The 53716-nt window shown below is 58.0% G+C and carries 64 protein-coding genes, 4 tRNA genes and 1 rRNA gene; 61 read left to right on the top strand and 8 right to left on the bottom strand.

What is annotated here, in order from left to right; translation table 11 throughout:
* From rrf to rplQ, 49 genes are all read left to right on the top strand, one after another.
* Nucleotides 1-77 (top strand): 5S ribosomal RNA (gene rrf, locus CXK96_RS21195); the annotation flags it as partial.
* Nucleotides 78-191: 114 nt separating this feature from the next.
* Entirely contained in the window at nucleotides 192-1157 is a 966-nt protein-coding gene (gene birA / locus CXK96_RS19965) for a bifunctional biotin--[acetyl-CoA-carboxylase] ligase/biotin operon repressor BirA (protein ID WP_102838139.1), read from the top strand.
* Nucleotides 1147-1887: a type III pantothenate kinase gene (locus tag CXK96_RS19960; RefSeq protein WP_102838138.1), complete on the top strand. Its 741-nt coding sequence runs from the start codon at nucleotides 1147-1149 to the stop codon at nucleotides 1885-1887. The genes birA and CXK96_RS19960 overlap by 11 nt, the downstream gene beginning before the upstream one ends.
* A gap of 10 nt (nucleotides 1888-1897) precedes the next feature.
* Nucleotides 1898-2560, top strand: coding sequence for an SPOR domain-containing protein (locus tag CXK96_RS19955; RefSeq protein WP_102838137.1), 663 nt, complete (start codon nucleotides 1898-1900; stop codon nucleotides 2558-2560).
* Between the two features lie 140 nt (nucleotides 2561-2700).
* A tRNA-Tyr gene (locus tag CXK96_RS19950) sits at nucleotides 2701-2785 on the top strand.
* Between the two features lie 25 nt (nucleotides 2786-2810).
* Nucleotides 2811-2884, top strand: a tRNA-Gly gene (locus CXK96_RS19945).
* A gap of 24 nt (nucleotides 2885-2908) precedes the next feature.
* Nucleotides 2909-2984: transfer RNA gene (locus tag CXK96_RS19940), tRNA-Thr, on the top strand.
* 83 nt (nucleotides 2985-3067) lie between these two features.
* On the top strand, nucleotides 3068-4261 hold the full coding sequence (tuf, locus tag CXK96_RS19935; protein WP_025240334.1) for an elongation factor Tu: 1194 nt from the start codon (nucleotides 3068-3070) through the stop codon (nucleotides 4259-4261).
* Between the two features lie 52 nt (nucleotides 4262-4313).
* Nucleotides 4314-4389 (top strand) — tRNA-Trp (locus CXK96_RS19930).
* 42 nt (nucleotides 4390-4431) lie between these two features.
* Nucleotides 4432-4800, top strand: a complete 369-nt coding sequence (gene secE / locus CXK96_RS19925) for a preprotein translocase subunit SecE (protein ID WP_102838135.1) — start codon at nucleotides 4432-4434, stop codon at nucleotides 4798-4800.
* 9 nt (nucleotides 4801-4809) lie between these two features.
* The gene (gene nusG / locus CXK96_RS19920; protein ID WP_019342058.1) at nucleotides 4810-5343 is read left to right on the top strand and encodes a transcription termination/antitermination protein NusG; all 534 of its coding nucleotides are present in this window, start codon (nucleotides 4810-4812) and stop codon (nucleotides 5341-5343) included.
* A gap of 111 nt (nucleotides 5344-5454) precedes the next feature.
* Entirely contained in the window at nucleotides 5455-5886 is a 432-nt protein-coding gene (rplK, locus tag CXK96_RS19915) for a 50S ribosomal protein L11 (RefSeq protein ID WP_102838134.1), read from the top strand.
* On the top strand, nucleotides 5886-6581 hold the full coding sequence (gene rplA, locus CXK96_RS19910) for a 50S ribosomal protein L1 (protein WP_102838133.1): 696 nt from the start codon (nucleotides 5886-5888) through the stop codon (nucleotides 6579-6581). Before rplK ends, rplA begins: the two co-directional genes overlap by 1 nt.
* A 210-nt stretch (nucleotides 6582-6791) precedes the next feature.
* Nucleotides 6792-7292 (top strand): 50S ribosomal protein L10, encoded by a 501-nt coding sequence (gene rplJ / locus CXK96_RS19905; protein ID WP_102838132.1) that lies wholly within the window; start codon nucleotides 6792-6794, stop codon nucleotides 7290-7292.
* Between the two features lie 77 nt (nucleotides 7293-7369).
* The gene (gene rplL / locus CXK96_RS19900; protein ID WP_102838131.1) at nucleotides 7370-7738 is read left to right on the top strand and encodes a 50S ribosomal protein L7/L12; all 369 of its coding nucleotides are present in this window, start codon (nucleotides 7370-7372) and stop codon (nucleotides 7736-7738) included.
* A gap of 221 nt (nucleotides 7739-7959) precedes the next feature.
* Nucleotides 7960-12030 (top strand): DNA-directed RNA polymerase subunit beta, encoded by a 4071-nt coding sequence (gene rpoB / locus CXK96_RS19895; protein ID WP_102838130.1) that lies wholly within the window; start codon nucleotides 7960-7962, stop codon nucleotides 12028-12030.
* 65 nt (nucleotides 12031-12095) lie between these two features.
* Nucleotides 12096-16295 (top strand): DNA-directed RNA polymerase subunit beta', encoded by a 4200-nt coding sequence (gene rpoC / locus CXK96_RS19890; protein WP_102838129.1) that lies wholly within the window; start codon nucleotides 12096-12098, stop codon nucleotides 16293-16295.
* A gap of 140 nt (nucleotides 16296-16435) precedes the next feature.
* Nucleotides 16436-16807, top strand: a complete 372-nt coding sequence (rpsL, locus tag CXK96_RS19885) for a 30S ribosomal protein S12 (RefSeq protein ID WP_025240342.1) — start codon at nucleotides 16436-16438, stop codon at nucleotides 16805-16807.
* Nucleotides 16808-16905: 98 nt separating this feature from the next.
* Nucleotides 16906-17376 carry a 30S ribosomal protein S7 gene (gene rpsG / locus CXK96_RS19880; protein WP_045430600.1) on the top strand — a complete coding sequence of 157 codons (471 nt, stop codon included), beginning with the start codon at nucleotides 16906-16908 and terminating at the stop codon, nucleotides 17374-17376.
* Between the two features lie 30 nt (nucleotides 17377-17406).
* Nucleotides 17407-19509 carry an elongation factor G gene (gene fusA, locus CXK96_RS19875; RefSeq protein ID WP_102838128.1) on the top strand — a complete coding sequence of 701 codons (2103 nt, stop codon included), beginning with the start codon at nucleotides 17407-17409 and terminating at the stop codon, nucleotides 19507-19509.
* A gap of 30 nt (nucleotides 19510-19539) precedes the next feature.
* Nucleotides 19540-20733, top strand: a complete 1194-nt coding sequence (tuf, locus tag CXK96_RS19870) for an elongation factor Tu (protein ID WP_025240334.1) — start codon at nucleotides 19540-19542, stop codon at nucleotides 20731-20733.
* A 149-nt stretch (nucleotides 20734-20882) separates the two neighbouring features.
* A complete protein-coding gene (rpsJ, locus tag CXK96_RS19865; protein WP_003186070.1) occupies nucleotides 20883-21194 on the top strand; it encodes a 30S ribosomal protein S10 in 312 nt (103 codons plus the stop codon).
* Nucleotides 21195-21275: 81 nt separating this feature from the next.
* Entirely contained in the window at nucleotides 21276-21911 is a 636-nt protein-coding gene (gene rplC, locus CXK96_RS19860; protein ID WP_045430590.1) for a 50S ribosomal protein L3, read from the top strand.
* 12 nt (nucleotides 21912-21923) lie between these two features.
* On the top strand, nucleotides 21924-22526 hold the full coding sequence (gene rplD, locus CXK96_RS19855) for a 50S ribosomal protein L4 (RefSeq protein WP_019339977.1): 603 nt from the start codon (nucleotides 21924-21926) through the stop codon (nucleotides 22524-22526).
* The gene (gene rplW, locus CXK96_RS19850; protein ID WP_102838127.1) at nucleotides 22523-22822 is read left to right on the top strand and encodes a 50S ribosomal protein L23; all 300 of its coding nucleotides are present in this window, start codon (nucleotides 22523-22525) and stop codon (nucleotides 22820-22822) included. Before rplD ends, rplW begins: the two co-directional genes overlap by 4 nt.
* Nucleotides 22823-22836: 14 nt before the next feature.
* Entirely contained in the window at nucleotides 22837-23658 is an 822-nt protein-coding gene (gene rplB / locus CXK96_RS19845) for a 50S ribosomal protein L2 (RefSeq protein ID WP_019339975.1), read from the top strand.
* Nucleotides 23659-23674: 16 nt separating this feature from the next.
* Complete coding sequence (rpsS, locus tag CXK96_RS19840; RefSeq protein ID WP_021209376.1) at nucleotides 23675-23950, top strand: 30S ribosomal protein S19; 276 nt, start codon at nucleotides 23675-23677, stop codon at nucleotides 23948-23950.
* Nucleotides 23951-23963: 13 nt separating this feature from the next.
* The gene (gene rplV, locus CXK96_RS19835; RefSeq protein WP_003103908.1) at nucleotides 23964-24296 is read left to right on the top strand and encodes a 50S ribosomal protein L22; all 333 of its coding nucleotides are present in this window, start codon (nucleotides 23964-23966) and stop codon (nucleotides 24294-24296) included.
* Nucleotides 24297-24309: 13 nt separating this feature from the next.
* Nucleotides 24310-24996, top strand: a complete 687-nt coding sequence (gene rpsC / locus CXK96_RS19830; RefSeq protein WP_019339973.1) for a 30S ribosomal protein S3 — start codon at nucleotides 24310-24312, stop codon at nucleotides 24994-24996.
* A 12-nt stretch (nucleotides 24997-25008) separates the two neighbouring features.
* Complete coding sequence (gene rplP, locus CXK96_RS19825) at nucleotides 25009-25422, top strand: 50S ribosomal protein L16 (RefSeq protein ID WP_003176421.1); 414 nt, start codon at nucleotides 25009-25011, stop codon at nucleotides 25420-25422.
* Nucleotides 25422-25613 carry a 50S ribosomal protein L29 gene (gene rpmC, locus CXK96_RS19820; protein WP_003289209.1) on the top strand — a complete coding sequence of 64 codons (192 nt, stop codon included), beginning with the start codon at nucleotides 25422-25424 and terminating at the stop codon, nucleotides 25611-25613. The genes rplP and rpmC overlap by 1 nt, the downstream gene beginning before the upstream one ends.
* A gap of 2 nt (nucleotides 25614-25615) precedes the next feature.
* Entirely contained in the window at nucleotides 25616-25882 is a 267-nt protein-coding gene (rpsQ, locus tag CXK96_RS19815) for a 30S ribosomal protein S17 (protein ID WP_025240347.1), read from the top strand.
* A gap of 23 nt (nucleotides 25883-25905) precedes the next feature.
* Nucleotides 25906-26274, top strand: coding sequence for a 50S ribosomal protein L14 (rplN, locus tag CXK96_RS19810; protein ID WP_003289207.1), 369 nt, complete (start codon nucleotides 25906-25908; stop codon nucleotides 26272-26274).
* Between the two features lie 11 nt (nucleotides 26275-26285).
* A complete protein-coding gene (gene rplX / locus CXK96_RS19805; RefSeq protein ID WP_019339971.1) occupies nucleotides 26286-26600 on the top strand; it encodes a 50S ribosomal protein L24 in 315 nt (104 codons plus the stop codon).
* 19 nt (nucleotides 26601-26619) lie between these two features.
* Nucleotides 26620-27159: a 50S ribosomal protein L5 gene (rplE, locus tag CXK96_RS19800; RefSeq protein ID WP_019339970.1), complete on the top strand. Its 540-nt coding sequence runs from the start codon at nucleotides 26620-26622 to the stop codon at nucleotides 27157-27159.
* A 13-nt stretch (nucleotides 27160-27172) separates the two neighbouring features.
* Nucleotides 27173-27478, top strand: coding sequence for a 30S ribosomal protein S14 (gene rpsN, locus CXK96_RS19795; RefSeq protein ID WP_046164401.1), 306 nt, complete (start codon nucleotides 27173-27175; stop codon nucleotides 27476-27478).
* A gap of 185 nt (nucleotides 27479-27663) precedes the next feature.
* Nucleotides 27664-28056 carry a 30S ribosomal protein S8 gene (rpsH, locus tag CXK96_RS19790; protein ID WP_003281824.1) on the top strand — a complete coding sequence of 131 codons (393 nt, stop codon included), beginning with the start codon at nucleotides 27664-27666 and terminating at the stop codon, nucleotides 28054-28056.
* A 12-nt stretch (nucleotides 28057-28068) separates the two neighbouring features.
* A complete protein-coding gene (gene rplF, locus CXK96_RS19785; protein ID WP_019339968.1) occupies nucleotides 28069-28602 on the top strand; it encodes a 50S ribosomal protein L6 in 534 nt (177 codons plus the stop codon).
* A gap of 10 nt (nucleotides 28603-28612) precedes the next feature.
* Nucleotides 28613-28963, top strand: coding sequence for a 50S ribosomal protein L18 (gene rplR, locus CXK96_RS19780; RefSeq protein ID WP_019339967.1), 351 nt, complete (start codon nucleotides 28613-28615; stop codon nucleotides 28961-28963).
* Between the two features lie 3 nt (nucleotides 28964-28966).
* Nucleotides 28967-29467 (top strand): 30S ribosomal protein S5, encoded by a 501-nt coding sequence (rpsE, locus tag CXK96_RS19775; protein ID WP_019339966.1) that lies wholly within the window; start codon nucleotides 28967-28969, stop codon nucleotides 29465-29467.
* 2 nt (nucleotides 29468-29469) lie between these two features.
* Nucleotides 29470-29649 (top strand): 50S ribosomal protein L30, encoded by a 180-nt coding sequence (rpmD, locus tag CXK96_RS19770; RefSeq protein ID WP_003281818.1) that lies wholly within the window; start codon nucleotides 29470-29472, stop codon nucleotides 29647-29649.
* 3 nt (nucleotides 29650-29652) lie between these two features.
* Entirely contained in the window at nucleotides 29653-30087 is a 435-nt protein-coding gene (gene rplO / locus CXK96_RS19765) for a 50S ribosomal protein L15 (protein ID WP_102838126.1), read from the top strand.
* Nucleotides 30088-31416, top strand: coding sequence for a preprotein translocase subunit SecY (secY, locus tag CXK96_RS19760; RefSeq protein WP_102838125.1), 1329 nt, complete (start codon nucleotides 30088-30090; stop codon nucleotides 31414-31416).
* Between the two features lie 30 nt (nucleotides 31417-31446).
* Nucleotides 31447-31563 (top strand): 50S ribosomal protein L36, encoded by a 117-nt coding sequence (gene rpmJ / locus CXK96_RS19755; protein ID WP_014854209.1) that lies wholly within the window; start codon nucleotides 31447-31449, stop codon nucleotides 31561-31563.
* Nucleotides 31564-31694: 131 nt separating this feature from the next.
* Nucleotides 31695-32051: a 30S ribosomal protein S13 gene (gene rpsM / locus CXK96_RS19750; RefSeq protein WP_073301056.1), complete on the top strand. Its 357-nt coding sequence runs from the start codon at nucleotides 31695-31697 to the stop codon at nucleotides 32049-32051.
* 30 nt (nucleotides 32052-32081) lie between these two features.
* A complete protein-coding gene (rpsK, locus tag CXK96_RS19745; RefSeq protein WP_014854207.1) occupies nucleotides 32082-32471 on the top strand; it encodes a 30S ribosomal protein S11 in 390 nt (129 codons plus the stop codon).
* Between the two features lie 17 nt (nucleotides 32472-32488).
* On the top strand, nucleotides 32489-33109 hold the full coding sequence (gene rpsD, locus CXK96_RS19740) for a 30S ribosomal protein S4 (protein WP_102838124.1): 621 nt from the start codon (nucleotides 32489-32491) through the stop codon (nucleotides 33107-33109).
* A gap of 22 nt (nucleotides 33110-33131) precedes the next feature.
* The gene (locus CXK96_RS19735; protein ID WP_019339960.1) at nucleotides 33132-34133 is read left to right on the top strand and encodes a DNA-directed RNA polymerase subunit alpha; all 1002 of its coding nucleotides are present in this window, start codon (nucleotides 33132-33134) and stop codon (nucleotides 34131-34133) included.
* Between the two features lie 45 nt (nucleotides 34134-34178).
* Entirely contained in the window at nucleotides 34179-34565 is a 387-nt protein-coding gene (rplQ, locus tag CXK96_RS19730; RefSeq protein ID WP_019339959.1) for a 50S ribosomal protein L17, read from the top strand.
* Between the two features lie 368 nt (nucleotides 34566-34933).
* Here the strand turns inward: rplQ and uvrA are convergent, their stop codons facing one another.
* The gene (gene uvrA, locus CXK96_RS19725; RefSeq protein WP_102838123.1) at nucleotides 34934-37771 is read right to left on the bottom strand and encodes an excinuclease ABC subunit UvrA; all 2838 of its coding nucleotides are present in this window, start codon (nucleotides 37769-37771) and stop codon (nucleotides 34934-34936) included.
* 131 nt (nucleotides 37772-37902) lie between these two features.
* Between uvrA and CXK96_RS19720 the strand changes: the two genes are divergently transcribed.
* The 4 genes from CXK96_RS19720 (at nucleotide 37903) to CXK96_RS19705 (ending at nucleotide 41744) form a co-directional block, all read left to right on the top strand.
* Nucleotides 37903-39270 carry an MFS transporter gene (locus CXK96_RS19720; protein ID WP_102838122.1) on the top strand — a complete coding sequence of 456 codons (1368 nt, stop codon included), beginning with the start codon at nucleotides 37903-37905 and terminating at the stop codon, nucleotides 39268-39270.
* A gap of 162 nt (nucleotides 39271-39432) precedes the next feature.
* A complete protein-coding gene (locus CXK96_RS19715) occupies nucleotides 39433-39927 on the top strand; it encodes a single-stranded DNA-binding protein (protein ID WP_019339955.1) in 495 nt (164 codons plus the stop codon).
* 10 nt (nucleotides 39928-39937) lie between these two features.
* Nucleotides 39938-40822, top strand: a complete 885-nt coding sequence (locus CXK96_RS19710; RefSeq protein WP_102838121.1) for a sugar nucleotide-binding protein — start codon at nucleotides 39938-39940, stop codon at nucleotides 40820-40822.
* Complete coding sequence (locus tag CXK96_RS19705) at nucleotides 40815-41744, top strand: NAD-dependent epimerase/dehydratase family protein (protein WP_102838120.1); 930 nt, start codon at nucleotides 40815-40817, stop codon at nucleotides 41742-41744. Before CXK96_RS19710 ends, CXK96_RS19705 begins: the two co-directional genes overlap by 8 nt.
* Before the next feature lie 74 nt (nucleotides 41745-41818).
* Here the strand turns inward: CXK96_RS19705 and CXK96_RS19700 are convergent, their stop codons facing one another.
* Nucleotides 41819-42493 carry an OmpW/AlkL family protein gene (locus CXK96_RS19700; RefSeq protein WP_102838119.1) on the bottom strand — a complete coding sequence of 225 codons (675 nt, stop codon included), beginning with the start codon at nucleotides 42491-42493 and terminating at the stop codon, nucleotides 41819-41821.
* Between the two features lie 278 nt (nucleotides 42494-42771).
* On the opposite strand from CXK96_RS19700, the gene CXK96_RS19695 reads away from it, so the two are divergent.
* From CXK96_RS19695 to CXK96_RS19670, 6 genes are read left to right on the top strand one after another with little or no spacing between them, the layout of a single operon-like run.
* Nucleotides 42772-43542: a DUF3450 domain-containing protein gene (locus tag CXK96_RS19695; protein WP_102838118.1), complete on the top strand. Its 771-nt coding sequence runs from the start codon at nucleotides 42772-42774 to the stop codon at nucleotides 43540-43542.
* Complete coding sequence (locus CXK96_RS19690; RefSeq protein WP_102838117.1) at nucleotides 43539-44885, top strand: MotA/TolQ/ExbB proton channel family protein; 1347 nt, start codon at nucleotides 43539-43541, stop codon at nucleotides 44883-44885. Before CXK96_RS19695 ends, CXK96_RS19690 begins: the two co-directional genes overlap by 4 nt.
* Nucleotides 44878-45423, top strand: coding sequence for a MotA/TolQ/ExbB proton channel family protein (locus CXK96_RS19685; protein WP_102838116.1), 546 nt, complete (start codon nucleotides 44878-44880; stop codon nucleotides 45421-45423). The genes CXK96_RS19690 and CXK96_RS19685 overlap by 8 nt, the downstream gene beginning before the upstream one ends.
* A 10-nt stretch (nucleotides 45424-45433) precedes the next feature.
* Entirely contained in the window at nucleotides 45434-45847 is a 414-nt protein-coding gene (locus tag CXK96_RS19680) for an ExbD/TolR family protein (RefSeq protein WP_045430526.1), read from the top strand.
* Nucleotides 45847-46557 (top strand): energy transducer TonB, encoded by a 711-nt coding sequence (locus CXK96_RS19675; protein WP_102838115.1) that lies wholly within the window; start codon nucleotides 45847-45849, stop codon nucleotides 46555-46557. The genes CXK96_RS19680 and CXK96_RS19675 overlap by 1 nt, the downstream gene beginning before the upstream one ends.
* Nucleotide 46558: 1 nt before the next feature.
* Nucleotides 46559-47650, top strand: coding sequence for a hypothetical protein (locus CXK96_RS19670; protein ID WP_102838114.1), 1092 nt, complete (start codon nucleotides 46559-46561; stop codon nucleotides 47648-47650).
* A gap of 307 nt (nucleotides 47651-47957) precedes the next feature.
* On the opposite strand, the gene CXK96_RS19665 is transcribed toward CXK96_RS19670, so the two are convergent.
* The 4 genes from CXK96_RS19665 to CXK96_RS19650 all read right to left on the bottom strand — a co-directional run bounded on the left by CXK96_RS19665 (nucleotide 47958) and on the right by CXK96_RS19650 (nucleotide 51112).
* On the bottom strand, nucleotides 47958-48470 hold the full coding sequence (locus tag CXK96_RS19665) for a DUF3299 domain-containing protein (protein WP_102838113.1): 513 nt from the start codon (nucleotides 48468-48470) through the stop codon (nucleotides 47958-47960).
* Nucleotides 48471-48478: 8 nt separating this feature from the next.
* Nucleotides 48479-49744: an ABC transporter permease gene (locus CXK96_RS19660; RefSeq protein WP_102838112.1), complete on the bottom strand. Its 1266-nt coding sequence runs from the start codon at nucleotides 49742-49744 to the stop codon at nucleotides 48479-48481.
* 3 nt (nucleotides 49745-49747) lie between these two features.
* Nucleotides 49748-50455, bottom strand: a complete 708-nt coding sequence (locus tag CXK96_RS19655) for an ABC transporter ATP-binding protein (RefSeq protein WP_102838111.1) — start codon at nucleotides 50453-50455, stop codon at nucleotides 49748-49750.
* 66 nt (nucleotides 50456-50521) lie between these two features.
* Nucleotides 50522-51112, bottom strand: a complete 591-nt coding sequence (locus CXK96_RS19650; protein WP_102838110.1) for a DUF2796 domain-containing protein — start codon at nucleotides 51110-51112, stop codon at nucleotides 50522-50524.
* Nucleotides 51113-51221: 109 nt separating this feature from the next.
* Here CXK96_RS19650 and CXK96_RS19645 point away from each other — a divergent pair, with 109 nt between their 5' ends.
* Nucleotides 51222-51563, top strand: a complete 342-nt coding sequence (locus tag CXK96_RS19645) for a hypothetical protein (protein WP_102838109.1) — start codon at nucleotides 51222-51224, stop codon at nucleotides 51561-51563.
* 22 nt (nucleotides 51564-51585) lie between these two features.
* On the opposite strand, the gene ypfJ is transcribed toward CXK96_RS19645, so the two are convergent.
* Both ypfJ and CXK96_RS19635 read right to left on the bottom strand, forming a co-directional pair.
* Complete coding sequence (ypfJ, locus tag CXK96_RS19640) at nucleotides 51586-52446, bottom strand: KPN_02809 family neutral zinc metallopeptidase (RefSeq protein ID WP_102838108.1); 861 nt, start codon at nucleotides 52444-52446, stop codon at nucleotides 51586-51588.
* Nucleotides 52447-52535: 89 nt separating this feature from the next.
* Nucleotides 52536-52970 carry a DUF411 domain-containing protein gene (locus CXK96_RS19635; RefSeq protein WP_102838107.1) on the bottom strand — a complete coding sequence of 145 codons (435 nt, stop codon included), beginning with the start codon at nucleotides 52968-52970 and terminating at the stop codon, nucleotides 52536-52538.
* Nucleotides 52971-53143: 173 nt separating this feature from the next.
* Here CXK96_RS19635 and CXK96_RS19630 point away from each other — a divergent pair, with 173 nt between their 5' ends.
* Nucleotides 53144-53683, top strand: coding sequence for a DUF4345 domain-containing protein (locus tag CXK96_RS19630; protein WP_102838106.1), 540 nt, complete (start codon nucleotides 53144-53146; stop codon nucleotides 53681-53683).
* The last annotated feature ends 33 nt before the right edge of the window (nucleotides 53684-53716 follow it).

Below are 53716 nucleotides of genomic sequence, written 5' to 3'. Positions count from 1 at the left end.
CCGAACTCAGTAGTGAAACGACGCATCGCCGATGGTAGTGTGGGGCTTCCCCATGTGAGAGTAGGTCATCGTCAAGCTTCTACACCAAACCCCCGATCTTCGTAAGAGGATCGGGGGTTTGTCTTTGAGTGCAAGAAAATCGATGTACCTTGGCGCTGGCGATCTTAATGCTACCGCGTGCAGGAGGGGTTATGAATAACTTGCTACGGTTACTCAGTGACGGTCGCTTCCATTCCGGCGAAGAGCTAGGGCTTGCACTTGGTGTAAGTCGGAGTGCAGTCTGGAAATATCTGCAGCGATTCGAGAGTGACTGCGGCCTTGAGCTATTCAAAGTGCCCGGGAAGGGTTATCGCTTAGCAGAGCCGCTTTCGCTATTAAATTACGAAGACAGTTTCGCTGTAGTGGATCGCCTTGGCTGGCGGCTCTATCTGCTCGAGACTACCGACTCTACTAATGCTGAGGCGTTAAGGTTGCTACAGTCAGGCGTGCCAGCGCCTTTTGTGGTAATGGCTGAGGGGCAGACTTCAGGGCGCGGCCGTAGAGGGCGCGAATGGGCGAGTCCTCATGCTCAGAATATTTATTACAGCTTAGCGTTGAAGGTTTCAAACGGTATTCAGGGCCTATCTGGATTGAGCCTGGTCGTTGGTCTGGCTGTACTACGTGCTCTTCGCCGCTTAGGTGTTGAAGGTGTGGGGTTAAAGTGGCCGAACGATGTATATGCGGACGGTAGGAAGATCGCTGGCATTCTGATTGAGTTAAATGGTGATCCGGCAGACGCATGTCATGTGATTATTGGGATTGGGGTGAATGTAAACATGAGGCCAGGATCCCTGAGCATCGGCCAGCCTTGGACGACTGTGCGCGAACAGACGGGGCGCTTGGAGAGTCGCGCTGACCTGTCGCAGTTTCTCAGTGAGTCCATGTATCACTATATAGACAGGCACTCCCGTGAAGGCTTCTCCTCCTTGCGAGAGGAGTGGGAAGCAAACAATATCTGGTACGGTAAGAGCTGTGTCTTAAGTACCGGCGCCCAGCAGGTTAAAGGTGTAATGAATGGTATTGATGAGCAGGGGGCGCTGCGCCTTTGGATCGAAGGGCGCGGAGAGCAGTGCTTTAGTGGTGGGGAATTAAGCTTGAGGCTCGATCATGATTCTTGAACTGGATTGTGGCAACAGCCTAATTAAGTGGCGCGTGATATCGGCTGCAGATGGGTCGTTGCTAGCCTCCAGTGTCACGAGCCAAGCGGCTGACCTGGCGCAGGAGTTGCTGGTCCATGGTGTTGGAAAAATTACTCGCTGCCGCTTGGTCAGTGTCAGGAGCGAAGAGGAAACCTGTGCGCTGGTAGATGTTCTATCTAGTGCATTGGGAGTGGAGGTGTTGAGGGTGTGCCCGGCCAAGGACGTCGCTGGGGTTACAAATGGTTATCGGGACCAGGGCCGCTTGGGGCTGGACCGTTGGTTGGCAATCATCGCTGCGTATGGCATGTGCCAAGGGCCGTGCCTGATCATCGACTTAGGTACTGCCGTCACCGTAGATTTGGTGGCCTGTGGGGGTGTTCACCTTGGTGGTTATATAGCGCCAGGCATCGCGCTTTTACGTGGTCAGCTGGTTGCGCATACACGTCGCATCCAGTACGAGCCTGCTGAGACTTCCGTTGCGTTGGGTGCCATTACACCAGGTAGAAGCACTGCTGAAGGTGTCGAGCGGGGTTGTTTGATCATGTTGCGAAGCTATGTCGCCAGTCAGATTGGCCTAGCTGAAGATCAATTAGGAAAAGACTTCACCATCTATGTTACCGGGGGAGACGCAGCGCTGGTTGCAGACCTTCCTGGGGTGAGATGTGTGCCGGATCTGGTTTTCAGGGGGCTTGCGATAGCGTGCCCCTAAAGAGGTATCTATGCGCTGGCTTTTAATGCTGCTGGTAGTGCTGAATCTCCTGTTTTACCTCTATAACCTTAACCAGCGATCTCCGCTCGTTGAGGAGGAGGTAAAGACGGCTCGTGCTTCTTCTGGGGCGGATCTAAAGCTGCTTAGCGAAACTAAGTCACTAGCGCCCCGTGTGTCTTCAAATGACGAAGACGCTGGCTGTCTATTTCTCGGTGGTTTCGACCAGGAGTCGATGGCGCTGGCCATTGAGCAGCGTTTACTGAGCCGGGACATCGATTCTCGCGTCAAGTCTGTCGATGAGGCTGCGGGCATCGATTACTGGGTATATTTGCCGCCACTGGTATCCCTGCAGGCATCTCTCCGTCAGTTGAGAGAGCTACAGTCCCGCAATATAGACAGCTATATAATCACGGTAGGTGATCTTTCTAACGGGATTTCCTTGGGGATATTCTCCCGCAGAGACTCGGCTGAAAGCGTTGTAAGCCGTCTTCAGGGGATTGATTATGCTGCGTCGATCCGCGAGCTGCCGAGAACCCATCGTAGCTATTGGGTGCAGGTGGTAGGAGCGCGACAGCATCTTCTTGGCGAGCCGTTGCTTCGCGATCTCATGAGAGATTTTCCTGAACTTGAGCATCAACAAATGCGCTGCTCAAGCATTGCAAACTTAGAATAGTTCTCATAGAATGGCGCCCGCTCCGCAGCTGAGCCTTTATGGCTAGTGGTGGGGCGGCTGTGGTACGAGCTAAGCTCAGGATTTTATTGAGAAAAAGCTTGACAGTGCAGGAGGGGGCATTGAAAATGCGCCCTCGTTTTGGAGGGGTTCCCGAGCGGCCAAAGGGATCAGACTGTAAATCTGACGTCATCGACTTCGAAGGTTCGAATCCTTCCCCCTCCACCAGTTTTCAGCGTCGGCTCAGGCTAGCGCGGGTATAGTTTAGTGGTAGAACCTCAGCCTTCCAAGCTGATGATGCGGGTTCGATTCCCGCTACCCGCTCCAAGTTTGTATCGCGCAACATGATGCGCTCATGTAGCTCAGCTGGTAGAGCACACCCTTGGTAAGGGTGAGGTCAGCGGTTCAAATCCGCTCATGAGCTCCAATCTCAAAGGCAGATATGTATATATCTGCCTTTGTTTTAATGGTGGCGTGACTAGCTCAATTCAACGATGGGAGACGGTCTCGATGGCTAAAGAAAAATTCGAACGTAACAAACCGCACCTGAACGTCGGTACCATTGGTCACGTCGACCATGGCAAAACCACGCTCACCGCAGCGCTGACCAAGGTCTGTGCTGAAACTTGGGGCGGCTCTGCGCGTGACTTCTCGCAGATCGACAACGCGCCGGAAGAGAAGGCTCGTGGTATCACCATCAACACCTCCCACGTTGAATATGATTCCTCGATCCGTCACTACGCCCACGTTGACTGCCCAGGCCACGCTGACTATGTGAAGAACATGATCACCGGTGCTGCGCAGATGGATGGCGCGATCCTGGTTTGCTCGGCTGCTGACGGCCCCATGCCGCAGACGCGTGAGCACATCCTGCTGTCCCGTCAGGTTGGCGTTCCTTACATCGTTGTCTTCCTGAACAAGGCGGACATGGTGGATGACGCTGAGCTGCTTGAACTGGTTGAGATGGAAGTGCGTGACCTGCTGTCGACCTACGACTTCCCGGGTGACGACACTCCGATCATTATCGGTTCTGCGCTGATGGCGCTGAATGGTCAGGACGACAACGAAATGGGTGTATCGGCCGTGCGTAAGCTGGTCGAAACTCTGGACAGCTACATCCCAGAGCCTGAGCGTGCCATCGACAAGCCGTTCCTGATGCCAATCGAAGACGTGTTCTCGATCTCCGGTCGCGGTACCGTTGTGACTGGTCGTGTTGAGCGCGGTATCGTCAAGGTTCAGGAAGAAATCGAAATCGTTGGTATCCGTGCCACGACCAAGACTACCTGCACCGGTGTTGAGATGTTCCGTAAGCTGCTCGACGAAGGTCGTGCAGGTGAGAACGTCGGCGTGCTGCTGCGTGGTACCAAGCGTGATGACGTCGAGCGTGGTCAGGTTCTGGCCAAGCCGGGCACCATCAAGCCGCACACCAAGTTCGAAGGCGAAGTCTACGTACTGAGCAAGGAAGAAGGCGGCCGTCACACTCCGTTCTTCAAAGGCTACCGTCCGCAGTTCTACTTCCGTACTACTGACGTGACCGGTAACTGCGAACTGCCAGAAGGCGTTGAGATGGTAATGCCGGGCGACAATATCAAGATGGTTGTCACCCTGATCGCTCCGATCGCCATGGAAGATGGCCTGCGCTTCGCGATTCGCGAAGGCGGCCGTACCGTTGGTGCCGGCGTGGTTGCCAAGATCATCGAATAATCGATTGATCTGATCTATTCGGGCCGGCATAATAGTCGGCCTGACTCTTGTTAGGCCAGTAGCTCAATTGGCAGAGCGGCGGTCTCCAAAACCGCAGGTTGGGGGTTCGATTCCCTCCTGGCCTGCCAAATTCAATATCGAGTTTGGCAGTATTTACAGGGTTCTAGCAGATGAATGTCAAAGCAGAAGCCAAAGACTCGCGCTTCGATCTGGTGAAGTGGCTTGTTGTGGCTGCTTTGGTGGTCGTGGCTGTGGTGGGTAATCAGTATTATGCCGCCGAGCCTATTCTGTACAGAGTTCTTGCTCTGCTCGTGTTTGCTGTTGTCGCTGCGTTTTTGGCGCTGCAGACGTCTAAAGGTCGTTCTTTCTTCATTCTTTTGAAAGAAGCGCGAGTCGAGATCCGAAAAGTCGTCTGGCCGACCCGTCAAGAAACCACTCAGACCACACTTATTGTTGTTGCGGTCGTGCTGGTGATGGCGCTGCTGTTGTGGGGGCTCGATTCCCTGCTCGGTTGGCTGGTTTCCATGATTGTAGGTTAAGGGTGTCCCGTGGCTAAGCGTTGGTACGTCGTTCATGCTTACTCGGGTTACGAGAAGCACGTGATGCGCTCGCTGATCGAGCGCATCAAGCTTGCCGGCATGGAGGATCATTTCGGCGAGATTCTTGTTCCCACTGAAGAAGTGGTCGAGATGCGTAACGGTCAGAAGCGCAAGAGTGAGCGCAAGTTCTTTCCGGGTTACGTTCTTGTTCAGATGGATATGGCAGAAGGCGCTTGGCACCTGGTAAAGGATACGCCGAGAGTGATGGGCTTCATTGGTGGTACCGCTGACAAGCCCGCGCCGATCACTGACAAGGAAGCAGAGGCTATTTTGCGTCGCGTTGCAGACGGTAGCGATAAGCCGAAGCCGAAGACGCTGTTTGAGCCCGGCGAGGTCGTGCGTGTTGCTGATGGTCCGTTTGCTGATTTCAATGGTGTTGTCGAAGAAGTCAACTACGAGAAGAGTCGCATCCAAGTTGCGGTGCTCATCTTTGGTCGTTCAACGCCGGTAGAGTTGGAGTTCAGTCAGGTCGAAAAGGTCTAGCTGAAATAGAATCCCGTACCCCGCAGCTGATGGCTGCGGGGTTTTGTTGTCACTGGGATATTCAAGTGAGCAGGGGAGCCGAAAGGCGTTAGCACCCAGAATGGAGTATTTATGGCTAAGAAGATTCAAGCTTATATCAAGCTTCAGGTAAAGGCCGGTCAGGCCAACCCGTCGCCGCCAGTTGGCCCGGCATTGGGTCAGCATGGTGTCAACATCATGGAATTCTGTAAGGCGTTCAACGCTCGTACTCAAGGCCAGGAGCCAGGTCTGCCAACACCGGTAATAATTACCGTGTACAGCGATCGCAGCTTCACCTTCGAGACCAAGAGTACGCCAGCTGCAGTTCTGCTGAAGAAGGCTGCTGGCATCAGCAGTGGTTCTGCTCGCCCGAATACTCAGAAAGTCGGCACTGTTACCCGTGCTCAACTTGAAGAGATTGCGAAGACCAAGAATGCCGATTTGACCGCTGCTGATCTGGATGCGGCTGTGCGCACCATTGCCGGCTCTGCCCGCAGCATGGGCCTGAACGTGGAGGGTGTGTAATGGCTAAGCTGACCAAGCGCCAGAAGACTTTTGCTGAAAAAATCGAAGCGGGCAAGCAGTACTCGTTCGAGGATGCCGCCACTTTGTTGGCTCAGCTGTCCGCAGTAAAGTTCACCGAGTCCTTTGATATCGCTATCAATCTCGGTGTTGATCCGCGTAAATCCGACCAGGTTGTGCGCGGCGCTACCGTTCTGCCTAACGGCACCGGCAAGACCGTTCGCGTCGCCGTCTTCACGCAAGGGCCGGCCGCAGAGGCTGCTCTGGCTGCAGGTGCTGATCGCGTTGGTATGGATGAACTGGCTGCCGAAATGAAAGGCGGCGACCTGAACTATGACGTCGTTATCGCTTCGCCGGATGCCATGCGCGTAGTTGGCCAGCTGGGTCAGATCCTCGGTCCTCGCGGCCTGATGCCAAACCCGAAGGTCGGTACCGTGACGCCAGATGTTGCGACTGCCGTAAAGAACGCGAAGGCCGGTCAGGTGCGCTTCCGTACTGACAAGAACGGTATCATTCATACATCGGTCGGCAAAGTTGGTTTCGAAGCTGGTCAGTTGAAGCAGAACGTCGAAGCGCTGCTCTCGGACCTCAAGCGTCTGAAGCCGTCCACTTCCAAGGGTATCTATGTCAAGCGCGTCACCCTGAGCACCACCATGGGTCCAGGCTTGATCATCGATCAGGCGTCGCTCGAGGCGTAAAGCATATTGCGCCCTGCTTGGCAGGGCGCGACTTATTGGGGTCCCTGCCTGGCGGGGGCTATCCAAGACCGTAGGCGACGGAAGTCTTAAACAGTAGAAGCTCTGCTTTTTCAAGCCTACGCAGAGGTGCTCCCGATTCGTACCGAATCAGACACCAAAACCCGTCCAGTTTCGATTGGGCGAACCGGTAACATCCAGGAGTAAGAACCCGTGGCAATCAAACTCGAAGACAAGAAAGCCATCGTCGCTGAAGTCAACGAGGCTGCCAAAGCTGCCCTGTCCGCTGTCGTGGCCGATGCCCGTGGCGTGACTGTGTCGGCCATGACCGGACTCCGTAAAGAGGCCCGCGAGGCTGGTGTATATGTGCGTGTAGTACGTAATACCCTGCTGCGCCGCGCTGTTGAAGGCACTCAGTACGATGTGCTCAATGACGTGTTCAAAGGCCCGACCCTTATTGCTTTCTCCAATGAACATCCGGGCGCTGCTGCTCGCATCTTCAAGGAGTTTGCCAAGGGTCAGGATAAGTTCGAGATCAAGGCAGCCGCATTTGAAGGTCAGCTCATAGCAGCCAACCAGATCGACGCTTTGGCAACTCTGCCGACCTATGATGAGGCGATTTCCCAGCTGATGAGCGTGATGCAAGGCGCTACCAGCAAGCTGGCTCGTACATTGGCGGCCGTTCGCGACCAGAAAGAAGCAGCCGCGGCCTAACGCGCGCGCAGCATTTTTCGATTTTCTTTTGAATTAGATGGCCGCAGGCCGTCAACTATATACAGGAATTTAGAGTCATGGCTCTGACCAACGAAGACATCATCAACGCCGTTTCTGACATGTCCGTGATGCAGGTTGTTGAACTGATCAAGGCAATGGAAGAGAAGTTCGGTGTTACCGCTGCAGCTGCTACCGTCGCTGCTGCCGGCCCGGCTGCTGCCGCTGCTGAAGAGCAGACTGAATTCAACGTCATGCTGCTGGAAGCTGGCGAAAAGAAAGTAAACGTGATCAAGGCAGTTCGCGAGCTGACCGGTCTGGGCCTGAAAGAAGCCAAGGCAGTCGTTGATGGCGCCCCAGGCGTGGTCAAGGAAGGCGTTTCCAAGGACGAAGCCGAAGCTGCTAAGAAAGCCCTGGAAGAAGCAGGCGCTAAAGTCGAGCTCAAGTAAGCGCGACCTTGCGTCTACAGCCGAAGCAACTCGCGTAAGGCTGATGGCTGGTGGCTTTTGCCACCGGCCTTTTTCCGTTATAGCTGCCTGTCGAGTATTCGGCAGTTTGAACGGAAGACAACCGCTCCGGTGGGCGGTGCGAATCACAGGATTCGCAAGATTTTCTGGCTGCTCCCGTCGGGAGAAGCCAAACAAGCAGGTGACCAAGCTGGGGAACGCTGATGGCTTACTCATACACTGAGAAAAAACGAATCCGCAAGGACTTTAGCAAGTTACCGCACGTGATGGACGTGCCGTATCTTTTGGCCATCCAGCTGGATTCGTACCGCGAATTCCTGCAGGCGGGAGCGACCAAGGATCAATTCCGCGATATTGGCTTGCATGCAGCCTTCAAATCCGTTTTTCCGATAATCAGCTATTCCGGCAATGCGGCGCTGGAGTATGTCGGCTATCGCCTGGGCGACCCGGCCTTTGACGTAAAGGAATGCGTGTTGCGCGGCGTGACTTTTGCCGTACCGCTGCGGGTAAAGGTTCGCCTGATCATCTTTGATAAAGAATCGTCCAGCAAGGCGATCAAGGACATCAAGGAACAAGAAGTCTACATGGGGGAAATCCCCCTGATGACCGAGAACGGTACCTTCATCATCAACGGTACCGAGCGCGTTATCGTGTCTCAGTTGCACCGTTCTCCAGGTGTCTTCTTCGATCACGATCGTGGCAAGACCCACAGCTCCGGCAAGTTGCTGTATTCCGCGCGTATCATTCCGTATCGTGGCTCGTGGCTAGACTTCGAGTTCGATCCGAAGGACGCTGTTTTCGTGCGTATCGATCGTCGCCGCAAGCTGCCTGCTTCGGTGCTTCTGCGAGCGTTGAATTACGGCACCGAAGAAATCCTCGATGCGTTCTACGACACCAACGTGTTCCACGTTAAGGGCGAAACGCTAAGCCTTGAGCTGGTTCCACAGCGTCTGCGCGGCGAAATCGCCTCGTTCGATATCACCGACGAGAACGGCAAAGTGATCGTTGAGCAGGGTCGCCGCATTACCGCGCGCCATATCAATCAGCTCGACAAGTCCGGTATCAAAGCGCTCGACATGCCTATGGACTACGTCCTGGGGCGCACCACGGCGAAGGCTATCGTGCATCCGGCGACTGGAGAAATCATTGCCGAATGCAACACCGAGCTGACCGTAGAAGTGTTGGCTAAATTGGTCAAGGCACAAGTTGTTCGGTTCGAGACCTTGTATACCAACGACATCGATTGTGGTCCGTTCATTTCCGACACGCTGAAAATCGATTCGACAACCAACCAGCTCGAAGCGCTGGTCGAGATCTATCGCATGATGCGTCCTGGCGAGCCGCCAACCAAGGACGCTGCCGAGACGCTGTTCAACAATCTGTTCTTCGCATCAGAACGCTACGATCTGTCGGCCGTGGGCCGGATGAAGTTCAACCGCCGTATCGGTCGTACCGAGATCGAAGGTTCGGGCGTTCTCAGTCGCGAAGACATCGTTGCAGTATTGAAGACGCTGGTCGACATTCGTAACGGCAAAGGTGTAGTCGACGATATCGACCACCTGGGCAACCGTCGCGTCCGCTGTGTTGGCGAGATGGCTGAGAACCAGTTCCGTGTCGGTCTGGTGCGCGTAGAGCGTGCAGTCAAGGAACGTCTGTCGATGGCCGAAAGCGAAGGCTTGATGCCGCAGGATCTGATCAACGCCAAGCCGGTTGCGGCGGCGGTGAAGGAATTCTTCGGCTCTAGCCAGCTGTCACAGTTCATGGATCAGAACAACCCGCTGTCGGAGATCACGCACAAGCGTCGTGTCTCCGCGCTCGGCCCGGGCGGTCTGACCCGTGAGCGCGCAGGCTTTGAAGTGCGCGACGTACACCCGACCCATTACGGCCGAGTGTGTCCGATCGAGACCCCTGAAGGTCCGAACATCGGCCTGATCAACTCGTTGGCGGCGTATGCCCGTACCAATCAGTACGGCTTCCTGGAAAGCCCGTACCGCGTTGTAAAGGAAGGCGAAGTCACCGACGAAATCGTGTTCCTGTCGGCGATCGAAGAAGCGGACCATGTGATCGCGCAGGCCAGCGCCAAGCTGGACGGCCGCAAGTTGGTCGACGAGCTGGTTGCTGTTCGTCATCAGAACGAATTTACGGTTAAGGCACCGGAAGACGTGACCCTGATGGACGTTTCGCCAAAGCAGGTCGTTTCCGTTGCTGCTTCGTTGATTCCATTCCTCGAGCACGACGACGCCAACCGCGCGTTGATGGGCTCGAACATGCAGCGTCAGGCTGTACCGACGCTGCGTTCGGACAAGCCGCTGGTCGGCACCGGGATGGAGCGCAACGTAGCCCGTGACTCCGGCGTTTGCGTTGTTGCTCGTCGTGGCGGCGTGATCGATTCGGTCGACGCAAGCCGTGTGGTTGTGCGTGTGCATGATGCGGAAGTTGAAACCGGTGAAGCCGGTGTCGACATCTACAACCTCACCAAGTACACCCGCTCCAACCAGAACACCTGCATCAACCAGCGTCCGCTGGTGAGCAAGGGTGATGTGGTCGAGCGCGGCGACATCATGGCAGACGGCCCATCCACTGACATGGGCGAGTTGGCGCTCGGGCAGAACATGCGCGTCGCGTTCATGCCCTGGAACGGCTACAACTTCGAAGACTCCATCCTCCTGTCGGAGCGTGTGGTTCAAGAAGACCGTTTCACCACCATCCACATTCAGGAGCTGACTTGCGTTTCTCGTGATACCAAGCTCGGCCCAGAAGAGATCACGGCGGACATTCCGAACGTGGGCGAAGCTGCGCTGAACAAGCTGGACGAGGCGGGCATCGTTTACGTTGGTGCTGAAGTAGGCGCTGGCGACATTCTGGTAGGCAAAGTCACGCCGAAAGGCGAAACCCAGCTGACGCCAGAAGAAAAGCTGCTGCGTGCGATCTTCGGTGAGAAGGCTTCTGACGTTAAGGACACCTCTCTACGCGTGCCGACCGGCACTAAGGGTACTGTCATCGACGTCCAGGTGTTCATTCGTGACGGTGTTGAGCGTGACTCCCGTGCGCTGGCCATCGAGAAGATGCAGCTAGACGAGATCCGCAAGGACCTCAACGAAGAGTTCCGTATCGTCGAAGGTGCGACATTTGAGCGCCTGCGCTCCGCTCTTGTTGGCGCGACTGTCGAGGGTGGTGCCGGTCTCAAGAAGGGCGCCGTCATCACTGACGAGATGCTCGACGGTCTTGAGCATGGGCAGTGGTTCAAGCTGCGCATGGCCGAAGACGCACTGAACGAGCAGCTGGAAAAGGCGCAGGCCTATATTTCCGACCGCCGTCAGCTGCTTGACGATAAATTCGAAGACAAGAAGCGCAAACTGCAGCAGGGCGATGACCTGGCGCCAGGCGTACTGAAGATCGTCAAGGTTTACCTGGCGATCAAGCGTCGCATCCAGCCGGGTGACAAGATGGCGGGTCGTCACGGTAACAAAGGTGTCGTCTCGGTCATCATGCCGGTTGAAGACATGCCTCACGATGCCAACGGCACACCTGTAGACATCGTATTGAACCCGCTGGGCGTACCTTCGCGTATGAACGTCGGTCAGATTCTCGAAACCCACCTGGGCCTTGCCGCCAAGGGTCTGGGCGAGAAGATCAACCGCATGCTGGAAGAGCAGCGCAAGGTCGCGGAGCTGCGCAAGTTCCTGACCGAGATCTACAACGAGATCGGTGGCCGTCAGGAAAATCTGGACGAGTTCAGCGACCAGGAAGTGCTGGATCTGGCCAAGAACCTGCGCGGTGGCGTGCCGATGGCAACCCCAGTATTCGATGGTGCCAAGGAGCGTGAGATCAAGGCCATGCTGAAGCTGGCGGATCTACCGGAAAGCGGCCAGATGCAGCTGTTCGATGGTCGGACGGGGAACAAGTTCGAGCGTACGACCACCGTCGGTTACATGTACATGCTCAAGCTGAACCACCTGGTCGACGACAAGATGCACGCGCGCTCCACTGGTTCCTATAGCCTGGTCACCCAGCAGCCGCTGGGTGGTAAAGCGCAGTTCGGTGGTCAGCGTTTCGGGGAGATGGAGGTCTGGGCCCTGGAGGCGTACGGTGCCGCCTACACCCTGCAGGAAATGCTCACGGTCAAGTCGGACGACGTGAACGGACGGACCAAGATGTACAAGAACATCGTGGACGGCGATCACCGTATGGAGCCCGGCATGCCGGAATCCTTCAACGTGTTGATCAAAGAGATCCGCTCGCTCGGTATCGACATCGATCTGGAAACCGAATAACCACGCACCGCCTAAGCGACGCCCGGTATCAGCCGGGTGCCGCCGGTCCGTGAGGAGGAAAGGCCTTGAAAGACTTGCTGAATCTGTTGAAAAACCAGGGTCAAATCGAAGAGTTCGATGCCATCAAGATTGCATTGGCTTCGCCCGAGATGATCCGTTCCTGGTCCTTTGGTGAGGTCAAGAAGCCAGAGACCATCAACTACCGTACGTTCAAGCCCGAGCGTGATGGCCTGTTCTGCGCCAAGATCTTTGGCCCGGTCAAGGATTACGAGTGCCTGTGCGGAAAGTACAAGCGCCTCAAGCATCGTGGCGTGATCTGCGAGAAGTGCGGTGTGGAAGTCGCTTTGGCGAAGGTTCGTCGTGAGCGCATGGCGCACATCGAACTGGCTTCCCCAGTTGCTCATATCTGGTTCCTGAAGTCGCTGCCGAGCCGTATCGGCCTGCTGCTGGACATGACCCTGCGTGACATCGAGCGCGTGCTCTATTTCGAGAGCTACGTGGTGATTGATCCTGGCATGACCACGCTTGAGAAGGGCCAGCTGCTCAATGACGAGCAGTACTTTGAAGCGCTCGAAGAATTCGGTGACGATTTCGACGCCCGTATGGGTGCCGAGGCTGTGCGCGAGCTGCTGCACGAAATCGACCTGGAACACGAGATCGGTCGCCTGCGCGAAGAGATTCCGCAGACCAACTCGGAAACCAAGATCAAAAAGCTGTCCAAGCGTCTGAAGCTGATGGAGGCCTTCCATGGATCGGGCAACCTGCCGGAGTGGATGGTGCTTACCGTTCTGCCGGTATTGCCGCCGGATCTGCGCCCGCTGGTTCCGCTGGATGGTGGCCGCTTCGCGACTTCGGATCTAAACGATCTGTATCGCCGGGTGATCAACCGTAACAACCGTCTCAAGCGCCTGCTCGATCTGTCGGCGCCCGACATCATCGTGCGCAACGAAAAGCGCATGCTGCAGGAAGCCGTTGACGCGCTGCTGGACAATGGTCGTCGTGGTCGCGCCATCACTGGCTCGAACAAGCGTCCGCTAAAGTCCTTGGCCGATATGATCAAGGGCAAGCAGGGTCGTTTCCGTCAGAACCTGCTCGGCAAGCGTGTGGACTACTCCGGTCGTTCGGTTATTACCGTTGGCCCGACCCTGCGCCTGCATCAGTGCGGTCTGCCGAAGAAGATGGCCCTCGAGCTGTTCAAGCCGTTCATTTTCGGCAAGCTGGAAATGCGTGGCATGGCGACCACCATCAAGGCTGCCAAGAAGATGGTCGAGCGCGAACTGCCTGAAGTCTGGGACGTTCTGGCCGAAGTTATCCGTGAACATCCCGTGTTGCTCAACCGTGCACCGACGCTGCACCGCTTGGGTATCCAGGCGTTCGAGCCGGTCCTGATCGAAGGTAAAGCCATCCAGCTGCACCCGTTGGTCTGCGCCGCTTACAACGCCGACTTCGACGGTGACCAGATGGCCGTTCACGTGCCGCTGACGCTGGAAGCTCAGCTCGAAGCGCGCGCGCTGATGATGTCGACCAATAACATCCTGTCGCCGGCCAACGGTGAGCCGATCATCGTGCCGTCGCAGGACGTGGTTCTGGGTCTGTACTACATGACCCGTGAAGCCATCAATGCCAAAGGCGAAGGGCGGGTATTCGCTGACCTGCAGGAAGTCGACCGCGTGTTCCGCGCCGGCGAGGCGTCCCTGCATGCCCGCGTCAAGGTTCGTATCAACGAGACCATCAAGGATCGCGACGGCTCGATCACCAAGAACACTCGCATCGTCGACACCACTGTCGGCCGCGCGTTGCTGTTCCAGGTGGTTCCGGCCGGCCTGGCATTCGACGTGGTCAACCAGCCGATGAAGAAGAAGGCGATCTCCAAGCTGATCAACCTGTGCTACCGCACGGTCGGCCTGAAGGACACCGTCATCTTTGCCGACCAGCTGATGTATACCGGTTTCGCCTACTCGACCATTTCCGGTGTCTCCATCGGCGTGAACGATTTCGTAATCCCTGACGAGAAGGCACGCATCATCGATGCTGCTACCGAGGAAGTGAAGGAAATCGAATCGCAGTACGCCTCCGGCCTGGTAACCCAGGGCGAGAAGTACAACAAGGTTATCGACCTCTGGTCGAAAGCCAACGACGAAGTCTCCAAGGCGATGATGGCCAACCTCTCGAAAGAGAAGGTCATCGATCGTGACGGTAACGAGGCCGAGCAGGATTCGTTCAACTCGATGTACATGATGGCCGACTCTGGAGCGCGGGGTTCTGCTGCCCAGATCCGCCAGCTGGCCGGTATGCGTGGTCTGATGGCCAAGCCGGACGGCTCTATCATCGAGACGCCGATCACCGCGAACTTCCGTGAAGGTCTGAACGTACTCCAGTACTTCATCTCCACTCACGGTGCTCGTAAAGGTCTGGCGGATACCGCTCTGAAGACCGCTAACTCCGGTTACCTGACCCGTCGTCTGGTTGACGTGGCGCAGGATCTGGTAGTTACCGAGGTCGACTGCGGTACCGAGCAGGGTCTGTTCATGACGCCGCACATCGAGGGCGGCGACGTGGTCGAGCCGCTGGGCGAGCGCGTGCTGGGTCGTGTCATTGCGCGTGATGTACTCAAGCCAGGCAGCGAAGAAGTACTGGTTCCAGCTGGAACATTGGTTGACGAGCAGTGGGTTGACTTCATTGAGCTCAACAGCATTGACGAAGTTGTGGTTCGCTCACCGATCAGCTGTGAAACACGCTATGGCATTTGCGCCAAGTGTTACGGCCGCGATCTTGCTCGCGGGCATCAGGTGAACATCGGTGAGGCAGTGGGCGTTATCGCTGCGCAGTCGATCGGTGAGCCGGGTACTCAGCTGACGATGCGTACCTTTCACATCGGTGGTGCAGCCAGCCGGACCTCTGCCGTCGACAACGTCATGGTCAAGAATGGCGGGACCATCCGCCTGCATAACCTGAAGCACGTCGAGCGTGCTGACGGCGCGCTGATTGCGGTGTCCCGTTCCGGTGAGCTGGCGGTTGCCGACGACTTCGGTCGTGAGCGCGAGCGTTACAAGCTGCCTTACGGCGCCGTTATCTCCATCAAGGAAGGCGACAAGGTTGACGCGGGCGCGGTTGTGGCCAAGTGGGATCCGCACACTCACCCGATCGTCACCGAGATGAAGGGTGTCGTGACCTTCGTTGGGATGGAAGAAAACATCACCATCAAGCGTCAGACCGATGAGCTCACCGGCCTGACCAACATTGAAGTGATGGATCCGAAGGATCGCCCAGCCTCCGGCAAGGATATTCGTCCTGCGATCAAGATGGTGGACGCGAACGGCAAGGAGCTGCTGCTGCCAGGAACAGATGTTCCCGCTCAGTATTTCCTGCCAGCCAACGCTTTGGTCGGTGTGGCTGACGGTGCCGAGATCAATGTGGGTGACGTTATTGCACGTATCCCGCAGGAAACCTCGAAGACCCGTGACATCACCGGTGGTCTGCCGCGCGTCGCCGACCTCTTCGAGGCGCGTCGTCCGAAAGAGCCGTCGATCCTGGCTGAAATCAGCGGCACCATCTCCTTCGGTAAGGAAACCAAGGGCAAGCGTCGCCTGGTTATCACGCCGACCGATGGTACCGATCCGTACGAAGAGCTGATTCCTAAATGGCGTCACCTCAACGTGTTCGAAGGTGAACAGGTGAACAAGGGTGAGGTTATCTCGGACGGCCCGAGCAACCCGCACGATATTCTTCGTCTGCTGGGCGTAAGTGCGCTAGCCAAGTACATCGTCAACGAGATCCAGGACGTGTACCGCCTGCAGGGCGTTAAAATCAACGACAAGCACATCGAGACCATCCTGCGTCAGATGCTGCGCAAGGTCGAAGTAGCGGAGTCCGGTGATTCGAGCTTCATCAAGGGTGATCAGATGGAACTCACCCAGGTGCTGGAGGAGAACGAGCGTCTCTCTGCGGATGACAAGTTCGGCTCGAAGTACATCCGTGTACTCCTTGGCATCACCAAGGCCTCGCTGTCTACCGAGTCGTTCATTTCGGCGGCATCCTTCCAGGAAACCACCCGCGTCCTCACCGAGGCTGCGGTGACTGGCAAGCGCGATTATCTGCGCGGGCTGAAAGAGAACGTGGTCGTGGGTCGCCTGATCCCGGCCGGTACCGGTCTTCAGTATCACAGCGAGCGCAAGCGCAAGCGTGATGCTGAAAAGCCGGTTCGCGTGAGTGCCGATGAAGTAGAAGCGGCGCTGACCGAGGCGCTCAATTCGAGCGGTAGCTGATTGGCGGTCTGCCCCGGCATAAGTCGGGGCGCGCCTTGACGGTGGACAGGAAGCTCTTTAGACTCTTGTACCCCTAATTTGGCGGGGCCTTGCGCTCTGCCATTTTCGTTTGTGTCGAAAGACAACAGTGGAGCTAGTAGATGGCAACGATCAACCAGCTGGTACGCCAGCCGCGCAAGCGCGTCGTCGAGAAAAGCGACGTCCCTGCGCTGCAGAACTGCCCGCAACGCCGTGGCGTGTGCACTCGTGTGTACACCACCACGCCAAAGAAACCGAACTCTGCACTGCGTAAAGTATGCCGTGTTCGTCTGACCAACGGTTTTGAAGTCGCCTCCTACATCGGTGGTGAAGGTCATAACCTGCAAGAGCACAGCGTCGTGCTGATCCGTGGCGGTCGTGTAAAAGACCTTCCCGGTGTTCGCTACCACACCGTGCGCGGTTCGCTGGATACCTCCGGTGTCAAGGATCGTAAGCAGGGCCGTTCCAAGTACGGCACCAAGCGTCCGAAGTAATCAGTATTTTTATTTATTTGAGTCGATAAGAGTAAGGTCGGGCGTAACCTCGTCGTTATCGTCCCGGGCTAACCTGAAGACCGTTTGAGGGCTTATCAATGCCAAGACGTCGTGTAGCAGCCAAGCGCGAGATCCTTGACGATCCGAAGTACGGAAGTCTGATCCTCGCCAAGTTCATGAACCACGTGATGGAAAGCGGCAAGAAGGCCGTAGCTGAGCGTATCGTTTATGGGGCCTTGGAAAAGGTCAAGGAACGCAAGAACAGCGATCCCCTGGAAATCTTCGAAAAAGCACTCGACGCCATCGCTCCGCTGGTCGAAGTGAAGTCCCGCCGCGTAGGTGGTGCGACTTACCAGGTTCCGGTCGAAGTTCGTCCGTCCCGTCGTAATGCGCTGGCCATGCGCTGGCTGGTAGACGCTGCGCGTAAGCGTGGTGAGAAATCCATGGCCCTGCGCTTGGCGGGTGAGCTGTCGGATGCATTTGAAGGTAAAGGCGCTGCTGTGAAGAAGCGTGAAGACGTGCACCGTATGGCTGAAGCCAACAAGGCCTTCTCGCACTACCGCTTCTAATTTTCAGCGTCATCAACTTGCGAGGGCTTTATGGCTCGTACTACCCCGATTAACCGCTACCGTAACATTGGTATCGTCGCTCACGTGGATGCTGGTAAAACCACCACCACTGAGCGCGTCCTTTTTTACACCGGCGTAAACCATAAAATGGGCGAGGTGCATGACGGCGCCGCGACCATGGATTGGATGGTGCAGGAGCAGGAGCGTGGTATCACCATCACCTCTGCTGCCACTACCGCTTTCTGGGCTGGTTCCGAGAAGCAGTTCGACAAGCATCGTTTCAATATCATCGACACTCCCGGTCACGTTGACTTCACCATCGAAGTTGAGCGCTCGCTGCGCGTACTCGATGGTGCGGTCGTTGTGTTCTGTGGTACTTCAGGTGTTGAGCCGCAGTCGGAAACCGTTTGGCGTCAGGCTAATAAGTACGGTGTTCCGCGCTTGGTCTATGTCAACAAGATGGACCGTGCAGGCGCCAATTTCTTGCGTGTGGTTGCGCAGATAAAGCAGCGTCTGGGCCATACTCCCGTTCCGATTCAGCTCGCCATTGGTGCAGAAGATAACTTCCAGGGCCAGATTGATCTGGTCAAGATGAAAGCTATCTACTGGAACGATGACGACAAGGGCATGACCTTCCGTGAGGAGGAGATCCCTGCCGAGCTTCAAGATCTGGCTGATGAGTGGCGCAGCAACATGGTCGAGGCTGCTGCCGAAGCGACCGAGGAGCTGATGAACAAATACCTCGAAGGTGAAGAGCTCACCACCGAGGAAATCAAGTCTGCTCTGCGTCAGCGCACAATCGCTGGTGAAATCGTTCTCGCTGTCTGTGGTTCGTCGTTCAAGAACAAGGGTGTTCCTCTGGTTCTCGATGCGGTTATCGATTATCTCCCTGCGCCAGCTGATATTCCGGCGATCAAGGGTACCGATATCGATGATGAAACCATCGAGATGGAGCGTCACGCTGATGACGCTGAGCCGTTCTCTGCGCTGGCGTTCAAGATCGCGACCGACCCCTTTGTTGGTACGCTGACCTTCGCTCGCGTTTATTCGGGTGTCCTGAACTCCGGTGACGGTGTTCTGAACTCGGTGAAAGGCAAAAAAGAGCGTGTCGGTCGTATGGTGCAGATGCATGCGAACAGCCGCGAAGAGATCAAGGAAGTTCGCGCCGGTGACATCGCTGCCCTGATCGGCATGAAGGATGTCACTACTGGTGACACGCTCTGCGCTTTGGATAAGCCGATCATTCTGGTGCGTATGGACTTCCCTGAGCCGGTTATTTCGGTGGCGGTTGAGCCGAAGACCAAGGATGACCAGGAGAAGATGGGTATCGCGCTGGGCAAGCTTGCCCAAGAAGATCCCTCGTTCCGCGTCAAGACTGATGAAGAGACCGGTCAGACCATTATCTCGGGTATGGGTGAGTTGCACCTCGATATTCTTGTCGACCGTATGCGTCGTGAGTTCAACGTCGAAGCCAACATCGGTAAGCCGCAGGTTTCTTATCGTGAGAAGATCACGAAGTCCTGTGAGATCGAAGGCAAGTTCGTTCGCCAGTCTGGCGGTCGCGGTCAGTTCGGTCACTGCTGGGTGCGCTTTGCGCCGGCAGATGAGGGTCAAGAAGGCCTGCAGTTCGTCAATGAGGTAGTTGGTGGTGTTATTCCGAAGGAATACATCCCTGCTATTCAAAAGGGCATCGAAGAGCAGATGAAGAACGGCGTCGTCGCCGGCTATCCGCTGATCGGCCTGAAGGCGACTGTGTTCGATGGCTCCTACCATGACGTCGACTCCAACGAGATGGCGTTCAAGGTTGCGGCTTCCATGGCGACCAAGCAGCTGTCCCAAAAGGGCGGCGCCGTAGTGCTTGAGCCGATCATGAAGGTCGAGGTGGTAACGCCTGAGGACTACATGGGTGACGTGATGGGCGACCTTAACCGTCGTCGCGGTCTGATCCAGGGTATGGAAGATACGGTCTCCGGCAAGGTCATTCGTGCCGAGGTTCCGCTGGGTGAGATGTTCGGTTATGCAACCGACGTCCGCTCCATGTCTCAGGGTCGCGCCAGCTACTCCATGGAATTCTCGAAATACTCCGAGGCTCCGTCGAACATCGTCGAAGCTATCGTTAAAAAACAAGGTTGATTCAGCCCTTTAAGTAAGAGGTTTACTGTCGTGGCTAAAGAAAAATTCGAACGTAACAAACCGCATCTGAACGTCGGTACCATTGGTCACGTCGACCATGGCAAAACCACGCTCACCGCAGCGCTGACCAAGGTCTGTGCTGAAACTTGGGGCGGCTCTGCGCGTGACTTCTCGCAGATCGACAACGCGCCGGAAGAGAAGGCTCGTGGTATCACCATCAACACCTCCCACGTTGAATATGATTCCTCGATCCGTCACTACGCCCACGTTGACTGCCCAGGCCACGCTGACTATGTGAAGAACATGATCACCGGTGCTGCGCAGATGGACGGCGCGATCCTGGTTTGCTCGGCAGCTGACGGCCCCATGCCGCAGACGCGTGAGCACATCCTGCTGTCTCGTCAGGTTGGCGTTCCTTACATCGTTGTCTTCCTGAACAAGGCGGACATGGTGGATGACGCTGAGCTGCTTGAGCTGGTTGAGATGGAAGTGCGTGACCTGCTGTCGACCTACGACTTCCCGGGTGACGACACTCCGATCATTATCGGTTCTGCGCTGATGGCGCTGAATGGTCAGGACGACAACGAAATGGGCGTATCGGCCGTGCGTAAGCTGGTCGAAACTCTGGACAGCTACATCCCAGAGCCTGAGCGTGCCATCGACAAGCCGTTCCTGATGCCAATCGAAGACGTGTTCTCGATCTCCGGTCGCGGTACCGTTGTGACTGGTCGTGTTGAGCGCGGTATCGTCAAGGTTCAGGAAGAAATCGAAATCGTTGGTATCCGTGCCACGACCAAGACTACCTGCACCGGTGTTGAGATGTTCCGTAAGCTGCTCGACGAAGGTCGTGCAGGTGAGAACGTCGGTGTTCTGCTGCGTGGTACTAAGCGTGATGACGTCGAGCGTGGTCAGGTTCTGGCCAAGCCGGGCACCATCAAGCCGCACACCAAGTTCGAAGGCGAAGTCTACGTACTGAGCAAGGAAGAAGGCGGCCGTCACACTCCGTTCTTCAAGGGCTACCGTCCGCAGTTCTACTTCCGTACTACTGACGTGACCGGTAACTGCGAACTGCCAGAAGGCGTTGAGATGGTAATGCCGGGCGACAACATCAAGATGGTTGTCACCCTGATCGCTCCGATCGCCATGGAAGATGGTCTGCGCTTCGCGATTCGCGAAGGCGGCCGTACCGTTGGTGCCGGCGTGGTTGCCAAGATCATCGAGTAACCGCTCGGTGTCGAAAAGGGCCCTTCGGGGCCCTTTTTTCTATTGCTGATCATTTGTTGACACCCCCTGGACGCATCCGTACAATTGCGCCTCCTTTTACCGGGCGTATTGCGTTTGGTAGGGATGGCTAATTGGAGTCTGAGGTCAAAATGCAAAACCAACAAATCCGTATTCGGTTGAAGGCTTTTGACCATCGCCTGATCGATCAATCAACCCAGGAAATCGTGGAAACCGCGAAACGTACTGGTGCTCAGGTGCGTGGTCCGATTCCACTGCCGACCCGCAAAGAGCGGTTCACTGTTCTGGTTTCTCCGCACGTCAACAAGGACGCGCGCGACCAGTACGAGATCCGTACTCATAAGCGTGTGCTGGATATTGTCCAGCCGACCGACAAGACTGTCGATGCGCTGATGAAGCTTGATCTTGCGGCTGGCGTGGAAGTGCAGATCAGCCTCGGCTAAAACCTGGAGTTTTAGTCGTGTAACGCTCTGAAATGGGCGGCCATAGCGGGTGAAAGCCCCGTACACTCAAGAGGTTACAACATGACTATTGGTGTAGTCGGTCGTAAATGCGGCATGACCCGCGTTTTCACCGAAGATGGTGTCTCTATTCCGGTTACGGTCATTGAGATCGAGCCGAATCGCGTCACTCAGTTCAAAAATGAAGAGAGCGATGGCTATCGCGCTGTGCAGGTTACTGTCGGCGAGCGTCGCGCGTCCCGCGTTACCAAGGCTCAGGCTGGTCACTTCGCCAAGGCGAATGTAGCTGCCGGTCGTGGTGTCTGGGAATTCCGCCTTGATGGCGAGGAGTTCCAGGTCGGCGACCAGATCAAGGCCGAGATCTTCCAGGCTGGGCAGATGGTGGATGTCACCGGTCAGTCCAAGGGTAAAGGCTTTGCCGGTACCATCAAGCGCTGGAATTTCCGTGGTCAGGACAATACTCACGGTAACTCCGTATCCCACCGCGTCCCGGGCTCTATTGGCCAATGCCAGACTCCAGGCCGTGTTTTCAAGGGCAAGAAGATGTCCGGGCACATGGGCGCCGAGCGCGTAACCGTGCAGTCCCTGGAAATCGTGCGTGTCGATGCCGAACGTAATCTGCTGTTGGTCAAGGGTGCAGTGCCCGGTGCCACTGGTGGTGACGTTGTCGTGCGTCCGGCTGCCAAGGCTCGCGGGTAAGGGGGAGTTCACATGCAATTGAATGTTAATGGCGCACAAGCCATCGAAGTCTCCGAGCAAACCTTTGGCGGTGAGTTCAACGAAACGCTGGTGCACCAGGCAGTCGTCGCCTACATGGCTGGCGGTCGTCAGGGTAGCAAGCAGCAGAAGACCCGTTCTGACGTATCCGGTGGCGGCAAGCGTCCCTGGCGTCAAAAGGGTACCGGCCGTGCTCGTGCAGGTACCTCGCGTGGTCCGATCTGGCGTGGCGGTGGTGTGACTTTCGCTGCTCGCCCGCAAAACCATGAGCAGAAGCTCAACAAGAAGATGTACCGCGCAGCGCTGCGTTCCATTCTTTCTGAACTGGTTCGTTCCGAGCGTCTGGTCGTCGTTGAAGATTTCGCCGTAGACAGCCCCAAGACCAAGCTGCTTGCTAACAAGCTCACCGGTATGGGTCTGAATGACGTACTGATCGTTTCCGATGCTGTCGATCAGAACCTGTATCTGGCGGCCCGCAACCTGCCGCACGTCGATGTTCGTGACGTTCAGGGTTCCGATCCCGTCAGCCTGATCGCCTATGACAAGGTCTTGATCACCGTGTCGGCTGTGAAGAAATTCGAGGAGCTGCTGGGATGAACCAGGAACGCGTATTCAAAGTCCTGCTTGGTCCGCACGTCTCCGAGAAGGCAACCATGTTGGCTGATAGCAAAAGCCAATTCGTTTTCAAGGTTGCTACTGATGCAACCAAGCTGGAAATCAAGAAGGCCGTCGAAAGCCTGTTCAACGTGAAGGTCGCCAAGGTCAGCACTCTGAATGTTCAGGGTAAGACCAAGCGCACCGCTCGCGGTCTGGGCAAGCGCAATGACTGGAAGAAGGCGTACATCGCACTTCAGCCGGGCCAGGATCTCGATTTCTCCAGCAACGCTGAGTAAGGAAGGGGTGCATCATGGCAATCGTTAAATGCAAACCGACTTCCGCGGGCCGCCGTTTTGTGGTCAAAGTGGTCGGTCAGGAGCTGCACAAAGGCGCTCCTTATGCTCCGCTGCTCGAGAAGAAGTCGAAGTCTGGCGGTCGTAACAACAACGGTCGAATCACTACTCGTCACATTGGTGGTGGTCACAAGCAGCATTACCGTCTGGTTGATTTTCGTCGTAACAAGGATGGCATTCCAGCCGTCGTTGAGCGCGTTGAATATGACCCGAACCGTACTGCGCACATCGCGTTGCTCAAGTACGCGGATGGTGAGCGTCGCTACATCATCGCTCCCAAGGGTGTGAGTGCTGGAGATCAGCTTCTTTCCGGCGTTAATGCGCCGATCAAGGCTGGTAACAGTCTGCCGCTGCGCAACATTCCGCTGGGTTCCACTGTTCACGGTGTTGAGCTCAAGCCGGGTAAGGGCGCTCAGATTGCTCGTTCCGCTGGTGCTTCGGCGCAGCTGGTCGCGCGTGAAGGTGCTTATGTGACGCTGCGTCTTCGCTCCGGCGAAATGCGCAAAGTGCTTGCTGAATGCCGTGCGACCCTGGGCGAGGTCTCGAACTCCGAGCACAGCCTGCGTTCGCTGGGTAAAGCGGGTGCCAAGCGCTGGCGCGGTGTTCGCCCGACCGTTCGCGGTGTGGCAATGAACCCGGTCGATCACCCCCACGGTGGTGGTGAGGGTCGTACCTCCGGTGGTCGTCATCCGGTGTCGCCATGGGGCTTCCCGACCAAGGGCGCGAAGACTCGCTCTAACAAGCGCACCGATAACATGATCGTCCGTCGTCGCAAGTAACTAGAGGGATACGACAGTGCCGCGTTCTCTGAAAAAAGGTCCTTTTATCGATCTTCACCTATTGAAGAAGGTCGAAGTGGCGATGGAAAAGAATGATCGCAAGCCGGTTAAAACCTGGTCGCGTCGTTCGATGATCCTGCCGCAAATGGTCGGTCTGACCATCGCTGTGCATAACGGCCGTCAACATGTCCCCGTTCTCGTGAGCGAAGACATGGTCGGTCACAAACTCGGCGAGTTCGCTGGTACCCGCACTTATCGCGGGCACGTAGCGGACAAGAAAGGCAAGCGCTAAGGGGTAAGGAAAGATGGAAGTAGCCGCTAAGTTGTCGGGCGCTCGCATCTCCGCCCAGAAAGCCCGCCTGGTCGCCGACCAGATCCGCGGGAAGAAGGTGGGCGAAGCGCTCAACCTGCTGGCTTTCAGCAGTAAGAAAGCCGCCGAGATCATGAAAAAAGTGCTGGAGTCGGCTGTAGCCAACGCCGAGCACAACGAAGGCGCTGACGTGGACGACCTCAAGGTCTCCACTGTCTTCGTCAACGAGGGGCGTTCGCTTAAGCGCATCATGCCGCGTGCCAAAGGCCGCGCTGATCGCATCGTCAAGCGGTCTTGCCATATCACTGTCAAGGTTGCGGACAAGTAACGGAGTCGATCAGATGGGTCAGAAAGTACATCCCACTGGCATTCGCCTGGGAATCGTCAAGGAGCACACTTCCGTCTGGTATGCAGACGGTCGTACGTACGCCGATTATCTGCTTGCAGATCTGAACGTGCGTGAATACCTCCAAGACAAATTAAAAAGCGCGTCCGTAAGCCGTATCGACATCCATCGTCCGGCTCAAACCGCACGCATCACCATCCACACCGCTCGTCCCGGCATCGTGATCGGAAAGAAAGGTGAAGATGTTGAGAAGCTGCGTCAGGACCTGACCAAGAGAATGGGTGTGCCTGTGCACATCAACATCGAAGAAATCCGCAAGCCGGAGCTCGATGCAATGCTGGTAGCACAGAACGTCGCTCAGCAGCTGGAGCGTCGCGTAATGTTCCGCCGCGCTATGAAGCGCGCCGTACAGAACGCGATCCGCATTGGTGCCAAGGGCATCAAGATCCAGGTGAGCGGTCGTCTGGGTGGGGCTGAAATTGCCCGTACAGAATGGTATCGGGAAGGTCGTGTGCCGTTGCACACCCTGCGTGCCGATATCGACTACAACACCTACGAAGCACACACCACTTACGGTGTGATTGGCGTCAAGGTTTGGATCTTCAAAGGCGAAGTGATTGGTGGTCGCCATGAAGAGCTCAAGCCGCAAGCGCCTGCGCCTCGTAAAAAAGCTGCCAAGTAAGGAGTACGCCAAATGTTGCAACCAAAGCGTACAAAATTCCGCAAGCAGATGACGGGTCACAACCGTGGCCTGGCTCAGCGCGGTAGCAAAGTCAGCTTCGGCGAATTCGCTCTGAAGTCTGTCGCCCGTGGTCGTCTTACTGCGCGTCAGATCGAGTCTGCACGTCGTGCGTTGACTCGTCACGTTAAGCGTGGCGGCAAGATCTGGATCCGCGTTTTCCCCGACAAACCTATTTCCAAGAAGCCGCTTGAAGTGCGGATGGGTAAAGGTAAGGGTAACGTCGAGTACTGGGTTGCCCAGATTCAGCCGGGCAAGGTGCTTTACGAGATCGAGGGTGTTTCCGAAGAGCTGGCGCGTGAGGCATTCGCCCTGGCTGCTGCAAAGCTGCCTCTCGCCACCTCCTTTGTTAAGCGGACGGTGATGTGATGAAAGCGAATGAGCTTCGTGAAAAATCCGCTCAGCAGCTGAACGAGCAGTTGCTCGAGCTGCTGCGCGACCAGTTCAATCTGCGTATGCAGAAAGCAACTGGCCAGTTGGGGCAGTCTCACCTGCTCTCGCAAGTCAAGCGCGATATCGCTCGTGTCAAGACTGTGCTCAACCAGCAGGCAGGTAAGTGATCATGGCTGAAGTTGAAAAAACTGTCCGTACGCTGACTGGCCGCGTCGTCAGCGACAAGATGGACAAAAGCATCACCGTACTGATCGAGCGTCGCGTCAAGCACCCGATCTACGGTAAATACGTGAAGCGTTCGACCAAACTGCACGCCCACGACGAAACCAACCAGTGCCGTATCGGTGACAAGGTCACGATTCGCGAGACTCGTCCTATGGCGAAGACCAAGTGCTGGATGTTGGTTGATGTCGTCGAACGTGCCGTCGAAGTCTAAGGGCTAAGGGTCGGAGAAATTATATGATTCAGACTCAATCAATGCTCGATGTGGCTGATAACAGTGGCGCCCGTCGCGTCATGTGTATCAAGGTTCTCGGCGGTTCGCACCGCCGTTACGCCGGCATCGGCGACATCATCAAGGTTACCGTCAAGGAAGCGATTCCTCGTGGCAAGGTCAAGAAAGGCCAGGTAATGACCGCTGTTGTGGTCCGTACCCGTCACGGTGTTCGTCGTCCTGACGGCTCCATCATTCGCTTCGATGGCAACGCTGCTGTTCTGCTGAACAACAAGCAGGAGCCTATTGGCACCCGTATTTTCGGGCCGGTGACGCGTGAGCTTCGTTCCGAGAAGTTCATGAAGATCGTCTCGCTCGCGCCTGAAGTGCTGTAAGGAGAAGCCGCATGCAAAAGATTCGTCGCAACGACGAGATCATCGTCATCGCCGGCAAAGACAAGGGCAAGCGCGGTAAGGTGCTCCGGGTTCTCGCTGACGACCGTCTGGTTGTCGGTGGTATCAACCTGGTGAAGCGCCATACCAAGCCGAACCCGATGTCGGGCGTTCAGGGCGGTATCGTCGAGAAGGAGGCGCCACTGCACGCCTCTAACGTCGCTATTTTCAATGGCGAAACCAACAAGGCTGACCGCGTTGGGTTCAAGGTTGAAGACGGCAAGAAAATTCGTGTCTTCAAGTCGACCCAAAAGCCGGTTGAAGCTTGAGACTGCTAGGTAGATAACCATGGCACGACTAAAAGAAGTTTATCGGAAGCAAATCGCTCCCAAGCTGAAAGAAGAGCTTCAGCTTGGTAACGTGATGGAAGTTCCGCGCATTACCAAGATCACCCTGAACATGGGTATTGGCGAGGCCATCGGTGATAAGAAAATCATCGATAACGCGGTTGCCGATCTTGAAAAAATCACCGGCCAGAAGGTCGTCGTGACTCACGCTCGCAAGTCTATCGCTGGCTTCAAGGTCCGCGAGGGCTGGCCGATCGGTGTCAAGGTGACATTGCGCAGTGATCGTATGTACGAGTTCCTGGATCGTCTGTTGTCGATCTCCCTGCCTCGGGTTCGCGACTTCCGCGGCCTGAATGCCAAGTCGTTTGACGGCCGTGGCAATTACAGCATGGGTGTGAAAGAGCAGATCATTTTTCCGGAAATCGATTACGACAAGATCGATGCCCTGCGTGGTCTGGACATCACTCTGACCACTACTGCTCGGACGGATGAAGAGGGTCGCGCACTGCTGCGTGCCTTCAACTTCCCGTTCCGTAACTGATTGGAGTAGGCACATGGCTAAGCAAAGCATGAAGAACCGTGAGCTGAAGCGTCAGCAAACGGTTGCCAAGTACGCCCAGAAGCGTGCCGCGCTGAAGGCAACCATCGCTAACCCGGAGTCCACTCCGGAAGCGCGTTGGGAGGCTCAGGTGGCTCTGCAAAAGCAGCCTCGTGACGCAAGCGCTTCGCGCTTGCGTAACCGCTGCCGTCTGACCGGTCGTCCGCACGGTGTTTATCGCAAGTTCGGTCTTGCGCGTAACATGCTGCGTCAGGCCGCCATGCGTGGCGACGTACCGGGTCTGGTTAAAGCCAGCTGGTAAGAACGGTAGCTCGGCGCTCCTGTCGAGCTGGCTGTTTCCAAATCAAGCCCCTATGGGGCTTGATTCGTTTCTGGATTATCTCTAGAATGTCCGGCTCGCCCGAGCCACGCCTTCGGCGTTCGCTCATCTAGCAGGCGACACGAGCCCTTCCAGGCTTATTTTTTTGTATTAGGAGCCAAGAGCCCATGAGTATGCAGGACCCGTTAGCGGACATGCTAACTCGTATCCGTAATGCCCAGATGGCCGAAAAGTCCGTCGTAAGCATGCCGTCTTCCACTCTGAAGGTGGCTGTAGCCAACGTTCTTCAGGGTGAAGGCTATATAGCAGGATACAACGTCAGCAGCGACGCCAAGCCGCAGCTGTCTATCGAGCTTAAGTATTTCGAGGGCCGTCCGGTCATCGAGGAGCTGAAGCGCGTAAGCCGTCCTGGCCTTCGCCAGTACAAATCCGTTGATCAGTTGCCGAAGGTTCGCGGCGGTCTGGGTGTTTCGATCGTGTCCACCAACAAGGGTGTGATGACTGATCGGGCTGCTCGCGCTGCTGGCGTTGGCGGCGAAGTGCTCTGCACAGTGTTCTAAGGGGGGATAAGCATGTCTCGCGTTGCTAAGAACCCCGTCAAGCTGCCCGCTGGTGTTGAATTCAACATGTCCGGCCAGCAGCTTTCGGTAAAGGGTGCCAAGGGTGCTCTGGAGCTGAATGTGCACTCGTCCGTGGAAGTGATTCACGAGGCTGGTGAGTTGCGTTTCGCTGCTCGCAATGGCGATCAGCAGAATCGCGCCATGGCCGGTACCACCCGTGCGCTGGTTAACAATATGGTCATCGGCGTCAGCCAAGGCTTCGAGCGCAAGCTTCAGCTGGTTGGCGTTGGTTACAAGGCGCAAGCCAAAGGTCAAGTGCTGTCCCTGGCTCTCGGCTTCTCGCACCCGGTGGAATATGAACTGCCGCAAGGCGTTACCGCTGAGACCCCCAGCCAGACCGATATCCTGATCAAGGGTGTCGATAAGCAACTGGTCGGTCAGGTGGCTGCTGAAATCCGCGATTTCCGTCGTCCTGAGCCTTACAAAGGCAAAGGCGTACGTTACTCGGACGAAGTGGTCCGTCGTAAAGAAGCTAAGAAGAAGTAGGGCATAGCAAATGAGCGTAAAGAAAGTTACTCGTCTGCGTCGCGCTCGCAAGGCACGCCTGAAGATGCGCGAGCTGGAAACCGTACGCCTGTGTGTGTACCGCTCTTCCCAGCACATCTACGCCCAGGTCCTTTCGGCCGACGGCGGCAAGGTCCTGGCCAGCGCCTCGACTCTGGACAAAGAACTGCGCGGCGGTGCCACTGGCAACGTCGACGCTGCCAAGAAAGTTGGTCAGCTGGTCGCTGAGCGTGCTAAAGCCGCAGGTGTCACCCAGGTGGCGTTCGACCGTTCTGGCTTCAAGTACCACGGTCGTGTCAAGGCACTGGCTGATGCTGCTCGTGAAGGCGGGCTGGAGTTCTAAGTTATGGCATATAACGAGCAAAAGCGCGACGAAGGCTACATTGAGAAGCTGGTTCAAGTTAACCGCGTCGCCAAGACTGTAAAGGGTGGTCGTATCTTCACCTTCACCGCGTTGACCGTGGTGGGTGATGGTAAGGGTCGTGTAGGTTTCGGTCGCGGCAAGTCCCGTGAAGTACCTGCTGCTATTCAGAAGGCCATGGAGGCGGCTCGCCGCAACATGATCCAGGTTGATCTGAACGGCACCACGCTGCAGTACGCTACCAAGGCGGCGCATGGCGCTTCCAAGGTCTACATGCAGCCTGCTTCTGAAGGTACCGGTGTTATCGCCGGAGGCGCGATGCGCGCCATCCTTGAAGTGGCTGGTGTGCAGAACGTCCTGGCTAAGTGCTACGGCTCGACCAATCCGGTGAACGTGGTTCATGCCACTTTCAAGGGGTTGAAGGCCATGCAGTCGCCTGAGTCGATCGCTGCCAAGCGTGGCAAGAGCGTCGAGGAGATTTCCTGATCATGGCTAATACCGTCAAGGTCACGCTGATTAAAAGCGTCAGCGGTCGTATCCCCAATCACAAGCTGTGCGTAAAGGGCCTCGGCCTTCGTCGCATTGGTCACACTGTCGAGGTTCAGGACACTCCTGAGAATCGCGGCATGATCAACAAGGCTTATTACATGCTCCGTGTGGAGGGCTAAGCCATGCAACTGAACGATCTGCGTTCTGCGCCGGGTGCCCGTCGCGAAAAGCTTCGTCCTGGCCGTGGTATCGGTAGCGGTCTGGGTAAGACCGGTGGCCGTGGTCACAAGGGTCAGACTTCCCGTTCCGGTGGCAAGATTGCTCCTGGGTTCGAGGGTGGTCAGCAGCCGTTGCATCGTCGTCTGCCGAAGTTCGGCTTCGTATCGCTCAAGGCCATGGATCGTGCAGAAGTGCGCACATCCGAGCTGGCCAAGGTCGAAGGCGATGTTGTCTCCGTGCAGAGCCTCAAGGATGCCAACGTCATCAACCAGAACGTGCAGCGTGTGAAAGTTATGCTGTCCGGTGAGGTTGGTCGCGCTGTGACCCTGAAAGGCATCGCCGCCACCAAAGGTGCGCGTGCGGCTATCGAAGCAGCTGGCGGCAAGTTCGAGGAATAAATGGCTAAGCAAGGTGCTCTCTCCGCGCTGAGTAATGGCGGGCTGTCTGAACTCTGGGCTCGTCTGCGCTTTTTGCTGATGGCGATCATCGTCTATCGAGTAGGGGCGCACATCCCGGTGCCGGGGATCAATCCCGACAGGTTGGCCGAGCTGTTCCGTCAGAACGAAGGGACCATCCTTAGTCTGTTCAACATGTTTTCGGGTGGTGCGCTGGAGCGCATGAGCATCTTTGCACTGGGGATCATGCCGTACATCTCGGCATCGATCATCATGCAGCTTATGACAGCCGTCAGCCCGCAGCTTGAGCAGTTGAAGAAGGAAGGCGAGGCCGGTCGCCGCAAGATCAGTCAGTACACGCGCTATCTGGCGCTGGTGCTGGCTATCGTGCAGGCCATCGGTATGTCCGTCGGTCTGGCCGGGCAAGGTGTCGCATTCAGCAGTGACTTCGGCTTCTACTTCGTCGCCATCACCACGTTTGTGGCGGGTGCGATGTTCATGATGTGGCTGGGTGAGCAGATCACTGAACGTGGCGTCGGTAACGGCATTTCGATGTTGATCTTTGCCGGTATCGTTGCTGGTTTGCCGGGCGCCCTAGGGCAGTCCTTCGAGTCAGCTCGCCAAGGTGATGTCAATATCATTGCGCTGTTGGCCGTGGGGCTTCTGGCTGTTGCGATCATTGGTTTTGTGGTCTTCATTGAGCGTGGTCAGCGGCGAATCGCCGTTCATTACGCCAAGCGTCAGCAGGGTCGTAAGGTCTTCGCTGCACAAACAAGCCACTTGCCCTTGAAAGTCAATATGGCTGGCGTGATTCCAGCAATCTTTGCGAGCAGCATTCTATTGTTCCCGGCGTCGTTGGGTCAGTGGTTTGGTCAGTCCGAAAGCATGAGCTGGCTGGCTGATATCTCGCAGGCGATTGCTCCCGGTCAGCCATTGAATATCCTGTTGTTCAGTGCCGGAATCATCTTCTTCTGCTTCTTCTATACGGCGTTGATGTTCAACCCTAAAGACGTTGCAGAAAACTTGAAGAAGTCCGGTGCGTTTATTCCAGGGATTCGTCCTGGTGAGCAGTCGGCGCGCTATATCGATGGTGTGCTGACCCGCTTGACCTTGTTCGGTGCCCTGTACATGACGGCTGTTTGTTTGCTTCCTCAGTTTCTTGTGGTTGCCGCAAATGTGCCGTTCTACCTTGGCGGGACCTCGTTGCTGATTGTGGTCGTGGTTGTAATGGACTTCATGTCTCAAGTGCAGTCACACCTGATGTCCCACCAGTACGATTCCCTGATGAAAAAAGCCAACCTGAAGGGCTACGGCAGCGGAATGCTTCGCTGAAGTCGGCTCGTAAGGTTCTAGGAGTTGGTCATGAAAGTTCGCGCATCGGTCAAAAAACTGTGCCGCAACTGCAAGATCGTTCGTCGCGAAGGCGTCGTTCGTGTGATCTGCAGCGCAGAACCGCGGCACAAACAGCGCCAAGGCTGATTGTGAGCTAAGGCTCGGGCCCGGCAGCTAGTGCGCTGCCGGGTTGATTATTTGTTATTACAGCGTTAGTATCTCGCGCCCTTTTCTTGGCTTCCGGGGCGTTGGGTAGCTGTCAATTGGAGTTTCACTGAATGGCCCGTATTGCAGGCGTAAACATTCCGGATAACAAGCACACTGTTATCTCGCTGACCTACATCTATGGTGTTGGTCGCACTCGCGCACAGACAATCTGTGCTGCTACCGGTGTAAATCCGGCAGCAAAAATCAAGGATCTCACTGACGAGCAGGTTGAGCTGCTTCGTGGCGAAGTGGGCAAGTTCATCGTTGAAGGTGACCTGCGTCGCGAAGTCAACATGAAGATCAAGCGCTTGATGGACCTGGGTTGCTACCGCGGCCTGCGTCATCGTCGTGGTCTGCCGGTCCGCGGTCAGCGTACCAAGACCAACGCTCGTACCCGTAAGGGTCCGCGTAAGCCGATCCGCAAGTAATCGCATTAGCGCATCGACAGGAATCTAATCATGGCAAAACCTGCTGCTCGTCCTCGTAAAAAAGTAAAAAAGACGGTGGTTGATGGCATCGCCCATATCCACGCTTCTTTTAACAACACCATCATCACTATCACCGATCGCCAAGGCAATGCGTTGTCCTGGGCGACGTCTGGTGGTTCCGGTTTCCGCGGCTCCCGTAAGAGCACCCCGTTCGCTGCCCAGGTGGCTGCCGAGCGTGCTGGTCAAGCGGCACTGGAATATGGCCTCAAGAACCTCGACGTCAATGTCAAGGGTCCTGGTCCGGGCCGTGAATCTGCTGTTCGTGCATTGAACGGCTGTGGTTATAAAATCGCCAGCATCACCGACGTGACGCCGATCCCGCACAACGGGTGCCGTCCGCCGAAGAAGCGCCGCGTGTAATCAGGAGACAGTGAGAAATGGCTCGTTATATTGGTCCCAAGTGCAAACTGTCTCGTCGTGAAGGCACCGATCTCTTCTTGAAGAGTGGTGCGCGCGCGCTCGAATCAAAGTGCAACATCGAAACCCCACCGGGTGTTCACGGTCAGCGTCGTGGTCGTTTGTCCGACTACGGCACCCAGCTGCGTGAGAAGCAGAAAGTCCGCCGCATTTATGGTGTTCTCGAGCGCCAGTTCAGCGGTTATTACAAGGAAGCTGCCAGCCGCAAGGGCGCTACCGGTGAAAACCTTCTGCAACTGCTCGAGTGCCGTTTGGATAACGTCGTGTATCGCATGGGCTTTGGCTCTACTCGTGCCGAATCACGTCAGCTGGTCTCGCACAAGTCGATTAGCGTAAATGGTCAGACAGTGAATGTTCCGTCTTACCAGGTTAAAGCTGGCGACGTGGTGGCCGTTCGTGAAAAGTGCCGCAACCAGCTGCGTATCGCCCAAGCCCTTGAACTGTGCGTACAGCGCGGTCGCGTTGAATGGGTCGAAGTAGATGCCGACAAGAAATCCGGTGTTTTCAAGAATGTTCCGGCGCGCAGTGATCTGTCAGCCGACATCAACGAAAACCTGATTGTCGAGCTCTACTCCAAGTAAGGGCTAGAAAATAGGTGTATCCATGCAGATTTCGGTAAATGAGTTCCTGACCCCCCGCCATATCGATGTGCAGGTGGTCAGTCCGACCCGTGCCAAGATCACTCTCGAGCCCCTCGAGCGCGGTTTTGGCCATACCCTGGGCAACGCGCTGCGTCGTATTCTGTTGTCCTCCATGCCCGGCTGCGCTGTGGTCGAGGCTGAGATCGACGGTGTGCTTCACGAGTACAGCGCTATCGAGGGCGTGCAGGAAGATGTCATCGAAATCCTGCTGAACCTCAAAGGTATCGCCATCAAGCTGCACGGCCGTGATGAAGTGACCTTGAGCCTGGTGAAGAAGGGCGCGGGCGCTGTTACCGCTGCCGATATCCAGCTGGATCACGATGTCGAAATCGTCAATGGCGATCACTTGATCGCCAACCTGGCGGCTAATGGCTCGATCAACATGAAGCTCAAGGTCGCTCGCGGCCGTGGCTACGAGCCGGCTGATGCGCGTCAGAGTGATGAAGATGAGAGCCGTAGCATTGGCCGTCTTCAGCTCGACGCAACCTTCAGTCCGGTCCGTCGCGTAGCTTATGTTGTCGAAAATGCTCGTGTTGAGCAGCGTACCAACTTGGACAAGCTGGTTATCGACCTGGAAACCAACGGAACCCTGGATCCTGAAGAAGCGATCCGTCGTGCCGCGACCATTCTGCAGCAGCAGTTGGCCGCGTTCGTCGACCTCAAGGGTGACAGCGAGCCGGTCGTGGTCGAGCAAGAAGACGAGATCGATCCGATCCTGTTGCGTCCAGTTGACGACCTGGAACTGACCGTGCGTTCGGCGAACTGCCTCAAAGCAGAAAACATCTACTACATCGGTGATCTGATCCAGCGCACCGAAGTCGAGCTGTTGAAGACGCCGAACCTGGGCAAGAAATCTCTGACCGAAATCAAAGATGTTCTGGCTTCTCGTGGTCTGTCCCTCGGCATGCGCCTCGACAATTGGCCGCCGGCCAGTCTCAAGAAGGACGATAAGGCTACGGCCTGATCGACCATAGTCACCGAACTGATCGTTTGGTAAGGAATTTCAATCATGCGTCATCGTAAAAGTGGCCGTCATCTCAGCCGCACAAGCGCTCACCGCAAAGCCATGTTTCAGAACATGGCGGTGTCGCTGTTCGAGCACGAACTGATCAAGACTACCCTGCCTAAGGCCAAGGAACTGCGTCGCGTAGCCGAGCCGCTCATCACTCTGGCTAAGGAAGACAGCGTCGCTAATCGTCGTCTGGCTTTCGACCGTACTCGTTCCAAGGCTATCGTTGGTAAGCTTTTCAACGATCTCGGCCCGCGTTACGCCACCCGTCAAGGTGGTTACCTGCGTATTCTCAAGTGCGGTTTCCGCGCTGGAGATAATGCACCGATGGCTTACGTTGAGCTGGTTGACCGTCCGGTCACCGGTGAAGTGGAAGCTGCTGAGTAAGCGTTGCTTGCTTAAAAAAAACCGAGCGCATGCTCGGTTTTTTTATGCGTATGGATCTTTACATGCGCCATTCCAGCCGAATCGGCGATCGCTTAAGATGACCTGAGTGAAGCATGGCCGATTAAGGTATTCGCTTTCTCAGTCATGCATGCGGGTGTTACCGGTCATGACGGTAAGCAGTAGTGCGTCGCTGGCTGCAGATAGGGTGAGCTGCTCTAGGGCCGGATGAGCGCGTCGAGTTACGTTGGCCGTATCGGGACTGCTGATTCGGCATATGGTTGGGCGTTGTCTGGGGCGGGGACTATTCCTTCGGAGTCGCTGAATAGCCGATGTAAAGCCGGGCGTTATGCCCGGCTTTTTTATTGCTGTCAGGCCTTGTCGCGCTCCAATAAAGGCTTCAGGAAATGACCGGTATGTGACTGGGTCATCGACGCGACTTGTTCAGGGGTGCCGGTTGCGATGACCTGTCCGCCCTTCGAGCCTCCTTCCGGCCCTAGATCCACGAGCCAGTCAGCAGTCTTGATGACGTCAAGGTTGTGTTCGATTACCACAACAGTATTGCCGTGGTCGCGAAGACGGTGAAGTACGTCAAGGAGTTGCTGGATATCCGCGAAGTGCAGGCCAGTGGTTGGCTCGTCGAGGATGTACAGGGTTTTGCCCGTGTCGCGCTTGGAAAGCTCTCGGGATAGCTTGACGCGCTGAGCTTCGCCGCCGGACAGCGTGGTCGCACTCTGTCCCAGCTTTATATAAGACAGCCCTACGTCCATTAGCGTTTGCAGCTTACGCGCCACCGCAGGCACGGGATCGAAGAACTCCCTGGCTTCCTCAATGGTCATGCCCAGCACTTCGGTAATGCTTTTGCCCTTGTACTTCACCTCGAGCGTTTCGCGGTTGTACCGCTTGCCTTTGCACACATCACAGGGCACATAGATGTCGGGCAGAAAATGCATTTCTACCTTGATCACGCCATCGCCTTGGCAGGCTTCGCAGCGCCCGCCCTTCACGTTGAAGGAGAAGCGCCCCGGTCCGTAGCCCCGCGATCGTGCTTCCGGTACCCCGGCAAACAGTTCGCGAATGGGGGTGAAGAGGCCGGTGTAGGTGGCCGGGTTAGAGCGAGGCGTCCTTCCAATTGGGCTCTGATCGATGTCCACGACCTTGTCCAGGTGCTGGAGGCCGTCGAACGAGTCGTGTGCTGCCACTTCCAGTGTTGTAGCGCCGTTCAAGGCTGTGGCGGTGATCGGGAAAAGCGTATTGTTGATCAGCGTCGACTTACCCGAACCCGAAACGCCAGTGATGCAGGTAAGCAGCCCGACAGGGATCTCCAGATCCACATTGCGCAGATTGTTGCCCCGCGCACCCTTGAGTTTGAGCAGCTTGTCTGGATCGCGCGGTGTTCGTTCGGCTGGATACAGAATTTTCACCCGGCCGGATAAATACCCGCCGGTCAGCGAAGCAGGGTTGGACATCACTTCATCGGGCGTGCCTTCTGCGACGATTTGCCCGCCGTGCACGCCGGCGCCTGGACCAATGTCGACGACGTAGTCTGCCAGGCGTATGGCGTCCTCATCGTGCTCGACGACAATCACTGTGTTGCCTATGTCGCGGAGGTGGCGAAGCGTGCCCAGCAAGCGTTCGTTGTCTCGCTGGTGTAGGCCAATAGAAGGCTCGTCGAGGATGTACATCACGCCGACCAGGCCGGCACCGATCTGGCTCGCCAGGCGGATACGCTGGGCTTCACCGCCGGACAGCGTGTCAGCGCTGCGGTCCAGGGTCAGGTAGTCTAGACCCACGTTCACCAGGAATTGCAGTCGCTCGCAGATCTCCTTGAGAATCTTGTCTGCAATTTCGCCGCGACGGCCCGGTAGCGTGAGTCCAGCGAAATATTCTGTGGCGTCGCCAATCGGCAGCCCGGTCACTGCCGGTAGCGTCTTGTCCCCGACCCAGACATGGCGAGCTTCGCGGCGCAGCCGAGTACCACGGCACTCCGGGCAGGGCTGGGTGCTGAGATACTTGGCGAGTTCTTCACGTACCGAGTTGGATTCGGTTTCGCGGTAGCGGCGTTCGAGGTTGGGGATGATGCCTTCGAAAGGGTGCGATCGCTTTACGATGTCGCCGCGGTCGTTCAGATAGCGGAAGTCGACATTTTCCTTGCCGCTGCCACGCAGAACATATTTCTGCTGCTCGGCGGGTAGAGCGTCAAATGGCTCGTCGAGGCTGAACCCGTAATGCGAGGCGAGTGAGCCGAGCATCTGGAAGTAATAAACATTGCGCCGATCCCAGCCGCGGATAGCGCCTTCAGCCAGTGTCAACTCGCCATTGACCAGGCGCTTGGCGTCGAAAAATTGTTTGACGCCAAGGCCATCACAGGTTGGACAGGCCCCAGCTGGATTGTTGAAAGAGAAGAGCTTTGGCTCCAGCTCACTGATCGAATGTCCACAGACGGGGCAGGCGAAGCGAGCAGAGAAAATCATCTCTTCGCTCTCATCCTCTTCTTCCATCGGCGCGACCAAGGCGATGCCGTCGGCCAGTTTCAGCGCCGTTTCGAACGATTCGGCGAGGCGCTGCTGCAGGTCGTTGCGGACCTTGAAACGGTCCACCACAACGTCGATGGAGTGCTTCTTCTGCTTGTCCAGCTTCGGCAGTTCATCGAGCTCGTAGAGTCGACCGTTGACCCGCGCGCGTACAAAACCCTGCGCGCGTAATTCATCGAATACCGCAAGATGCTCGCCCTTGCGCTCGCGGATGACCGGCGCAAGAAGCATCAGCTTGCGACCTTCAGGAAGCGCGAGGACCTGGTCGACCATCTGGCTGACCGTTTGGGCTTCCAGCGGGGCGTCATGGTCAGGGCAGCGTGGCGTGCCCGCACGTGCATAGAGCAGTCGCAGGTAGTCGTAAATCTCGGTGATAGTGCCGACGGTGGAACGTGGGTTGTGGGAGGTCGACTTCTGCTCGATGGATATGGCCGGGGAGAGCCCTTCGATGGTATCGACGTCGGGCTTTTCCATCATCGAGAGAAACTGCCGGGCATATGCCGACAGAGATTCGACGTAGCGGCGCTGGCCCTCGGCATAAAGCGTGTCGAAGGCCAGCGAGGACTTGCCCGAACCAGACAGGCCTGTGATCACGATCAGTTTGTCGCGTGGCAAGGTCAGGTCGATGTTTTTCAGGTTGTGGGTCCGAGCCCCGCGAATCAGAATCTTGTCCAAAGCAGCCTCGCATGGCGGGCGAAAACCCGAAAGTATAAGGCCAGGGGCGACATCGCGGCAAAGTAGCGAACCTGTGCCGAGCAGGGGATGACTGCTAGAATCGCCGCCGGTTAATTCAAGCGAGACCCCACATGCAGGATCCTTACAGCGAGCGCATGAGCGCTAGCGAAACCCGCGCAGCCTCCGGCTTAGCCTTGGTTTTCGCGTTTCGCATGCTCGGCATGTTCATGGTGCTGCCGGTGCTAGCAACCTATGGTATGGATCTGCAGGGTGCAACGCCGGCACTCATTGGTCTCGCCATTGGTGCTTATGGTTTGACCCAGGCGGTGCTGCAAATTCCGTTCGGAATCATTTCCGATCGAATTGGCCGTCTTCCGGTGATCTATTTCGGGCTGTTGATCTTTGCTGCTGGCGCTGTGTTTGCCGCAACGGCCGACACCATCTGGGGGGTCATCGCCGGTCGTGTTCTGCAGGGGGCGGGTGCGATCTCGGCCGCGGTAATGGCCCTGTTGTCCGATCTGACCCGTGAGCAGCATCGCACCAAGGCAATGGCGATGATCGGCATGAGTATCGGGGTGTCGTTCGCGGTGGCGATGGTTGTCGGCCCGCTGCTGACGAGTGCATTCGGACTTTCCGGGCTGTTTTGGGTGACGGCTGGTATGGCAGCGCTAGGCATGCTGGTCGTAGCCGTACTTCCGCGCGCGCCAGCACATATCCGGCACCGGGAATCCGGAGTCGCCCGGCAGGCGCTGGGTGCAACGCTCCGCCATTCCGATCTGTTGCGGCTTGATTTCAGTATTTTCGCGCTGCATGCCGTTCTCATGGCCAGCTTCGTCGCGTTACCGCTGGCGCTGGTGAATGAAGCCGCCCTGCCCAAGGAGGAGCACTGGTGGGTGTACCTTACCGCGCTGGTAGTAGGTTTCTTCGGTATGGTGCCTTTCATTATCTATGGTGAAAAGAAGCGTCAGATGAGGCGCATCGTCCTGGGTGCGGTCGCGGTGCTGGTACTTTCCGAGTTGTTCCTCTGGTTGTTCGGCGATCGGCTCTGGTCGTTGGTCGGCGGCATGATCGTCTTCTTCATCGCTTTCAACTTGCTGGAAGCTTCGTTGCCCTCGCTGATCAGCAAGGTCGCCCCGGCTGGTGGCAAGGGAACGGCGATGGGGATCTATTCAACGAGTCAGTTCCTTGGTTCCGGCCTGGGCGGCGTGCTCGGCGGCTGGCTTTATCAGCTTGGAGGTCTAGGGACGGTGTTCGCGGGGTGTGCAGCGCTGTGCGCGCTCTGGTTTGTTGTGACCTGGAGCATGCGAGAGCCGCCGTACGTCACGGGGCTGCGTCTGCCGCTGTCCGCCGGTGCGGCGCGTAATCCGGCACTTACGGAGCAGATGATGGCGATCCCGGGCGTATCCGACGCGGTGGTGATCGTTGAGGAGGCCGCTGCTTATGTGAAGGTGGACATGAAGGTGCTGGATCGAGCTGCGCTGGATCACCTGGTGGCCTGAAGGAAAGGCGCCAGATTTTCGGTATGTAGGTTTGGCTTTGGCCTTCGTCCGGTCGCGCCGGTTGGCCCACTTCGGGCGGTAGGGTAAGATTGCCGGTCATTGGCTGTTTCCCGGATGCGGATTCGAGCCAACCACCTTCATGTTTGAGCAAAGGAGTTACCCATGGCCAGAGGGGTGAACAAAGTCATCTTGATCGGCAATGTCGGCGGCGACCCGGAAACCCGCTACATGCCCAATGGCAATGCGGTGACCAACATCACGCTGGCCACTACCGACAGCTGGAAGGACAAGCAAACCGGCCAGCAGCAGGAACGCACCGAGTGGCACCGCGTCGTGCTGTTCGGCAAGGTTGCCGAGATTGCTGGCGAATACCTGCGCAAGGGCTCGCAGTGCTACATCGAAGGCCGCCTGCAGACCCGTGAGTGGGAAAAGGACGGCGTTAAACGCTACACCACCGAGGTGGTTGTGGACATGGGCGGGACCATGCAGTTGCTTGGTGGCCGTGGTGGCAGCTCCGACGATGCGCCGCGTCAATCCCAGCCGCGCCCGCAGCGTGAATCCCAACCGCAGCAGCAGTCGCGCCCGCAGTCTCAGCCACAACCCGCTCAGCAGCCTGCGCCGGACTACGACAGCTTCGACGACGATATCCCGTTCTAGAGTTCACTCCATGCGAATGCGCCTGATGCTGTTGGGCGGCGGTAATGCCCTGGGTCAGGCGCTTATCCGCCTGGGTGCCGAGGAAGACATTGGCTTCCTCGCGCCGCGCCCGCCCAGTCAGGGCTGGGATGCGCCAAGTCTGACCACTTTGCTCGACGATAACCGTCCGGATATCGTGATCAACCTCGCCTATTACTTCGACTGGTTCCAGAGCGGGCGGGTCGATGAAACGGCGCTGACCAAGCAGGAGCGCGCCGTAGAGCGTCTGGCCGAGCTGGGGCAGCATCATCAGTTCGTATTGATGCAGCCGTCCAGCTACCGTGTTTTTGATGGGGCCCGAACGACTTCTTACAGCGAAAAAGACGAAGTGGCGCCGCTGGACGCGCGTAGCTGTGCGCTATGGCGTATGGAGCAGAGCGTGCGTGCGCTCTGCCCTCGGCACGTTTTGCTGCGCTTTGGCTGGTTGCTGGACGACAGTTCGGACGGCTTGCTAGGGCGTTTCCTCCAGCGTCTTGAGCAGAGCGAGGAGCTTTGTCTCGCCGATGACCGTCGTGGCAATCCTACGCCGGTGGAAGATGCGGCGCGGGTCATCCTGGCTGTGCTGAAGCAATTGGATTGTCAGGCGCCACTTTGGGGAACCTATCACTATGGTGGGCATGAGGCGTCAACCCCACTGGTGGTTGGTCAGGCGCTCCTGACCGAGGCGGCCAGTTATCGCCCGCTGGCGGTTGAAAGCCTGACCCCCATCGCTCATGCGGCTTGCTCAGATGCAGCAGACGAGCCACAGCACGGCGTGTTGGCCTGCAAGAAAATATTCAACACCTTTGGCATCAAGCCGCGTGCCTGGCGCACAGGGCTGCCGAGCTTACTGGAGCGTTATTACCGTCATGGCTGAACTGCCTGTTCTGGTTACCGGAGGGGCCGGGTTCATCGGCTCTAACCTGGTTGATGCACTTGTTGCTCGAGGCTACGCCGTTCGGGTATTGGACAATCTGTCTACCGGCAAGCGCAGCAATTTGCCGGATGATGCGGGCGTTGAGCTGATCGTTGGCGACGTCGCGGATGCACAAGCCGTATGCGATGCCGTTCGGGGATGTCGCGCCGTTGTGCACCTTGCGGCTGTGGCATCGGTACAGGCCTCGGTCGATGATCCGGTTGGTACGCATCAGAGCAATCTAGTAGGAACGCTGAATCTCTGTGAGGCGATGCGCGAAGCCGGTATACGCCGGGTTCTTTTTGCATCGAGTGCGGCGGTATACGGCAATAACGGAGAGGGCGAGCCCATAGGCGAAGACACGCCGAAAGCGCCACTGACGCCATATGCTGCAGACAAGCTGGCCAGCGAGCACTATCTGGATTTCTACCGGCGTCAGCATGGACTTGAACCGGTAGTCTTCCGTTTCTTCAATATCTACGGCCCACGCCAGGATCCGTCCTCGCCCTATTCGGGCGTGATCAGCATCTTTACCGAGCGTGCCCAGAAGGGCTTGCCTATCGCCGTTTTTGGCGATGGCGAGCAGACGCGAGACTTCGTGTATGTCGGCGATCTCGTCGAGCTTCTCGTGCAGGCACTGGAGTCGTTCGAGGTCCAGGAGGGCGCTGTGAATGTCGGGCTGAACCAGGCGACGTCGCTGAACCAACTGCTTGGTGCTGTGGATAATGTGTTGGGCGGGTTGCCCGAGGTGACATACCAGGCGGCGCGGCAGGGGGACATCCGGCATTCGCGTGCTAACAATACGCGGCTGCAGCAGCGCTATCGCTTACCAGAGCCTGCTACCGGAATGCGTGAAGGTCTGGCCAAGTTGCTAGGTTTGTAGCGTTATACCGCGGGCATAGAAAAGGCGCCGAGTGGCGCCTTTGTCTTGTCTGAGATTCGGCAATGCCGACGTCTTCAGAACTTGTAGCCGAGACCAACCATGTAGACCATCGGATCGACGTCTACATCGACTTTTACTTTACCGAAGGCGGAATCAGCGGTCGCCTCGGTATTGATATCAATGTAACGGATCTGTGCGTTCAGCATGAGCTGGTCGGTCAGCATGAAATCCATACCTACCTGCGCGGCCAAGCCCCATGAGTCGTCCAGCTCCAGATTGCTGAATTGCTCCCCTTCACGGCGGCTGTTCAGTTCCTCGTCGAAGAAAATCGTGTAATTCACGCCTAGGCCGACGTAGGGCTGAAACACTGACTTGGTGTCCAGAGGGTAGTAGACCAGGCTAAGGGTTGGCGGAAGGTGCTTAATGTCAGCAAAGTCGCCGTCGAGACCAAGCGGCATGCCACTTAAGCCTACGGAATGCTCGAAAGGCGTTGCAGCTAGCAGCTCGATGCCAACCTTATCGGTAACCATGTAGGCGAAGTTAAGGCCCAGTTGAGTGTCGCTGTCCAAAGTGGCTTTGCTGCCGGCAAGCGAGCCGGTAGCTGCGGTGGATACACTGCCACTATCCTCGCGCGGATCAACTGTGATCGCGCCAGCACGGACAATCACATCACCAGCCTGGAAAGCCTGGGCGAAGGGGGAGGCGAGAGCTACGGCCAGCACGGACGCGGTAAACAGGGTCTTGCGCATAATGGAAACTCCATCGAGACATGGTGTGTTGCGACTGGTGGCCATGGTAGGGCGTGCGGACCTGGCGACTTTGATCCAGCTCAACGAAACGTTCCGCTTTGCCCCGGCTGCGACGTAATGCCCGGGTTGCCTTCTTTTGCGGATCTAGATGATAATGTTTCTCTTTTCTGAACCGCAGTGGCCGGATATGCGTCGTGGTTTAAAGATGAGCTGCGCGACTATTGTCATTTGTTATAACATAACTTTTTAGGCTGCCGTGAACCGAGGATCCGCTCCGCATGAATCAGTACCCAACTCGCTTGTTCGCAGGCGTGCTGTTGTCGTTATGCCTGCCGCTTAACGCGGCTCCGCTGGACGCTGCGCTAGAAGAAAGCCAGCAACTGGCTGCCGAAGCCAAGGCCTCGCAGGCGCGTATCGAGCAACTCGATGACGCGACGCGGCAGATGCTCGCCGAGTACCGCAATGCCGTTCAGCAGGCGGAGGCCCTGAAGGCCTACAACGAGCAGTTGGTCGAGCTGACCGCTGCGCAGCGCAAGGAACTGGACGGGTTTCAGCGTCAGCTGGACAGCATCGAGCGTACCCAGGAAGCCGTTGCGCCGCAGATGGGGCGGATGATCGAAGTGCTTGAGGAGTTCATCGCGGCAGACCTTCCGTTCCTCCCCGACGAGCGCGCCGATCGCCTCGCCAGCCTGCAGGACATGCAGGCGCGCGCTGACGTCAGTCTTGCTGAGAAATATCGCCGCATCCTCGAGGCCTACCAGATCGAGAGTGACTACGGCCGGACCCTGGAAGCCTGGCGCGGCGAGCTGCCGGTCGAAGGCGGCAGTCGCAGCGTCGAATTCCTGCGTCTGGGTCGGACGATGCTTTATTACCAGACACTCGATGCACACGAGAGCGGTTGGTGGAACCCGAAGACCCGCGCCTGGGAAATACTCGATGGCAGCGCGCGTCGGCCAATCACCAAGGCGATAGCTATTGCTCGTCAACAGCAAGCCCCGACCTGGCTCGAACTGCCCATCAAGACCCTGGCCAAGGAGGCTGCGCAATGAGCCGCTTGTTGACGTTATTGCTCATCGGACTGTTGCCGGCAATGGTTCAGGCTGCCGAGCCCCTGAGCCCCGACCAGTTGCTCCAGCGTATTCGCAGCGAGCGCGCCGCGGAAGTCGACGCCATGCAAGCGCGCGAGCAGGCCTTCATTCAGAATCGCAGCGAGCAAGCGCAACTGCTGGCGCGAGCCAATGCTGCGCTTGAAAAACAGAAAGCCGAAGCCGAGCGCCTGAAAACTGAATTCGACCGTCAGGAAGCCGAGTTGGCCGAGCAGGAAAAGCTGCTGGCTCAGCGCGTCGGTCATCTCGGTGAACTGTTTGGTGTGGTCAGGCAGAGCGCTGGTGACATCGCCGGGCAATGGCAGGACAGTCTGCTCAATGCCCAGTATCCGGAGCGTTTGCAGCGCCTGCGGGCGTTGGCGGAAAGCCGCACGCTGCCGTCGGCCGACGATCTCGACAGCTTCTGGATGACGCTGCTTGAGGACCTTACGGCCAGTGGTCAGGTGGAGCGTGTAGAGCTGCCGGTAGTCGGCGTCGATGGGCAGCGCAGCACCCAGCCGGTTCTGCGGGTCGGTAACTTCTCGGCATTCACCGATGATAATTTCCTGCGCTACGACAGCGACGCTCGCGAGTTGCTGACGCCGAGCCGTCAGCCTTCCGGCATGGGAACGGTCAAAGACTATATGAATAGCAGCGAGGCGTTGGCCACGCTGCCGATCGACCCGAGCCGCGGATCGTTGCTGGCTCAGCTGCAGCGCCAGCCCCAATTGTGGGACCGTGTCCAGCAAGGTGGTCTGGTCGGCTGGGTCATTCTCGTCCTGGGTGCCATCGGCCTGATCCTGGCGGTATGGCGCATGGTCTATCTGGCTCGGGTTGGACGAGCGGTAAACCGGCAAACGCGCGAACTCAATCAGCCGCGTGACGATAATCCATTGGGCCGCATCATCGGTGTGCTGGGGCCGAAGCCCCAACTGTCAGACCTCGAGACGCTTGAGCTGAAGCTCGACGAGGCGATCCTCCAGGAAACACCACCACTCGAGCGCGGCCAGCCGCTGCTTAAGCTACTCAGCGCCGTCGCGCCGCTACTCGGCCTGCTGGGCACGGTGACCGGGATGATCGTGACCTTCCAGGCAATTACACAGAGTGGCGGCGGGGATTCTCGGCTAATGGCCGACGGTATTTCCCAGGCGTTGGTTACTACGGTGCTGGGCCTGGTGGTGGCGATACCGCTGTTGTTCCTACACAGCCTGCTGGCCAGCCGCAGTAAGGCGCTGATCCAACTGCTCGAGCAGCAAAGCGCCGGCCTGATCGCCCTGCATCTGTCGGGGACTCCGCGTCGTGACTGATCTGCATGGCCAATGGCTGCGTCTGGTCGACAGCGGTTATGCGCTGCTCGACTTCATGGCGGCGGGTGGCGCGGTGATGTGGGCGCTGGCCGCCTTGTGCGTGCTGTATTGGACGCTGGTCTTCGAGCGGTTGTGGTTCATGCGCCGGGTGTTTCCGCGCTGGGTGGAAGCCCGCCGCGAGGCCTGGTCACGCCTGGGCAATGATTCCGGTAGCTGGCAACGCGCCGTGCGTAGCGCCTGGCTGGCGCAGGCCCAGCAGCAACTGGCCGGACCCTTGCGCATGAGCAAGACGCTGGTGGCGATGTACCCGCTGCTTGGATTGCTGGGCACCGTCAGCGGAATGATTGCGGTATTCGATGTGCTGGCGCTTAACGGTACCGGCAACCCGCGCGGCATGGCCGCGGGCGTCTGGCAGGCGACACTGCCGACCATGGCCGGCATGGTGCTGGCCATCACTGGACTGTTTAGCCTGGCGCGTCTCGAACGTATTTCGCGCCAGGCTCTCGACCGGCTGGCCGACCAGCTGCGTCACGATTGAGGATTAACGGATGCGTATGCGTCGTCACCACTACCAGCAGGAAGAAGACACCGGCATCGACCTGACGCCGATGCTCGACGTGGTTTTCATCATGCTGATTTTTTTCATCGTCACCAGCTCCTTTATCAAGGAATCCGGTGTCGAGGTTCAGCGGCCGCAGGCCGACACCGCCAGCGCGCAGGACAAGGGCAATATCCTGATTGCGGTGACGGCGGATGGTCAGGTCTGGATCGACAAGCAGGCCGTGGACGTACGCAGCGTCAGGGCCCACGTCGAGCGCATGCGCGTCGACCAGCCGGAAGGTGCCGTCGTGGTGCAGGCCGATCAGGATGCGCGCACGGGACTTGTGGTTCAGGTGATGGATCAGGCACGTCTCGCCGGGGTTCAGGACGTGGCCCTGGCCGCCAGTTCTGGAGCGCAGTGATGGTTCGTGGGCTGACCCGCGTCGGGTTGTCCTTCATTGCTGCCTGCGTGGTGGCGTTGCTGTTGTTTGCGCTGATGTTGAGCATGGTCAACCCGCCCCGTAGCGAGGTGACCGACGACCCGGTGGCCATTGCCAATTTCGTGCGGATGGACAACAGCAACGAAAGCACTTCCACCCGCTCGCGGCAGCAGGCACCGCAACCGCCTCAACCAAAGACACCCCAAACGCCCACGCCGCCGACCCCGAGCATGGCCACTCCGAGCGCCAATCTGCCGAAGCTCGATTTGCCCCTGCCGAACATCGATACCGGTGTATCGGTCGCCAGCGCGCCGGCGCCCAGTCTCGCCGGGCTGACAGCCGCGTCCGCTCCGGCAGCACCTCCTGCGCCAGCCGCTCCTTCGGCAGACGAGACGGCAGGACAGTCCGGTCCCGAGCAGGAAGTCATGCCGCTCAATGATGTTCGTCCCGAATACCCTTATCGGGCGCGTCAGCGCGGTATCGAAGGCCATATCAAACTCGCATTCACCATCACTGCCGCCGGTAAGGTCGAAAACATCCGCGTACTGGAGGCTTCGCCGTCGAATGTGTTCGATCGCGAGGCCCGCCGTGCCGCGGCCCGCTGGCGTTTCGCCCCGCGCACCGAAAACGGTTCGGCCGTCTCGCGTGAAGCCGTAAAAACCCTGCATTTCCGCCTGCAAGGAGAACGCTGACATGCCCCGTTTGCTGTTGTTGATCTCGTTGTTGTTCGCTGTATCGGCTCAGGCTGCCCAGAGCGTTGATCCTTCGGTGTTCAAAGCATTGGAGCGAGCCCAGAGTGCGCAGGAGAAGGGCGACTATGGCGCTGCGCATCGCGCGCTGAAACAGGCCGAGGCAAAGCCAGGCAGTGCAGAGGAAGCCTTGTTATGGCGCAGCCGGGCGTATCTGGCCTGGGCTGAAGGCAACAATCGTCAAGCACTGGAGCTGCTCGACAAGGCGATCGCCAGTGGCAAGCTGGACGAGGCAATTCTGCCGAACGAGCGGCTCAACCTGGCGAAACTCAACCTGATCGAACGCCGCTATGCCAAGGTCATCAGCCTGTTGGGGTCGCCCGCCAAGGCAAGTGAAGACGTCCTGAAGATGCTGGTTCAGGCGTATCAGGGGCTCGGGCAGCATGCCAAGGCATTGCCACTGGCTGAGCGTTACGTGCAAGCCAACCCCAACGCTGCGGACACCTGGTTGCAGTTTCTGGTAGGCGGCAATGCCGAGCTGAAACGTTACGAGACGGCAGAGCGTTGGCAGAGCCGGCTACTCGCTCGTCATCCAGATCAAGCCAAGAGCTGGCGGCAGTTGGCGGGCTTGCAGCAGATGGCCGGGGATGAGGACAAGGCGCTGGCAACCCTGCGTGCGGCTCATGCCAAGGGTTTGCGCTTCAGCGAAGCCGAGCTGGACAATCTGGTGTTGCTTGCCGGCGCTGCGGGCCAGCCCTGGCAAGGTGCGAAGCTGCTTCAGGGCATGCTCCAGTCGCGCCTTCTAGCCAGCGATGCCAAACGACGCGAGCGTCTGGGCATGCTCTGGTGGCAGGCCCGCGAGCGTTCGGAAGCGGCGCAGATCTACCGCGATCTCGCGGCGCAATCGGGCAGCGCCAAGTTCTGGCTGAACGTCGCACAGTTGGAGCTGGAACAAGCCCATTGGCAGGCCGGTCTTGATGCGTTGAAACAGGCCGAACGCGCGGGTGCCGAGCGGCGCAAGGTTCGTTCCTGGCGGGAGTGGGCCGAAGGCGAGCTGAGCTTCGAGCGTCAGCGTCAGGTCGCCAGCACTCGCTGACGGTGATGGGGCGAACTGAGAGGGCGCTTTCAGGCAGCGCTGAGATGTCCTGAACGAGCGCTGCGCACGCTGCGTAGTAGAGGCAAACAGAAACCCCGCACCGACGCGGGGTTTCGCTTTTCTGCGTGGTGATATGCGGATGCTGGTTAGCGAAGGGCGAGTTCGCCCGCTGTGATGTGCGAGGCTCAGTTATTACCGTGCGTCCACGATATGCGCTGTTACCTGCTGCCAGCTTGCAAGACGACATCGATTGGTATCGCTCAATGACGCCGTTCAGCTAGTTGATAACGGCGTCGCAGCGCTGCCTTTATTCAAGCTCGTAGAGATAGATCTTCTGCGCTTCCATGCGATAGCCCGCATCGGCCAGTTCGCTGGTGGCGTGTTCGACCTTTAGCGGACCTTCAATCCAGAAGGGCTGGTACAGCTCGTCCACTTTCACGCCGAGCTCGCTGGTGGCATGCACGATCTGGTTGGACGGCGGTGGCGGCACGTGAATGCAGGCGCCGAAATAGGGCACCAGCAAAAACTCGGTCACTCGTCCGTCCTCGCCCATGTCCAGCGGCACGATATAGCCAGGCAGCTTGACCTGAACGCCATCTAGTTCTTTGACGACCGGCTCGGCGGGCGATTGCTGAGCCGCAGCCGGGCCCGCTTCCGCAGCCAGCGCATCGGCCAATTGCGACATATCGTGGATCGCTACCGGCGCTGGCGGCGGCGGAGCGTCCGCTGGGATCAGGTCCGACCATTGCAGCTCTCGAACATCGGCAGCAGCGAAGGGCGCCGCCAGGGCGAGCAGGGTGGCAAAAAGCAGGCGAGACATGGAAATCCTCATAGTCTGATCGACAGGCCGTCGGCCAGTGACTGCCGGTAAGCGCGCCACGCCGGCACACAGCCCATCAGCAGGCCAGCCAGCAGTATGCCCGCCAGCAATGACCACTCATAGGCGCTTGGCAGTGCCAGCGGCAGGTAGAGACCGTAGTGACTTTGCAGCGGCCCTTGCGCCACCGCAATGGCGATGTACAACAGCAGGAGCCCGAGCAGCGCGCCCGCGAGTGCCAGACTGAGGGCTTCGACCACCAGCAGGCCGGCGATATGCCAGGGGCGTGCGCCCACCGAACGCAGTATCGCCATTTCCCGGCGCCGCTCGTTGAGGCTGGTGAGGATCGCCGTGAGCATGCCGATCAATCCGGTCAGCACGACAAACAACGACACCACGAACAGGGCCTGTTCAGCGGTGCCCATCAGGCTCCAGAGCTCCTGCAGCGCCACCCCGGGCAGAATTGCCAGCAGCGGCTCGCCGCGGAACTGGTTGATTTCACGTTGCAGTGTGAAGGTGGCGATCTTGCTGTTGAGGCCCAACATGAATGCGGTGATCTGTTTGGGCTGCAGATCCATCTGGCGCGCCTCTTCGGCATCGATGCGCGCCGCGCCGCGGGCTGGCATGCCGTTCTGCCAGTCGATATGCAGCGCTTCCATGCCCGCAAGGTTGATATGCAGCGTGCGGTCCACCGGCGTGCCGGTGCGTTTGAGGATTCCGACTACGTGAAAAGGCTTGTCGTCATGTTTGACCAGGCTGACCGTGGCGACGCCATGCGCCAGCACCAGTTGGTCGTCCAGCTTGTATTTCAGTGCCTCAGCTACTTCGGCGCCCAGCACCACTTCGAACGGATCGTCGGCGAATGGCCGGCCTTGCGCCAGTTGCAGGGGCTGCTTGCGGCCGTAACGGTAGTGCTCGAAATAGGCGCTGCTGGTGCCCATCACGCGATAACCGCGGTGAGAGTCACCCAAGGAAATAGGGATAGCCCAGCTGACTCGGGGGTGCTCGGCGAAGTGCTCGAAGCTCTCCCAGCGAATATTGTTGGTGGCGTTGCCGATACGGAACACCGAATAAAGCAGCAGGTTCACCGAGCCGGAGCGGGCGCCGACGATCAGGTCGGTGCCACTGATGGTGCTGGCGAAACTGGCTCGAGCCTCGGTGCGCACGCGCTCCACGGCGAGCAGCAGGCATACCGATAGCGCGATGGCGAAAACGGTGAGCAGAGCAGTGAAACGGCGGTTATTCAGGCTCGCCAAGGCCAGGCGCAACAGGTACATGGCCTACAACTCCGGGGCGCGTGCGGCGTGATTGAGATCCGCCAGTGAAAGGCTACGGTCGAAAAGTGGCGCCAGGCTCTGGTCGTGGCTGACGAACAACAGGCTTGAACCGGCTTCTCGACACTCGGCAAACAGCAGTTGCAGGAAGGCTTCGCGGCTGTCGGCGTCGAGCGCCGAAGTGGGCTCGTCGGCAATTACCAGTTCCGGCTGACCGATCAGTGCACGCGCCGCGGCGACGCGTTGTTGCTGACCGATCGACAGTGCTTCGGCCCGTCGCTCAAGCAGGCTCTTCGGTAGGCCGAGATGCTGGAGCAGGCTTGCCGCTGCCTGCGCAACACTGCCGTGTCGCTGTCGTGCGCGTTCGGCTCGCGTCTTGGAAAAATGACAGGGCAAGCCGACGTTTTCAGCCACCGAAAGGAAGGGCAGCAGGTTGAACTGCTGAAAGATATAGCCAGTGTGATCGACCCGGAAACGATCCCGCGCACCGGCCGAAAGCGCTGCGAGATCGGTGCCAAGCAGCTGAACCGTTCCGCGCTGCGCTTTCTGCACGCCACCAATCAGGCCCAACAGGGTGGTCTTGCCGCTGCCCGACGGCCCCTTGAGGAACAGGCTCTGGTTGGGTGCCAGCGTGAAGCTGGGAATGTCGAGCAGCTCCGCCTGGCCCGGCCAGGCGAAACCCAATTGGTGCAGTTCAAGCAGTGATGCGGTCATCGAGATGATCCGTGTCGGGCGAGCCGGGAGTTTACTGCGTCGAGCCAGGCGGCAGACAGGATCAGATCAGAAGGCTGCGCGTGGCTGGTCCGCGGTGAGTTGCACGCCCTGTTGACCCTTCGGACCGATCAGCTGAGCCTGGATCTTCTGCATACCGGGGAACGCTTTGAACAAGCCTTGCAGATCGAACGCCTTTAGCGCTTCGGGCGTGGCGCAATTGAAGTGGTAATGCGCGTGGATTTCGCTGTGCTGGCCTTCATGATCTTCATCGTGCTCGTGCTCGTGCTCGTCGTCATGGTCATGGCCCTCGCCTTCGAATAGCGGGCTCTCCAGCTCGGATTCGGCCAGGGTGCAGCCTGCTGCTGCAGGCAGGCCGAACAGCCCGTTCGGCTGTTCCAGCTGTTTGCGTGCATTGGCGACCTTGCGCTTATCCGCCTCGCTGCTAGGCGCGTGCTCGAAACCCACCAGATTCATCGCCGGGCTGCGCAATTCGACTTCCAGCGTGGAACCGTCCAACGCCGCGTCCAGTTCCGCTGCGCCATGCTCGTGGGCGCCGAGACTGTCGTGGTGCGCATGATCATGGTCATGATCGTGCTCGGCAGCCAGAACAAAACCGGGCAGTAACGCGAAAGGCAGGGCAAGCAGCAGACGGCGCATGGCAGACTCCATATCAATTAGTGGTTACGTTATAACAAATGTTTGCAGCCGCTGGCCAGTCTCAACGTCTCGTGGGAGCATGCGACCCAATGTCTTCAGGAGAGTGGCGATGATTCGAATTCGCGGCCATGTCGGCGAGCTGCCGGTGGACCTCAGTATTGAAATGGACGACCACGACTGGGCTCAGCTGGCGCGTCAGATGCCCGCCGCTCAGGCCGAGACCGCCCCGGTGCAACCGGCCGACAAGCCGACGGCTGATCCCCATTGGCACGAGGCGCAACGGTTGTTGCGTGCGGCGCAGCGCATGGACGGGCCGCAGCTGTTAGCGGAGCTGCAGGCGCTGGCCGGTAGCGCTCAGATGGGCAAGCGCCTGCTGGTGCGGTTGCGCCACTGCGCGCAGGTCAAGGTGGATAGCGGTGCGGATGCGCCGGTCTACCGCTGGATCGACTGAACGGCTCAACCGGCGTTCCGAATTAAAGACGTTGGGTCTGGAAGGTATCGCAGCGTGTCGGGTCGCCACTGTCGAAGCCGATACGAAACCACCTCACCCGTTGCGCAGAGGTGCCATGGGTGAAGGCATCCGGAACGACCCGGCCCTGACTTTGCTGCTGCAAACGGTCGTCGCCGATGGCGTTCGCCGCGTTCAACGCTTCCTCAAGATCCCCTTCCTCGAGCCAGTCATGACGCTGCTGGGCGTGGTTGGCCCAGACCCCGGCAAAGCAATCCGCCTGCAGCTCCTGGCGAACCAGCAAGCCGTTGTCACCCTCCATACGCGCGCCGCGCTGACGGGCAGCCTGCATCTGTTGCGATACGCCCAGCAGCGTTTGCACATGGTGGCCGACCTCATGGGCGATCACGTAGGCCTGAGCGAAGTCGCCCGCGACCGAAAAGCGCGAGGCCATCTCATCGAAGAACTGCAGGTCGAGATACACCTGTTGGTCGCCCGGACAGTAGAAGGGGCCGACTGCCGAATTGGCGAAGCCACAGGCTGAGTTCACGCCACCACGAAAAAGCACCAGGGTAGGGTCTCGGTACTGCTGACCGGACTGCTGAAACAGAGCGCGCCAGGTGTCCTCGGTGTCGCCCAGGATTGACTGAACGAAAGCAACCTGCGGGTCGTCGCCGTTGGCCGGGGCGCTGGACTGCTGGGTTGGTGTAGGACCGGACTGATCAGCCAGCTGACCGAGGATCTGCATCGGATCCTGGCCGGACAACAAACCGATCACCACCACGATAGCGACGCCCGCCAGAGTCAGGCGCCCGCCACCGATGCCTCCGCTTCGGCCGCGAGCGTCCACCACATTGTCACTGCGACGAGCCTTTCTCCAGCGCATGCCTGAATCCTTCTGCCGGTTGCTGATTCTGGTCAGACCGGCCTCAGGGACTGCAAATTCAGCGACTCGTAGGCGTTTCGTCTGTTTCGTCAGTCTGCCGGGTACTCGGCCAGCACCGACTGCTCACCCTTGTTGCCCACGGCGATCACCTTGAATGCGTCTTTATGTTCGCCCATCTCCATACCGGGCGAGCCCATGGGCATGCCAGGCACCGCCGCACCGATCAGATTGGGTTGTGCTCGGAGCTTGAGGATGTCGGCAGCCGGGACGTGGCCCTCGACGAATTTTCCGTCGATCACGCCGGTATGGCAGGAACCCAGGCTATGGGGCACGCCGAGACGGGTCTTGACTGCGGCCATGTCGGTTTCGACGTGATCGTCGACCTCAAAGCCGTTGGCTTCCAGGTGCTCTATCCATGCCTTGCAGCAACCGCAATTGGCGTCGCGGTGCACCTCGATGGCAATGGGGTCGGCGGCCTGAGCGAGGCTGGCGAACAGAGCGGTGACGAGCAGTAAACGGCGCATGAAGATCACTCCGGCGTGAAAGTGCGCAGCATATCCGCATGCTCGTGGGCGCCCAAGCCGAGTCATGTGAGTGAATGTCACAGGAGGCGGACGCGGGGAGGGCGGCGAACCAAAACGGGGTGATCCGGTCGGATGTCCATCATGGTGCGGAGCCGCTGTCAGGAGAGTTTTCGATGCGTTTTGCCCGTTTCGTTCTGCTCGCGCAGGCGTTGGTGATGGCCTGCCTCAGTCTGGCCTACTGGCTGCGGCCTCACGAGATGGCCAATCTGAACGGCATGCTGTTGATGGAGACTGCATCGGTCAGCCATATGCGCGTCTACTACGGCGGCTTGCAGTTGGGGCTGGCGCTGTTCCTGATCTGGAGCGCGCGCGCACCGGAGCGAGCTCGCCCAGCCTTGATCATGCTGGTAATGACCATGGCCGCGCTGGTGCTGGGAAGGCTGGTGTCGCTCTGGGTGGACGGCGGTGAGCTGGTCGGCTTCGATCTGGCCTCGATGCTCTACCGCATACTGGCTGTAGTACTTGCTGGCCTCGCCTGGCGCGCCGTGCGCGAGCTTCCGGAGCCAGAGTCGGAGCGCGTCGAGCTTGCTACCCATCGGCTCGTCAGCGAGTCACCGATGCCATTCAAGTTGGGTGACACCCCACCGCACGCAGAGCCTGGTCCAGGTGAGCCTTCACCTCAGCCGTTCCGTCGCGGAGATCCTGTCGCCTGATCTGAGTTCGGGTGGCCCAGGTCTGTCAGGTAT

Source organism: Stutzerimonas stutzeri (assembly GCF_002890895.1).
Taxonomy (GTDB): domain Bacteria; phylum Pseudomonadota; class Gammaproteobacteria; order Pseudomonadales; family Pseudomonadaceae; genus Stutzerimonas; species Stutzerimonas stutzeri_AB.
This window is presented reverse-complemented; position numbering and strand designations above follow the sequence as displayed.

What these genes read in the sequence shown, in the direction of transcription:
- birA (WP_102838139.1), top strand. Translation starts at nt 192, where the DNA reads ATGAATAACTTGCTACGGTTACTCAGTGACGGTCGCTTCCATTCCGGC.
- CXK96_RS19960 (WP_102838138.1), top strand. Translation starts at nt 1,147, where the DNA reads ATGATTCTTGAACTGGATTGTGGCAACAGCCTAATTAAGTGGCGCGTG.
- CXK96_RS19955 (WP_102838137.1), top strand. Translation starts at nt 1,898, where the DNA reads ATGCGCTGGCTTTTAATGCTGCTGGTAGTGCTGAATCTCCTGTTTTAC.
- tuf (WP_025240334.1), top strand. Translation starts at nt 3,068, where the DNA reads ATGGCTAAAGAAAAATTCGAACGTAACAAACCGCACCTGAACGTCGGT.
- secE (WP_102838135.1), top strand. Translation starts at nt 4,432, where the DNA reads ATGAATGTCAAAGCAGAAGCCAAAGACTCGCGCTTCGATCTGGTGAAG.
- rplK (WP_102838134.1), top strand. Translation starts at nt 5,455, where the DNA reads ATGGCTAAGAAGATTCAAGCTTATATCAAGCTTCAGGTAAAGGCCGGT.
- rplA (WP_102838133.1), top strand. Translation starts at nt 5,886, where the DNA reads ATGGCTAAGCTGACCAAGCGCCAGAAGACTTTTGCTGAAAAAATCGAA.
- rplL (WP_102838131.1), top strand. Translation starts at nt 7,370, where the DNA reads ATGGCTCTGACCAACGAAGACATCATCAACGCCGTTTCTGACATGTCC.
- rpoB (WP_102838130.1), top strand. Translation starts at nt 7,960, where the DNA reads ATGGCTTACTCATACACTGAGAAAAAACGAATCCGCAAGGACTTTAGC.
- rpsL (WP_025240342.1), top strand. Translation starts at nt 16,436, where the DNA reads ATGGCAACGATCAACCAGCTGGTACGCCAGCCGCGCAAGCGCGTCGTC.
- rpsG (WP_045430600.1), top strand. Translation starts at nt 16,906, where the DNA reads ATGCCAAGACGTCGTGTAGCAGCCAAGCGCGAGATCCTTGACGATCCG.
- fusA (WP_102838128.1), top strand. Translation starts at nt 17,407, where the DNA reads ATGGCTCGTACTACCCCGATTAACCGCTACCGTAACATTGGTATCGTC.
- rpsJ (WP_003186070.1), top strand. Translation starts at nt 20,883, where the DNA reads ATGCAAAACCAACAAATCCGTATTCGGTTGAAGGCTTTTGACCATCGC.
- rplC (WP_045430590.1), top strand. Translation starts at nt 21,276, where the DNA reads ATGACTATTGGTGTAGTCGGTCGTAAATGCGGCATGACCCGCGTTTTC.
- rplD (WP_019339977.1), top strand. Translation starts at nt 21,924, where the DNA reads ATGCAATTGAATGTTAATGGCGCACAAGCCATCGAAGTCTCCGAGCAA.
- rplW (WP_102838127.1), top strand. Translation starts at nt 22,523, where the DNA reads ATGAACCAGGAACGCGTATTCAAAGTCCTGCTTGGTCCGCACGTCTCC.
- rplB (WP_019339975.1), top strand. Translation starts at nt 22,837, where the DNA reads ATGGCAATCGTTAAATGCAAACCGACTTCCGCGGGCCGCCGTTTTGTG.
- rplV (WP_003103908.1), top strand. Translation starts at nt 23,964, where the DNA reads ATGGAAGTAGCCGCTAAGTTGTCGGGCGCTCGCATCTCCGCCCAGAAA.
- rpsC (WP_019339973.1), top strand. Translation starts at nt 24,310, where the DNA reads ATGGGTCAGAAAGTACATCCCACTGGCATTCGCCTGGGAATCGTCAAG.
- rplP (WP_003176421.1), top strand. Translation starts at nt 25,009, where the DNA reads ATGTTGCAACCAAAGCGTACAAAATTCCGCAAGCAGATGACGGGTCAC.
- rpmC (WP_003289209.1), top strand. Translation starts at nt 25,422, where the DNA reads ATGAAAGCGAATGAGCTTCGTGAAAAATCCGCTCAGCAGCTGAACGAG.
- rpsQ (WP_025240347.1), top strand. Translation starts at nt 25,616, where the DNA reads ATGGCTGAAGTTGAAAAAACTGTCCGTACGCTGACTGGCCGCGTCGTC.
- rplN (WP_003289207.1), top strand. Translation starts at nt 25,906, where the DNA reads ATGATTCAGACTCAATCAATGCTCGATGTGGCTGATAACAGTGGCGCC.
- rplX (WP_019339971.1), top strand. Translation starts at nt 26,286, where the DNA reads ATGCAAAAGATTCGTCGCAACGACGAGATCATCGTCATCGCCGGCAAA.
- rplE (WP_019339970.1), top strand. Translation starts at nt 26,620, where the DNA reads ATGGCACGACTAAAAGAAGTTTATCGGAAGCAAATCGCTCCCAAGCTG.
- rpsN (WP_046164401.1), top strand. Translation starts at nt 27,173, where the DNA reads ATGGCTAAGCAAAGCATGAAGAACCGTGAGCTGAAGCGTCAGCAAACG.
- rpsH (WP_003281824.1), top strand. Translation starts at nt 27,664, where the DNA reads ATGAGTATGCAGGACCCGTTAGCGGACATGCTAACTCGTATCCGTAAT.
- rplF (WP_019339968.1), top strand. Translation starts at nt 28,069, where the DNA reads ATGTCTCGCGTTGCTAAGAACCCCGTCAAGCTGCCCGCTGGTGTTGAA.
- rplR (WP_019339967.1), top strand. Translation starts at nt 28,613, where the DNA reads ATGAGCGTAAAGAAAGTTACTCGTCTGCGTCGCGCTCGCAAGGCACGC.
- rpsE (WP_019339966.1), top strand. Translation starts at nt 28,967, where the DNA reads ATGGCATATAACGAGCAAAAGCGCGACGAAGGCTACATTGAGAAGCTG.
- rpmD (WP_003281818.1), top strand. Translation starts at nt 29,470, where the DNA reads ATGGCTAATACCGTCAAGGTCACGCTGATTAAAAGCGTCAGCGGTCGT.
- rplO (WP_102838126.1), top strand. Translation starts at nt 29,653, where the DNA reads ATGCAACTGAACGATCTGCGTTCTGCGCCGGGTGCCCGTCGCGAAAAG.
- secY (WP_102838125.1), top strand. Translation starts at nt 30,088, where the DNA reads ATGGCTAAGCAAGGTGCTCTCTCCGCGCTGAGTAATGGCGGGCTGTCT.
- rpmJ (WP_014854209.1), top strand. Translation starts at nt 31,447, where the DNA reads ATGAAAGTTCGCGCATCGGTCAAAAAACTGTGCCGCAACTGCAAGATC.
- rpsM (WP_073301056.1), top strand. Translation starts at nt 31,695, where the DNA reads ATGGCCCGTATTGCAGGCGTAAACATTCCGGATAACAAGCACACTGTT.
- rpsK (WP_014854207.1), top strand. Translation starts at nt 32,082, where the DNA reads ATGGCAAAACCTGCTGCTCGTCCTCGTAAAAAAGTAAAAAAGACGGTG.
- rpsD (WP_102838124.1), top strand. Translation starts at nt 32,489, where the DNA reads ATGGCTCGTTATATTGGTCCCAAGTGCAAACTGTCTCGTCGTGAAGGC.
- CXK96_RS19735 (WP_019339960.1), top strand. Translation starts at nt 33,132, where the DNA reads ATGCAGATTTCGGTAAATGAGTTCCTGACCCCCCGCCATATCGATGTG.
- rplQ (WP_019339959.1), top strand. Translation starts at nt 34,179, where the DNA reads ATGCGTCATCGTAAAAGTGGCCGTCATCTCAGCCGCACAAGCGCTCAC.
- CXK96_RS19720 (WP_102838122.1), top strand. Translation starts at nt 37,903, where the DNA reads ATGCAGGATCCTTACAGCGAGCGCATGAGCGCTAGCGAAACCCGCGCA.
- CXK96_RS19715 (WP_019339955.1), top strand. Translation starts at nt 39,433, where the DNA reads ATGGCCAGAGGGGTGAACAAAGTCATCTTGATCGGCAATGTCGGCGGC.
- CXK96_RS19710 (WP_102838121.1), top strand. Translation starts at nt 39,938, where the DNA reads ATGCGAATGCGCCTGATGCTGTTGGGCGGCGGTAATGCCCTGGGTCAG.
- CXK96_RS19705 (WP_102838120.1), top strand. Translation starts at nt 40,815, where the DNA reads ATGGCTGAACTGCCTGTTCTGGTTACCGGAGGGGCCGGGTTCATCGGC.
- CXK96_RS19700 (WP_102838119.1), bottom strand. Translation starts at nt 42,493, where the DNA reads ATGCGCAAGACCCTGTTTACCGCGTCCGTGCTGGCCGTAGCTCTCGCC.
- CXK96_RS19695 (WP_102838118.1), top strand. Translation starts at nt 42,772, where the DNA reads ATGAATCAGTACCCAACTCGCTTGTTCGCAGGCGTGCTGTTGTCGTTA.
- CXK96_RS19690 (WP_102838117.1), top strand. Translation starts at nt 43,539, where the DNA reads ATGAGCCGCTTGTTGACGTTATTGCTCATCGGACTGTTGCCGGCAATG.
- CXK96_RS19680 (WP_045430526.1), top strand. Translation starts at nt 45,434, where the DNA reads ATGCGTATGCGTCGTCACCACTACCAGCAGGAAGAAGACACCGGCATC.
- CXK96_RS19675 (WP_102838115.1), top strand. Translation starts at nt 45,847, where the DNA reads ATGGTTCGTGGGCTGACCCGCGTCGGGTTGTCCTTCATTGCTGCCTGC.
- CXK96_RS19670 (WP_102838114.1), top strand. Translation starts at nt 46,559, where the DNA reads ATGCCCCGTTTGCTGTTGTTGATCTCGTTGTTGTTCGCTGTATCGGCT.
- CXK96_RS19665 (WP_102838113.1), bottom strand. Translation starts at nt 48,470, where the DNA reads ATGTCTCGCCTGCTTTTTGCCACCCTGCTCGCCCTGGCGGCGCCCTTC.
- CXK96_RS19660 (WP_102838112.1), bottom strand. Translation starts at nt 49,744, where the DNA reads ATGTACCTGTTGCGCCTGGCCTTGGCGAGCCTGAATAACCGCCGTTTC.
- CXK96_RS19655 (WP_102838111.1), bottom strand. Translation starts at nt 50,455, where the DNA reads ATGACCGCATCACTGCTTGAACTGCACCAATTGGGTTTCGCCTGGCCG.
- CXK96_RS19650 (WP_102838110.1), bottom strand. Translation starts at nt 51,112, where the DNA reads ATGCGCCGTCTGCTGCTTGCCCTGCCTTTCGCGTTACTGCCCGGTTTT.
- CXK96_RS19645 (WP_102838109.1), top strand. Translation starts at nt 51,222, where the DNA reads ATGATTCGAATTCGCGGCCATGTCGGCGAGCTGCCGGTGGACCTCAGT.
- ypfJ (WP_102838108.1), bottom strand. Translation starts at nt 52,446, where the DNA reads ATGCGCTGGAGAAAGGCTCGTCGCAGTGACAATGTGGTGGACGCTCGC.
- CXK96_RS19635 (WP_102838107.1), bottom strand. Translation starts at nt 52,970, where the DNA reads ATGCGCCGTTTACTGCTCGTCACCGCTCTGTTCGCCAGCCTCGCTCAG.
- CXK96_RS19630 (WP_102838106.1), top strand. Translation starts at nt 53,144, where the DNA reads ATGCGTTTTGCCCGTTTCGTTCTGCTCGCGCAGGCGTTGGTGATGGCC.